The sequence below is a fragment of the Sorangium sp. So ce1014 genome (genome assembly GCF_051521505.1).
GTDB lineage: Bacteria > Myxococcota_A > Polyangia > Polyangiales > Polyangiaceae > Sorangium.
This window is the reverse complement of record NZ_CP150356.1, coordinates 57,672-115,342: the sequence shown is the minus strand read 5'-3', so window position 1 is coordinate 115,342 and position 57,671 is coordinate 57,672. Positions and strand designations below refer to the sequence as shown.

The following is a 57,671-nucleotide window of genomic DNA, read 5'->3' as shown; positions in this document are numbered from 1 at the left end:
AGGCGTTCGAGTGGGTGCTGGAGACCACCCCCGGGCTCGACGCCGCCGCCGAGGCGACGGGCCTGCGCGTCCGGCGCTGCCCGCTGCTCGTGCTCCGCGGCGAGCCCGTCCAGCCCGCCTTGCCAAAGGACATCTCGCTCTCGGTCATCACCGCGCACGACCCGGATCTCGCCGCCGTGCAGGCCGTCGCGCACGTCGCCTTCAGCGCGCTCAGCACCGCGGCGGGCCCCGCGGGGCCGGCCGAGCGGGACGCCGCCGCGGCGACGCTCCCGGCCGGCTATGTGGCCGTCTGGCACGCGTCGCTGGTCGAGGGGACGATGGTGCACGCGGCCGCCCGGGGTCGCGGTGGCGCGCTCGCCGGTCCGCTCTGCGCCGGCAGCTACCAGCACGCCCAGGACGTCGCCGAGATCGTCGGCGTCGGGACGCTGCCTGCGGCCCGGCGGCGGGGCCTCGCCGCCGCGGTCACGGCGGTCCTGGCCCGCCACGCCCTGGACGCCGGGATTCGCACGGTGTTCCTGTCCGCGCAGAACGACGACGTCGCGCGCGTCTACGAGCGGGTCGGATTCCGGCGCGTCGCCACCGCGTGCATCGCCGAGCCGCCCGAGCAAGAGGAGCGCGTCCCGGGCCTCGAACCGTGACCAGCGCGAGGCTGGCGAGATGGAGCCGCCGAGGCATGGAGAGCACAGAGAGGCAGAGCGCGAGCGATGCTCGGCCGCGTCTGGCCCGGTGCCCGGTTCAAGACACCTCGACGCGCCATCGGCTCAGCCGCAGGCAGCGTGGTAGTCCGGCCCCTCTTCCCCGCGCAGGATCTCGGTCTGCACGACCGACGCGTCCCGCAGGTGCGCCACCGCGCCGAGCTCGCCGTCGCGGCGGTACGCCGAGAAGGCTTGTTCGTCCGGAAAGGTGACGAGGTGAATCTCCTTCAGGCTGAGCCCAGCGCTGTCGGGCGCGGTCACCACGGTCCGCTCGATCGCGCCGCCATACCGGGCCATCACCGCCGCGGCCTTCCTCTCGTACGCGCGGAACGCGTCGAGCGCCTCGCACCGCACCGTGAGGATCACGACCAGTGTCACCGGAACCCCCGCGCGCTCACGACACGCCGCCGCAGGTGCACAAAAAAAGAGCGCCCATTCGACGGTGGGGGGGGGAAACCGTCACGGGCGCTCCGCCTTCACGTTTAGCAGGATGCGGACCAAGCGCTGTCTCCTGAATTTCCCGGCATTTTTCGTAGAGAACGTACGTGCTCCCTTTCGATCCTGAAATCAGCCCGTGCAATCCTGACAGGGCCTCTGTTTCTTCCCGACCGCGCAGGTGCACGGCGGGAGGACCCCTCCGGAGGCGGCCGCCTTCGATCGCGCCGTGGATGCGCGGGGCGCGCAGAGGACCGAGCGGCGTCGTACCGATGCACGAGAGGTGGTATCGCGAGCGGCCTCCGGGCGTGGCGCCGTACCTGCCGCCGAGGTCCGACGTCGTCGGCTGAGCCCAGCCGCTCGGCGGCGGCGTGCGTTGCTCCCGCCAGGGAGCGCGGCGGCCGCGCGGATCCGGCGCTCGACTCCATCGGACGGCGCGCGCCGCGCCGGCCTGCGTGCATCGTTGACATCGCCGCCAGGATTGCTCCAATGCGAGCGCCCGCTCCGCGCTGCTCAAACGAGGAGGCTTTCGATGCGGCACTTCCTGACCACGATGGACTACACACGCGCCGAGATCGAGGGCCTCCTCGAGCGCGCGCAGCGCTTCAAGCGGAGGCCGATCGGCTCGCGCCTCAAGGATCGCACCATCGCGCTCGTGTTCTTCAACCCCTCGCTGCGGACGCGCACCTCCTTCGACGTCGGCATCCGGCAGCTCGGCGGCCACGCTGTGATCCTCGAGCCTGGGCGGGGCGCGTGGCCCATCGAGTTCGAGGACGGCGCCGTGATGGACGGCGAGCCGGAGGAGCACGTCCAGGAGGTCGCGCGCGTGCTCTCGCGCTACGCCGACCTCATCGGCGTGCGCGCGTTCCCCAAGTTCCAGCGCTGGGAGGAGGATCGCCAGGACAAGGTGCTCCAGGGGTTCGCCCGCCACGCGACCGTGCCGGTCGTGAACCTCGAGACCATCACCCACCCGTGCCAGGAGCTCGCGCTCGCGCTCTCCATGAAGGAGCGCCTCGGCCGCCTCGACGGCAAGAAGTTCGTCCTCACCTGGACGTACCACCCGCGCCCGCTCAACACCGCGGTCGCCAACTCGGCCGTTCTCATCGCCTCCAAGCTCGGCATGGACGTCACCCTCCTCTGCCCCACCGAGGAGTACCACCTCGACGAGCGCTACCTCGACGCCGCCAGGAAGAGCGCCGCCGAGAGCGGGGGGAAGCTCTCGATCACCCACGATATCGAGTCCGCCTACCGGGGCGCCCACGTCGTGTACGCGAAGAGCTGGGGCGCGATTCCCTACTTCGGGCGCTGGGAGCAGGAGAAGCCCATCCGCGACAGGTACAAGCACTTCATCGTCGACGAGCAGAAGATGGCGCTCACCGCGGGGGGGCTCTTCTCCCACTGCCTGCCGGCCCGGCGCAACGTCAAGGTCACGGACGCGGTGATCGACTCGCCCGCATCCATGGTCATCGACGAGGCCGAGAATCGGCTGCATGTGCAAAAGGCCGTGATGGACGTGCTGGCCAACGGGTGGTGACCACGATGGGCTCGACACAAGACGTCATCGTCCGCCTCCTCAGGAACCTCGGCAGCCGCAAGGAGGTCGAGCAGTACCTGAAGCAGTACGCGGCCGTCGATCAGCAGAAGTTCGCCGTCATCAAGGTCGGCGGCGCCATCCTCGACGAGGACATCGAGGCGCTCGCGACCTCGCTCGTGTTCCTGAACCAGGTCGGGCTGTATCCGATCGTGATCCACGGCGCCGGGCCGCAGCTCGATCGGGCGCTCGCCGAGGCGGGCATCCCGACCGAGCGCGTCGACGGGCTGCGCGTCACGACGCCCCGCGTCCTGGAGATCGCTCGCCGCGTCTTCCTCCGCGAGAACCTGCGGCTCGTCGAGGCGCTCGAGGAGATGGGCACGCGCACGCGGCCGATCACCGCGGGCGTCTTCGAGGCGTCGCTGATGGACGAGGGGCGCCTCGGGCTGGTGGGCAGGGTGGAGCGCGTCCACGTCGACGCGGTGAGGTCCAGCCTCCGCGCGGGGCACCTGCCCATCCTCGCCTGCCTCGGCGAGACGTCGGGCGGGCAGATCGTCAACATCAACGCCGACGTGGCCGCGCGCGAGCTCGCGCTCGCGACGCAGCCGTTCAAGATGATCTTCCTCACGAGCACGGGCGGCCTCCTCGACGAGCATGGGCGCATCATCTCGGCCATCAACCTCGAGGAGGACTACGCGGGCCTCGTCACCCAGCCCTGGCTCACCGGGGGCATGCGGCTCAAGCTGCAGGAGATCAAGCTCCTGCTCGACGGGCTGCCGGCGACCTCCTCGGTGTCGATCACGTCGCCGGATCACCTGGCGAAGGAGCTCTTCACGCACACGGGGTCCGGCACGCTGGTCCGCCGCGGCGAGCGGATCTTGCGGCACGACACGCTGGACGGCATCGATCGCGCCCGGCTGCGTGATCTGCTCGAGGCGTGCTTCGAGCGGAAGCTCGACGAGCACTACTTCGACAAGAAGCCGTTCTACCGCATCTACCTGTCCGACTCGTACCGGGCGACGGCGATCCTCACACTCGACGCGGGCGAGCGGGCGCCCCTGACGCCGTACCTCGACAAGTTCGCGGTGACCACGGAGGCGCAGGGCGTGGGGATCGGCGGCTCGCTCTGGACGCGGATGAAGAACGAGAACCCGAAGCTGTTCTGGCGTGCCCGGAACGGCAACGAGATCAACCCCTGGTATTTTCAGCAGGCCGAGGGCAGCTACCGCAACGAGAGCTGGACGGTGTTCTGGTACGGCCTGACCAACTTCGACGACATCCGCGCCTGCATCGATCACGCCCTGTCGTTGCCGACGACCCTACGCCAGCACGGCACAGCCGAGCTCTGACCGCGAACGCCAGGCCCGACGCCCCATACATCACGCCCCAGCAGGCGCTCGCATCAAGCTGCGACGAACGTTAGGCCCGAAGTAGCATCACGCCTTGAGAGGCGCAGGTGGATCGCGGGGTGGTGGGGCGGCGGGGGCGCGTGCCCCCGCCGCCGTGGGACAAACGCAAACGCCCCCGCCGTGGGACGAACTACTGACCGACCTGCTGGAGGCGCGCGTTGATCACGTCCCAGTTCAGGCCCGAGAGCACGTTGGCCACGTAGTCCGCCTTCTTGGTCTGGTAGTCCGCGAAGTAGGCGTGCTCCCAGGCGTCGACGGCGACCATGACATGCGTGTTCGCGAACAGACCGACATCGTGCTCGGTCCGGATGAGGTTGTTGAAGAGCTTCTTCTCCTGGTAGTCGTACACGAGCACCGTCCAGCCGTGCGCGCTCAGGAGGGCCGCCTTCGCGTCGGCCAGCCAGTTGTCGAAGCTGCCGAACGAGGCCTCGATGAGCTGCTTCGTCCGGGCGCTCGGCTGCGTCGAGCCGTTGCCGATGTTCTCGAAATACAGCTCGTGCAGCACCGTGCCGTTGAACGCGACAGGCTCGCGGCGCTTGAGCTCGCTGTACGCGTTGTACGAGTAGTTCGGCGCGCTCCGATCCGCCTTGCCGAGCTGCTCCCAGATCTCGTTCAGCTTCTTCACGTAGCCCTGGTACAGCGTGAAATGCGCCTTGAGCTGCAGATCACTCAAGCCCTTGGCGTTGCCGCCGAGGAGATTGTCGAAGTTCTTGGGTTCGCGGGCCATGATGCCTCCTAAACGAGTGCCGCGAGCAACGCCAACGCGTGCCGCAGGGGTAGATGGCCGCTCTACCGCCGCTGCCCTCCGGTAGCAACCCTGCCGTACGCGGTGACACAGCGCGGCCGCACGACGTCAGCGGACCTGACCTCCATGCGGGAAACGCCGTACACCAGCTCAAGGCGCACGGTGAATGGGCGACGTGGCCGCCGCGACCAGGCCCGCGCCGCAACGCGCACAGCGCCTCCCTCGCGCCGGCTCGATCGCCCGCCGCGCGCGTGAAAACCTGGTGAAACGTTGAACGCCGCAGGCGTTTCGGTCGATACTCCTCGGGCTTGCTGTTCCTTCGCGCAGGGAGGCGACCTCGTTCATGCCGGCTCGTACACAGGGGACCCATCCGACGGCCGCGCTCGCGGCGGCGCTGTGCCTGCTCGGCGCAGCGGCTCAGGCCGAAGCGCAGGAACCCGCGAGACCCGAAGGGTTCGCGCTCGACAGGTTCCAGCCCGCGCCGGCCGGCGACAGGATGTTCGGTGTCCAGTCCGCCTACACAGCAGGAGACGCATCGCCCCACATCATGATCCTCGGCGATTACGCCCAGGATCCGCTCGTGTTGCGGCGGCTCGACGGGAACGAGGGGCCCGGCGACGGCAAGGTCGTCGGCAGCCAGCTCCTGCTCCACCTGAGCGCCTCGCTCTCCCTCTGGAAGCACCTCACGGTGAACGTCGATCTGCCGCTCGCGCTCCAGTCCGGCGACGGCGGGGCCGCCTCGGGGGCCGTGCTCCCGGCGCCGACCAGCAGCGCGCTCGGGGATCTCCGGCTCGGCGCGCGCGCGACCCTCTACGGCGACTACTTCGATCCGTTCCAGATCGCCCTCGCCGGCTACGTGTGGCTGCCGACCGGCGACCCCGAGGCGTACTCCGGCGACGGCAACGTGCGCGGCGGTCCGCAGCTCGTCCTCGGCGGCCACCTGGATCGCGCGGTGTGGTCGCTCGCCGCCGGGCCCGAGTTCCGGTCGAACCGGCAGTTCGCCAACGTCGAGCAGGGGACGACGGTGCACTGGGGCGCCGGCGTCGGGATGCTGCTCGACGACGAGCGGCGGCTGCAGATCGGGCCCGAGATCACCGGCGCGATCACCGTCTCCGATGTCCAGCAGCGCACGACCCACCTCGAAGCCCTGCTCGGCGGGCGCTACCGCTTCGCCAGCGACTTCGAGGCCGGGCTCGCCGTGGGCCCCGGCCTCACCGCCGGCGTCGGCACGCCCTCGTTCCGCGCGGTGGCCATGGTCGCCTACTCGCCCGAGGTGAAGCCGCCCGTGAAGGACCGGGACGGCGACGGCATCCTCGATGACGCCGACGCGTGCCCGGACGTCGCGGGCGTCGGCAGCGCGGATCGCGCGAAGAACGGCTGTCCGCCGCCCAAGGACGCGGACCGCGACGGCCTCCTCGACGCGGACGACGCCTGCCCCGCCGTGGCCGGCGTCGCCTCCCCCGACCCGAAGAAGAACGGCTGCCCGCCGCCCGGGGACCTCGACAGGGACGGCATCACCGACGACGTCGACGCGTGCCCGGAGCAGGCCGGCCCGACCAGCGACGACCCGAAGAAGCACGGCTGCCCGCCGCCGCCCGATCGCGACAGCGACACGATCCCCGATCCGTCGGACGCGTGCCCGGAGCTGCCCGGCATCGCCACGACCGACCCCGCCACGAACGGCTGCCCGGGCGACACCGACGGCGACGGCATCCGCGACGATCAGGACGGCTGCCCGAACGAGAAGGGCAAGCCGAACGAGGACCCGAAGCAGCACGGGTGCCCGACGGCGGTCCGGGTGACCGAGACCGAGATCGTCATCCTGCAGCAGGTGCAGTTCGACATCGGCAAGGCGACCATCCGGCCGGTCAGCAACGAGCTGCTCGAGGAGGTCGCCGGCGTGCTCAAGGACCACCCGGAGATCGTCAAGATCGAGGTCCAGGGGCACACGGACGACCGCGGAACGCGCCAGTTCAACACGAGGCTGAGCCAGGCCCGCGCGGAGTCGGTGCTGAAGGCGCTCGTCGCGCACGGCATCGCGGTCGAGCGCATGCAGGCGAAGGGCTACGGCCCCGACGTCCCGATCGCGGAGAACAAGACCGAGGCGGGGCGCCAGAAGAACCGGCGCGTCCAGTTCAACATCATCGAGAAGGCAAAGAAGCAGCCATAGGGCTGGAGGCGTCGATGGCAAAGCGATTGGCAATCACGGGGCTGACCGGCGCCGCGCTCCTCGGGGCGCTCTCGGGGACCTCACACGCGGCCCAGGTGAACCGGGTCCAGGTGGCGCAGCGGGGCGATTTCGTCCTCATCGGCAACACGCTCGCGCACGACTGCGCGCCTGCCACACCCGCGCCGCTGGTGGGCTCGGTCGGGGCGTGCGGCGACGCCGCGACGCTCGGGGACTCGGCGCCCGACATCTACTGGCGGTCCGACAGCCCGCTCGCGGGGCAGGCCGAGGCGAACAGCGCGATAGCGCCCTCGGCGGCCCGCAGCACCGCGGTCCTCAACCTCCCCGCGGGCTCGCGGGTGACCCACGCGTACCTCTACTGGGCGGCGAGCCGCGAGACGGGCACGGCCGATCTCAGCGTGATCCTGGATCGGCCTGGCACCACCTTCACCAGCAACGTGACCGGCGCGCTCTCGGGACAGGCGAGCTCGGATCTGACCCACGCCCAGGTGGTCGCCGACGTCACCGCCATCGTGCAGGCGCGCGGCGCCGGGGCCTATCGCCTGAGCGGCATCAGCAACGCGGCCCGCCTCGACGGTAACAACCAGAACCAGGCCTTCACGTTCGCCGGCTGGTGGATGGTCGTGCTCTACGAGCTGACGACCGCGCCCGCGCGCTACCTCGCCGTCTTCGACGGGCTGGACACGGTGACCAACGACGCGACGGCGCCCTGGCCGATCTCGGGGTTCGTCGTCCCCTCGGGCGCGGGCGAGGCGAAGCTCGGCGTCATCGGCTACGACGGCGACAGCTCGACCGGCGACGCGATCCAGTGGAACGGGACCGCGCTGTTCGACCAGCAGAACCCGGCGAGCAACTTCTTCAACAGCTCCCGCTCGTTCCTCGGCGCGCCGTCGTCGTCGGCGGGCGATCTGCCGCGGCTCACCGGCGCGCCGCTGAGCATGAGCAGCATCGACATCGACGTGGTCCGGGTCCCGTCCAACCTGCTCAGGACCGGCGACACGTCGGCGCAGATCAAGGCGATCGGCTCCACCTCCGACGGCTACCTGCTCGGCGGCTTCATCGCGTCGGTGCCGACCCGCCTGCCGGATCTCGCCACGTCGACAAAGCGGGTCCTGGACCTCAACGGCGGCGGCGTCACGCCGGGTGACACGCTCGAATACACGATCATCGTCGCCAACACCGGGGACGACGACGCCGCGGCGGTCGTGCTGAACGACGCGCTGCCCCCCGGGGTCACCTACGTCCCGGGCTCGCTCGAGATCACCGCGGGCCCGAACATGGGCGGCGTGACCGACGACGCCGGCGACGACGGGGGCGAGTACATCGACGGGACGAGGACGGTCCGCATCCGTCTCGGCGACGGCGCCGGCGCGGCTCAGGGCGGGTCGCTCGGCGTCGACGAGACCACGACGGTGCGGTTCCGCGTCACCATCGACCCGGGCACGGACGGCGAGATCGCGAACCAGGCGACCGTCGCCGCGCAGAGCCCGGAGGGAGGGGCCGCCCAGGAGTACCCCACGGACGGCAACGACGCGGAGCCGGGCGCGCCGCCCACGACGATCCTCGTCGACAGCGACGGCGACGGGCTGAGCGACGGCGAGGAGAACCGCGCCGGCACGGACCCGAACGACGCCGACTCCGACGACGACGGCATCGATGACCGCGCCGAGGAGCTCTGGGATCGCGACACCGACGGCGACGGGCTCATCAACGCGCGGGACGTCGACAGCGACAACGACGGCCTGTTCGACGCGACGGAGCGCGGGCTGACGGACTGCGACGGCCCGGGGACGGAGACGGACCCGCTGGCGGGGCACTGCGTGCCCGACGGCGACGCCGGGGCGACGACGACCGACCCGCTGGACGAGGACACCGACAACGGCGGCGAGCTCGACGGCTCGGAGGACGCGAACCTGGACGGCGTGCTCGACGAGGACGAGACGGATCCGACGGCCGGGCACGGCGCCGACGACAGCCAGATCGCCGACACGGACGGCGACGGGCTCGCCGACAATCTCGAGGGGTATCTCGGCACCGATCCGAACGACGCCGACTCCGACGACGACGGCGTGCCCGACGGGCTCGAGCCGAACCCGACCGACGATCACGACGGCGACGGGCTCATCAACGCGCTCGACGTCGACAGCGACAACGACGGCCTCTTCGACGGCACGGAGATGGGCCTCGGCTGCGACGGTCCGGGCACCGACGCGGCGGCGGGCGACTGCGTCCCCGACGGCGACGCCGGCGCCACAAGGACGTCGCCGCTCGAGGCCGACACAGATCACGGCGGCGTGACCGACGGCTCGGAGGACGCCAACCTGGACGGCGCGGTCGACGCGGGCGAGACCGCGCCCCGGGCCGGCCAGGGAGGCGACGATCAGCTGAGCACCGACAGCGACGAGGACGGGATGAGCGACGCCCTCGAGGTCGCGCTCGGCACGGACCCGAACGACGCCGACACCGACGACGACGGCGTGCCCGACGGGCGCGAGCCGAACCCGGCGGACGACACCGACGGCGACGGGCTCATCAACGCGCTCGACGTCGACAGCGACAACGACGGCCTCTTCGACGGGACCGAGCTCGGCCTCGGCTGCGACGGCCCCGGCACCGACGCGCGGTCGCGGCGCTGCACGCCGGACGCGGACGCCGGCGCCACGAAGACGTCGCCGCTCGACGCGGACACGGACAACGGCGGCGTGAGCGATGGCTCGGAGGACGCCAACCTGAACGGGCTGGTGGACAACGGCGAGAGCGACCCGACCCGCGGGCACGGCGACGACGACAGCAACAACGAGGACGGCGACGAAGACGGGCTGAGCGACGATCTCGAGGAGACGCTGGGCACGGATCCGAACGACGCCGACACCGACGACGACGGCGTGCCGGACGGGCAGGAGCCGAGCCCGTCGGACGACACGGACGGCGACGGGCTCATCAACGCGCGCGACGTGGACAGCGACGACGACGGCCTCTACGACGGCACGGAGATGGGCCTCGCCTGCGACGGCCCCGGCACCGACGCCGACGCTGGGCACTGCACGGAGGACGCCGACGGCGGGGCCACGACGACGTCGGCGGTGCGCCGTGACAGCGATCGGGGCGGCGCGACCGACGGCTCCGAGGACGCCAACCTGAACGGCGCGATCGAGGCCGACGAGACCGACCCGACGGCCGGCCACGGCGACGACGACGGCGAGAACGTCGACAGCGACGGCGATGGGGTGGGCGACGACCTCGAGGCGTTCCTCGGGTCGGATCCGGGAGATCGCGACACCGACGACGACGGCCTGCTCGACGGCGAGGAGCCGAACCCCAGCGACGACACGGACGGCGACGGGCAGCCGGACATCCTGGACGCGGACAGCGACGGCGATGGGCTCTTCGACGGCACCGAGGCGGGGAAGGGCTGCGAGGACGCGGACACCGCCGGCGACGCCGGGACCTGCACGCCGGACGCCGACGGCGGGGCCTCGACGACGAGCGTGGTGGACCCCGACACCGACCGCGGCGGCCAGAGCGACGGCGATGAGGACCTGAACCACAACGGCACGATCGACGAGGGCAGCAACGAGACCGACCCGAACAACCCCGGGGACGACCGCGGCGATCGCGACAACGACGGCCTCTCGAACAGCGAGGAGACGACGCTCGGCACCGATCCGGACGACGCCGACAGCGACGACGACGGGGTGATCGACGGCGAGGAGATCGAGCCCGGCGCTGACACGGACGAGGACGGGAAGATCAACGCGCTCGATCCCGACAGCGACGGGGACGGGCTCTTCGATGGGACCGAGCTGGGCAAGGACTGCTCGCACGAGGACACGGACGCCGACGCGGAGAGCTGCGTGCTTGACGGCGACAGCGGGGGCACGACGACGGATCCGACGAAGGCCGATACCGACGGCGGCGGCGCCGCCGACGGCGACGAGGACGAGGACCACGACGGCGCGATCGACGCGGGCGAGCGCGATCCGAACAACCCTGCGGACGACCTGCCCACGGCGTGCGAGCAGGACAGCGATTGCGGCGCCGGCATGGTGTGTGACGAGGCGACGACGAAGGAGTGCGTCCCGGGTTGCCGCAACCCGGACAACAGCATCGGTCCGTGCGGCACCACGGCGCCGCCCGGCGAGGGGGTCGTGGTGCAAGGCGGTGGCTGCGCCTGCACGGCAGGCGCGGACGGCCACGGCGGCCCCTCGGTGCCCTGGGCCCTGCTCGCGGCCGGCGCCTGCGCCGCCGCGCTGCACCGGCGCCGCCGGCGCGGCTGAGCCCCTCCCCGACGGCGCCCCCGCCCGGAGCAAACCGGGGGCGCCGGTTCAACAAACAATTGAAATGATTAAAGTTTCGTCTGTCAGGCGCCTCCGCCTGCGAGGCGAGGCGGACCCGACCCAGGTTGCGGCGGACCCGACCCAGGTTGCGGCCGGGGCCGACGGACCCGACCCAGGTTGCGGCCGGGGCCGGCGGACCCGACCCAGGTTGCGGCGGACCCGACCCAGGTTGCGGCCGGGGCCGACGGGTCCGAGGCGCAGCAACCGCCCGGGTCGGATGCGCCGCGGGTTGCCATCCGCCGTCCGTGGCCTAACGATATTTCCTCACGGGAGAGTGCATCTTGCTCCGACCTTCTGATTCCGTCGTCCGCGCCATCACGATGGATGGCGCCTTTCGCGTCATCACGGCGCTGACCACCGAGACCGTGCGAGGGGCCATCGCGGTGCAAACGGCCACCGGCGCGACCGCGCAGCGGCTGGGAGAGCTGATCACCGGCGCCATCCTCGTGCGCGAGGCGATGGCGCCGAACCTGCGCGTGCAGGCGATCGTCAAGGGCGCGGCCGGCCACGGATCCCTCGTCGCGGACTCGCACCCGGACGGCACGAGCCGCGGCCTCGTCAACCTGGGCAAGGGCGCCGCGAACGCGAAGAAGAGCGCGGTGGAGATCGGCGCGGGATCGCTGCTGCAGGTGATGCGCACGCTGCCGAACGGCATGCTCCACCAGGGGGTCGTCGAGGTCCCGGCCGAGGGCGGCATCTCCGGCGGCCTGATGGCGTACATGCAGGAGTCGGAGCAGGTCGTCTCGATGATCGCGGTGGCGACGCTGATCGGCGAGGACGGCGTCGGCACCTCGGGCGGGTACCTCGTGCAGCTGCTCCCCGAGGTCGAGCGCGGTCCGCTCATGGTGATGACCGAGCGGCTCAAGGACTTCGAGCGCCTCGACGACGTGCTCGCGCAGGAGGGCGCCTCGGCGGACGTGCTGCTCGAGGAGCTGCTCCATGGCATGCCGTTCTCGCGGCTCGACGACTCGCCGCTCAGCTTCAGCTGTCGCTGCAGCGAGCTCCGGGTCATGACCACGCTGGCGAGCCTGCCGCGGAGCGACATCGAGGAGATGGTCGAGGACGGGAAGGTCCTCGACATCCGCTGCGACTACTGCGGCAAGGACTACCAGGTGTCGCCGTCGCAGCTCCGCTCGCTGCTGATGACGAGCTGATCGCCGCGCCGCGCGGGGTCACGCCGGCTGGCCGGGCGAGAGGCCGCGGATCACGAAGGCGATGACCCGCTCGATCTCGGCCTCGTCGTCCCACGCCGCGTCGGGAGCGATGAACACGCGGTGGAGGATGTACCCCGCGAACGTCGAGGCGACGCAGCGGAGGACGAGGGCGGGCGGCCAGCCGACGACCTGCCCTTCGCGCTGGAAGCGCTCGATCAAGGCGATCCCCCTCGCGAGGAACGGCGCGAACACCCGGCCGGCGATGCCGATCCGCAGATCGGCGTCGAAGGGCAGCTCCTGCGCCAGGATGCGCACGAGCTGCGGGTGCGCGCGCACGAACGCGGCGCGCTCGGCGAGGAGCGCCCGCAGGAACGCCTCGAAGGTCGGGTACGTCGCGTTGAAGAGCGGGTCCATGGAGCGCGCCATCGCGGGCCCCACGAGCTGCTCGATGGCGGGCCCGAGCACCCCCAGGAGGAGATCCCTCTTGGTCGGGAAGTACTTGAAGATCGTCGCCTCCGCGACCCCTGCGCGCCGGGCGATGTCCCGGGTCGCGGTCCCGTGGAAGCCGTGCTCTGCGAAGGCGGTCACCGCGGCCTCGACGATCTTCTTCTGCGCCTCGGTCAACGTGTCGCTCGAGCGCGGTCGTCGGCTCATCGGCGTTCCTTCTGCTCATCTTCTGGTTCCGCGCGCCAGCGATCCCGACGGATTTCGGCCGCCGCCGCGCGGCGATCGGCAAGGGCGCTAGGCGGATCCGGCCCTGCGTGTGAAGAGCCGGTCGAGGGCCCGCCGGAGCTCGCCCTCGTCGAGCGGATCGCTGCGCACGCCGATATAGCCGTCCGGCCGGACGAGGACGGCGGCCGAGGACGCGACGCCGTACGCCGCGTGGGCGTGGCCGTCCGGATCGGCATGCCCTCCGGCCTCGGGCGCGCCGATGACCAGGACCTCGAGGTCGGGCCCGCCGAGCTGCGCGGCGAGCTTCCGGGCGGGCTCGCGGGCCCCGCCGTCCGCCTGCGGGCCGGTGAAGAGCAGCAGCGTGGATCCGGCGCCGCGCATCAGGTCGATGAGGTGGACCTGCTCGCCCGCCGCGCTGCGAACCACGGCGTCCGGCGCGCGATCCCCGGCGCGGGGCCCGTGCTCCGGTGGGCTTCCGATCTGCACCGACAGCGGGCTCTTCCGGTAGCGGATCTGGAGCTGCGAGAGGAATCCAAGGATCCTGCGCTGCACGACGGAGATGCCGAAAGCGCGGGCCATGAGGCGCGGCGCGACCGCGCGCAGCGTCCGGCCCACCGGACCGTGCCCGGCCATGAGGCCGAAGAGGCGGTCGGTGAAGCCGACAAGCCGGCGTGCCACGGGAAGCCGCTCCATCTCGTAGGTGTCCAGCAGCCACGCCGGCATCCCGCCCTGCTCGACGGCCGCGAGCTTCCACGCCAGGTTGTAGGCGTCCTGGATTCCTGTGTTCATGCCCTGCCCGCCGGCCGGGCTGTGGATATGCGCCGCGTCTCCGGCGAGGAACACCCGTCCTTTGCGCAGCCGCGTGGCCACGCGGTGGTGCAGCCGGTAGCGCGAGAGGACGATCGCTCTCTGGACCTCGAACGGGACCGGGATCATCTCGCGCATCGCGGCCTCGAACTCCTCGAGCGAGACCGGCGCGCCGTGCTCCGGCGGCGCTTCGGGCCGGATGAGGATGATCCGGAAGCGATGGCTGCCGGGCACTGGAAAGGCTGCGAGGACGCCCCGGCGCGAGGGGCTGAAATAGATGTCGCCGTCCGGCAGCGGCCAGTCGACGACGAGGTCGCCGAGCATGCAGTGATCGTCGTAGGTGTCCCCCTCGAACGCGATGTCGGCGCCCTTGCGGACAGCGCTGCGCGCGCCGTCGCAGCCGAGGAGCCACCCGGCGCGCACCTCCTCGAGGCTCCCGTCGGCCCGGCGGAGCGTGCACGAGACACCGTCGCTGTCCTGCGCGTAGGCGGCGAGCTCGACGCCGCGCTCGAGCGCCACGCCCAGCCCGGGGAGCCGGGAGGCCAGGACGCGCTCGGTGTCGAGCTGCTGGATGACGAAGATGCCCGGGATCGGCGTGGACAGCTCCGGGAAGTCGAAGATCGGCAGCCGGGCGCGCTGCCCGTTCGCGAGGAGGACGTTGAACCCTCCCACGCGCACGGCGCGCTCCAGGGCAGCATCGACGATCCCCATCCTGCGGAAGATCTCCAGCGTCCGCGCCTGCACGACGAGCGCCCGCGAGTGATCCGCGGGCGGCTCCAGCGCCCTGTCCACGATCCGCACCGTGAGCCCTCGCCGGGCGAGCTCCCCGGCCATCGTCAACCCGGTCGGCCCTCCCCCGACCACCAGCGCATCGAGTGCTCTCGCCATGACCCGCCTCCAGTTTGGTGAGTAAGTACTCACTCACCATAAATTGGAGCGACCGGGTTGGCAAGAGGGGGCGGGATCGCGGGCGCGCCGCAGGACGCGCCCGCGGCCTCTCCGGCCGGCAGGCCCTCAGGAGCGGCCCGCCGGCTGCCGGCCGGACCGCGCGAGCGCGTCGATCGTCACCGCGGCGAGCAGCGACAGCGCCGGGCTCACCTCGTGCTGCACGTTCAGGATGGCTCGAGGATCTGCTTCGTCTGGGCGACGCCGAGGGCGGCGGTGGGCTCGTCGAGCATGACGAGCTTCGCCTCCCCCATCACCGCGCGGGCCACGGCCACGGACTGCCGCTGTCCGCCCGAGAGCGCGGCGATCGGCGTGCGGACGGCGCGGAGGTTCACGTTGAGCGTCCTCAGCACCTCCAGGGCAGCATCGCGCTCATGGGCGTCGAGGGGAGCTCCGGACCTAGAGAATCCCCGCCGCCTTGCAGGCCTCGGCGTACTGGGCCGTGCAGATCTGCTCCGTGGTCCAGAAGGCGTCCGCGATGACGGTGTCCTTCAGGTTCTCCTTGGTGACCGCGAGGGGGACCAGGAGCACCGAGGGGACATCCTTCTTCCCGTTGTTGACCGTCGTGCCGCCGGTGATGTCGGTGGGCATGGGCTTGCCCGTGGCGAGGTGATACGCGATCACCGCCGCGGCCTCCGCCTGCGGCTTGATGGCCTTGTACACCGTCATGTACTGCTCGCCGAGGAGGATCCGCTGGACGGCGGCGAGCTCGGTGTCCTGGCCTGTCACGGGCGGAAGGGGCTTGATGCCGGCCGCCATCATCGCGGCGATCGCCCCGCCGGCGGTCCCGTCATTGGCCGCGTACACGCCGTCCACCTGGTTGTTGAGCGCGATGAGGGCCTGGGTCATCTCGTCCTGCGCCTTGTCGGGGCTCCAGTCCGGCGTGTCGTATTCCTTGACCACCTGGACGGCCGCGGAGGCGCTGTCGACGGCGTCGAGGACGAGCACGCTCGCGCCGTTGGTCAAGGCCGCTTCGGCCTGGGCCTGCTGCTGCGAGGCGTCCTGGTTCGCGTTGCTCGCGAGGATCTGGCAGTCCGGACAGAGCGCCTTCACCTTGGCCTCGAAGAAGGGGCGGTCCTTCGACTCGTAGCGCGCCGTCTTCGACTCCGGCAGGAGGAGCGCAATCTTGACCCCACCCGCCTTGGCGGGCATCTCGCCCGCCGCCGCGCCCTTGTCCCCCGCTACGCCCTTGTCCCCCTCGGCGGACCCCCTTGTTTCTGAGAGCACGCGCTCGCGACGAGCGCACTCAGGGCCCACGCTGCCAGTCGACCGATGATCGCCTTGGTCTTCATGAAATTTTCCCCTGAACGTGAACTGCCGGAGCGCGGACCTATACCGCTCGCTGGAGCGTGCCGTCCATAGCTGCCTGCCGCAGGGGGAGAGGCGCGCTCGGCCAGCAGATCCGGGTCACGGCGGCGCGCGCGACGAGGTCCCCTCCGCCTGTCGCCCGCTGAACCGGCTCCGCCTTCGGGTGGCGCGCTCGTCACCGGCGCCCCGGCACCGGCAAGAGCGTCGCGCTCAGGCTCGTGCGCAATCACCTCGGCACCTCCTGATGTGACGGTCGAAACCATCGAGCACCCGCAGAGCCGCATGCCCGACTTCTATCGTAAGCTCGGCGAGCTCTTCGGCGTGCCCCTGAGCACCCATAAAAAATCATCATTTTTACCCTACGCTGAGAGAGATAGAGAGAGCTTTCATGAAACGTGTTGAGCTGGATGTGGTTACAGAGATGACAAATGCCGCCATTATGCGGATGCATGGTCGAAAGTTCCCTGGAATCGTGTTACAGGGGGACTCCCTGAATTATCTACGTGTCCTCGCCGCGGACGTGAAGAAGAGGTTGGCGGGGATCAACGATGAGGAGCTCATCGATTCGGTGAGGGAACTGGAATCCTTGTTGCAAGGGTACACACGAGCCTATGAAACTGCCCTGGAGGGCGAAGGCATCGATCTCCCGTATCCGAAAGGCGCAACAGCCGACGGCGAATAGACTCGCCCGTTTGAACTTAAGCCCGAAGGACCGCCTGCTGCGGTGAGTACGCTCCGCGCGCCCAAGCCGCCAGTTCCAGCGCCGGGCGACAGGGGAGGCGAAACACCTCGAACCACCACCATTGGACTCGGACTCGATCAATATTTGCACAAGCCGAAGGGAAAGGGAATTGGAGCAATCACGTATGAGAACGGTGGCTCGCGGCGAGCAGGGCTAGTTAAGCCAGATTGGTCCCGAGCAATGCTCGACAACGTCTCATTTCAGCGCTCGTTTCTTCAGGCCGCCAGGAACACAGACAAGATTCGATTTGACGTAACAGTGCCCACGCTCCCAGTCGGCCGCTGCTCGCCCTGGTCTTCATGAATTTTTCCCCTGTACGTGAACTGCGGCAGAGCGGACCTCTCCCCTCGCTGGAGCGTGCCGTCCATAGCCGCCTGCCGCGGGGGGAGGGGCGCGTTCGGGGAGGCCGGTCCGGGTCCCGGCGGCGCGCCGAGCGGGAAATTTCCCAAGAGCTGCGCTACCGTGCGACGGACCGTCGGGCAGCAGACTCGTCGGTGCAAGAAGGAGTGGATGGCCTCGATGCGAGAACCGAACTATCACGCGCACCATCTCCGGACCGTATCGCGCCTCGTCGAGCGGCTGAGCGCGGACCCGTGCTCCGTGGCGATCATCATCGGAGGCTCCCAGGCGAAGGGGCTCGGGAAGGAGACGTCGGACGTCGACTTCTTCTGGGTGGTCACCGACGAGGAGCACAGGCGGCGGCACGCGGCCGGCGAGCTGGTCTACGTCGCCTGGGACCCGGGCCTCGTGGACTATCCAGGCGGGTACGTCGACGGCAAGATCATCAGCCAGGATCTCCTCGAGAAGACCCGCGAGCGCGGCAGTGAGCCGGCGCGCTCGGCGTTCCTGGGCGCGACGGTCGCCTGGTCGCGGCGCCCGGACATCGACGACCTGGTGCGCGCGATCTCGGCCTATCCCGAGCATGAGCGCGCGCACAAGATGCTGGGGTTCATCGCCCAGCTGGAGGCGATGCGCTACTATCTCGAGTCGGCGGAGCAGCACGACAACCGGTATCTCCTGAGCTGGGCTTCGGCGCGCGCGGTGCTCTTCGGCTACCGGCTGATCCTGGCGCACAACCGCATCCTGTATCCGTACCACAAGTGGGTGAGGGCCTTCGTGGCGGACGCGCCCGAGCAGCCGGCGGATCTCCTGCACCTCGCCGACGAGCTGATCCGTGCGCCGGGCAAGAAGACGGGCGAAGCGTTCTGCGGCGCGGTGCTCTCGTTTCGTGACTGGGAGAAGCCCGCACAGTGGCAGACACGGTTCATGGCGGACTCCGAGCTCAACTGGCTCCACGCGCCGCCTCCGCTCGAGGACGCCTGAGGCCGCCTGCCGAGCCGGGACACAGGAGGTGAGCGCGGCGAGAACGGCGAAAACGCCCGGCGTCGGCCAGTGTTCGTGCCCTACCTGTGCGCAGGAAAACTCCACACGAGACTACGACATCAGCAGAAAGTTACCACGGCAGACCTCTTGCTGGCGCCCAAACCCCTTGCTGGAGCCGAGGAGATCTGGTTAAGCTTCTGGTCTCAACTTCCTTCCGTTCGACCGTCGGACCTGGTCGGGCGCTCACAGGAGTCATCAAGATGCGACCGATGGCAAGGTGTGCGTCGCTGCTCGGCCCGAAGACGTCCGAAGCAGCGTGGTTCCGGGGTTCTCGGATGAAGATGTCGACGAGCTCAGGAGCGCAGCCCCTGCAGGGCAGTGGCTGCAATCGAGCTGGAGAATCGCGCTCCTGGCTGAAGGGAACGAGGGCTCTCTCTGCCGCCTCTCTCCTGATGCTCGTGGCGTGTGCCGAAGGCTCCAGCCTGGGCGGCGATGGCGGGGGAGGCGGGAGCAGCGCCACATCGAGCTCGAGCGCGGCGGCCTCGTCCAGCTCGACAAGCGTGGGGTCTGCGGGCTCGACCACGAGCATCGCCGCGACGGGCGGCACGACCAGCTCCACGACGGGCGTCGGTGGGGACGGCGGCGCTGGCGGTCTCGGCGGCGCCGGCGGGGATGGCGGAGCTGACGTGACGAGCTCCACGGCGAGCAGCTCGGCCAGCACCACAGCGAGCAGCTCGGCCAGCTCCACCGCGAGCAGCTCGGCCAGCACCACAGCGAGCAGCTCGGCCAGCACCACAGCGAGCAGCTCGGCCAGCACCACAGCGAGCAGCTCGGCCAGCACCACAGCGAGCAGCACGACGGGCGTCGGCGGCGGCAGCGCCACGAGCTCCACCACCGCGAGCTCCAGCACCGGCGGCGTCACCACGCCGGCGCTCGAGCTGCAGTACGCCGCCAGAGCGACGGCCGCCGAGTCCTCGGAGCTGTCGTTCCAGGTCCGGGTCAAGAACACCGGAGATGAGAGCATCGCGCTCAGCGATCTGACGATTCGCTACTGGTTCACGGCCGACGTCACGGTGGTGGATCTCAAGAGCGACTGCGACTTCGCGTTGACCACCAGCATATGCGCCAACGTCGTCACCTGGACGTTCGAGGAGGCGTCTGGCACGGACGCGGATCACTACTTGGAGCTCGGCTTCCTCGCCGCCGCAGGCAGCATCCCCCCGGGTGCCACGACCGGACCGGTACAGATCCGCATCCACAACCGCGACGTGTACGACCGTATGACGCAGACCGACGACTACTCGTTCGAAGCGACGACCGCTTGGATCCCGTCGACGCAGATCACCGTGTACCGCGACGGCGTGCTCGCCTGGGGCACAGAGCCCTAGCCCAGAGCACACCTCCCCGACGGCCGGCCCGGGCGAAACGCCTCGCGAGCGCCTTCCACGCTCGGAGCAGCGTGCGCTGCGGATACAGATCTCCTGGCAGACATCTCATCGACCAGACCAAGACGGCCGTATTTCCAGGCCATGTCCGCCTGCAGGACACCCCCGCACGCCCGTCGGCGCGCTGTGGCAGCCTGACACGCCGCGCGAGCACGCCACACCCACCAGCGCGTCCCCGCCCATCCGGCGTTGCCGCAATGTAACCAATTTTCCAGGGAAATACGTCCTGCCGCAGGGCCCGAGGGTTTCCGCTCCGTCTGGAGACGGACGGCGCAGGCGGCACCATCTTTGAATGGGACCCGTCCGGACCCTGAAATCTATGGACGTTCCCGCGCGCGCAACCCATCCGCCCCCGTCATCCCACACCCGGCCGTCGCAGGCCCCGATCTCGCGCGATCCGCCGCGGAGCGGGACGCGGCTCAGCCTCGGGCTCGGCCTCGGCCGGTTCGACGCCCTGACGCGGCGGGCCGCAGACACACCGGGCCTCATCAGCTTCGCGGGCGGGCTGCCGGCGCCGGGGGAGTTCCCGCGGTCCAAGCTCGCGGCGTCGTTCGTCCGCGCGCTCCAGATCCCCACCTGCCCGGCGCTCCAGTACGGCTGGCCCGAGGGCGACGGGGACCTCCGCTCCTGGATCGCCGGGCAGCTGCGACGGCGCGGCGCCAGCGTCGCCCGCGACGACGTCATCGTGACCAGCGGCGCGCAGCAGGCCGTGTCCCTCGCCGCGCAGATGATCCGCGGGCCGGGCGCCAGGATCGGCGTCGACCCCGAGAGCTACCCCGGCGCGCTCGATCTGTTCCAGGCGCGCCGCGCGACGCTCGTCGACGACGGGAGCCACGTCGATGCCTATTACCTCATGCCCGCTGTCTCCAGCCCGCGTGGACGCAGGCTGTCGCCGCGCGAGCGGGCAAAGGTCCTCTCGACCCTCCGGCCGATCATCGAGGACGACGCCTACGCGGATCTCTGCTTCGACGGCCCCGCCCCGCGGCCGCTCCTGGCCGAGGCGCCCGATCGCGTGTTCCACGTCGGGACGTTCTCGAAGACGCTGTGCCCCGGGCTCCGCGTCGGCTGGCTCGTGCCCCCCCGCGCGCTCCGGGCCGATGTCCTCCAGCTGAAGCAAGCCGACGACCCGCAGGCGGCCAGCCTGCCGCAGGCCATCCTGGAAGACTACCTCCGCAACGAGGACTTCGATCAGCGGCTCGTGCGCCTGCGCGAGTTCTACGCCCGCCGCGCCGCCCGCATGGAGCAAGCGCTCCGCCGGTACCTGCCCGGCTGGAGGTTCGAGTCGCCCGCCGGCGGCTTCGCTCTCTGGGTCGAGCCCGACGCCGAGCCGAACGAGGCGTTCTTCCTGGCCGCCGCCATCGAGCACGGCGTCGCCTTCGACCCAGGGTCGCTGTTCCGCGCGAACGGCGCCGTGACCCCGTTCGCCCTCCGACTGAGCTTCTCGTCGGTCGCGCGCGACGAGGACCTCGACGAGGGGGTCCGCCGCCTGGCGCGGTGCTGGACCGAGGTCGCCTAGCCCCCCGCCGGCTCCCGCGAGCGCCGCCGGCGTCGCGCATCGTGCTCGTCCTCTTCTGCTTCCCGGCGCCTTCCCCGCGATTGACGGTAACCACGGTAACTGGCGATAACTGATAATTTCCCCCTCACGGCGCGGCGCATTCGGCGTGGACAGATCGATCTTCGGCCCCAGGGATCCTGTCGAGAGACATGATCCCCCGGACCCGCCGCGCGACGCTCCGCGGGCGCCTCGAGCGCCTCGCCCTCGTGGCGATCACGCTGGCGGCCCTCCTCGCGTCCGCGTCCCCCGCGCGCGCACGCCAGATGTTCTTCGATTACGGAGACCACTCGAGCGCCGAGGAAGCCCTCGAGTTCTCCGAGCTCCACCTTTCTCGCGTCGTGTATTCCGAGCTCGGGTGTCCGAGCCGCCCGGTGTGGCTGAAGCTCGGCGCCGCGCAGGGAGAGATGCTCCGCGTGCAGCTCGGCATGCCGGAGATGGACGCGCTCCGCCGCGAGCGCCCCTCCCTCGCGCTGCTCGGCCCCGGCCTGCCGCGGCCCGCGGGGCTGCCCTTCGCGGCGCCCGCGGGGCTCGGCGCGCGGATCTTCGTGACCCGGAGCGTGCACGACGCGGAGGTGGTCCGCGAGCCCGTCACCGGCGCCCGCTCCTGGCTCCTGCTCGAGCAGCGGATCGAGGTGCCCGAGACCGGGAGCTATCACCTTGTCGCGTGGAGCCCGGAGGCGCGCCGCGTACGGCTCTGGATCGCGATCGGCGAGGAGCCGAGCGAGGAGCTCAGCAACGTGGACGACCCGGTGGAGCGCGCGATGGCGTTCCACCAGCCCTGGACGGCGCCCGACCTCAGCGCGCCCTGCACGCGCGCGCGCCGCCCGGCGCCCGCGGACGGCGCCCCGGCGGCGGCCTGCGCGCACGCCGCCGGCCCTGCGCACGGCGCGCTGCCTGGCCTCGCTGCGGCGGCGTTCGCCGCGGCCGCAGCGCGGCGCGCGCGGCGCCGCGGCGTGCCCGGGCGGTGACGGGGCGCCGTCCCCGGGCAGCGCGGGCCGCTCACTGCTTCAGCGCGCCGCCCGGCTTGTGCGGGACGGGCGGACGGCGCTCGAGCAGCTCCCGCGCCGCGGCGCGCACGACCGCGGGCACGTCCGCCGCCGCCGCGAGCTGCAGGAGCTCGGGCCGCAAAAGGAGGCGCACCATGGGCACGGCGAGCTCCGGCGGCGCGCCCGGGTTCTGCACGATGGCCATGCGCACCCGCGCGCGCTGGGGCCACTCGGGGTGCCGCGCGAGCTCCGTCATGACCTCCGGGCTCGCCGGGCGCCGCGCCGCGAGGCGGACGACGTCGTCCTCGGTCAGGCGCGGGTTCGCGAGCAGGTTGCGGATGACGAGCGGGTGCGGATCCCGCAGCAGGGCGTCGAAGGCGGCGCGCGTCGGCCGCCGCGCGAGCGCGCGCCGCTCGCCGAGCGAGAGCGCGCGGCCCGCGCTCGACGTGGCGAGGCGGCGCTCGTCGGTCGCCGGCGAGGCCGGCTGCGCCTCGTGTCGCCGCGCCTTGCGGCGCAGGAGCCGCGAGAGCGACAGGAGGGAGAGGGAGGGGGCGAGCTCCCGGAGCTGCTCGACGCGCTCGGAGAGCGCCGGATCCGCGAGGACCGGCACGACGGCGCCGAGCACGTCGCGCGCGCCGGGATCGGCCTGCTCGGCGTCGCTGCAGAGGTCGTCGAGCGCGCGGGCGACGGAGGCGGGCTCGGCGCGCAGCATCTCGCTCCGCACGAACGCGACCCGCAGCCGGAGCTCCTTCAAGGAAGAGACGGCTCGCCTCCATCGTCCCGCCAGCGGATCCACGCGGTCATTTTACCTCGTCGGCGCGCCGGCGTGGAGCGCGCGCCCGGTATCTTGCGATGCGCGATGCGCATCACGCGATGCGCGGTTATCCTGCGCCGCGGCAGAGGGGCCGGCGGATGCCGAGCCCCGTTCGTTCACTGGGGCCGGCGCAGCCGCCCCGCCTTGAAGGGAGGAGTCGCATGTCCGAGAAGGTTTCATTCCCCGTGAAGGATGGGTCCTCGGCGACCGGCGCGATCGTCTGGCCGAAGCAGGGCGGCAAGGCGCCTGCGGTCGTCCTGATCCAGGAGTGGTGGGGCCTGAACGACCACATCCGCTCGCTGCTCGACCGGCTCGCCGCCGCCGGGTTCATCGCCCTCGCCCCCGACCTCTACCACGGCAAGATCACCAAGGACGCGACCGAGGCCAACCGGCTCATGACCGAGCTCGACAAGCCGCGCGCCCTCGAGGAGATCGCCGGCGCCGTCCGCTTCCTGTCGGCGCACGAGCGCTCGAACGGCAAGGTCGGCGTCCTCGGGTTCTGCCTGGGCGGCGCGCTGAGCTTCGCCGCCGCGGCGACGGTCCCGGAGCTCGCGGCCGTCGTGCCCTTCTACGGCGTCCCGAGCCCCGCGCCCGACTATTCGCGCGTCAAGGCGCCGATCCTTGCCCACTTCGCCGCGCGCGATGAGTGGGCGACGCCGGCCGCCGCCGAGGCGATCCGGAAGGAGCTCGCCGCCCGCGGCCAGTCGATGGAGCTCCACATCTACGACGCCGACCACGCGTTCGCGAACGACACGCGCCCCGAGGTCTACAACCCCGATGCGGCCAAGCTCGCGTGGGAGCGGAGCATCGCGTTCCTGAAGCAGCACCTCGGCTGAGCGCAGCTGAGCGCAGCGCCCCGGCCCTCCCCCGCGAGGCGCAGCGCCGGCCGGGCGCCGCCGCTCGCGCCGCGCCCCCCGCCGCCCGGGGGGCCCCTCGCCGCGCTCGACGTGGGCGCGGCGCCGCGGCGGCCAGGCCGCCGCATTGCAACCGGATCGGCCTTCTTTGCCGTCGCTCAAGGAACCCTGATATACACGCTCACATGGCCCTCCCCCCGGTACTTCCGGGCTCGACCCACCAGGCGGAGTCGCCGATCGACCGAGCGCTCGCGCTCGCGCTCGCAGGAGAGCGCGACGCCGCGCTCCGTTGGGCCGCGGCGCTGGTCCGGCACGACCCGACCATGCCGTCCGCGCTCTGCCTCTGCGGCCGCCTCCTCGGCGAGCTGAACCGGCACGAGACCGCGCGCGAGGCGTGCTCCACCGCGGTCATCCGCGCGATCGACCTGGAGAACCTGCCGCTCGCCGTGGCGGCCGCGCGCGAGAGCGAGCGCTTCGGCGGCGATCCCGGCCCCGGGCTCGACCTGATCGCCGACTCGTTCTGCAGGGACTCGCCGCGGCTCGGCGAGGGCGCGCCCCCGCCGCCGCCCCTGCCGACCGCCGAGGCGTTCCAGCCGCTCGCCGCCGTGCTCCAGGGCGCGCTCCTGCTCAACAAGGCGACCGAGATCATCCACCACGCGACGCGCAGGCTGGTCGCCCTGGCCGACCACCCCGGGATCGCGCCCCGGCCGGTCTTCTCGTCCATCGGGCGCGACGCGCTCCGGGCCCTGTGCGCCGCGTTCACGCCCATCTGGGTCCCGGCGGGGACGACCGTGATCGAGCAGGGCGCGGCGCGCAGCGAGGCGTACTTCGTCGCGCGCGGCGAGCTCGAGGCCCGGCGCCGGCGCGGGGACGAGGAGACCCTCCTCGCGCGGCTCACGAACGGCGCCATGTTCGGCGAGATGGCGCTGCTCTCGCGGGCGCCGCGCACCGGGAGCGTCGTCGCCACGCGGCCGTCCATCATCCTCGAGGTGAAGCGCGACGCGATCGACGAGATCGCGCAGCGTGAGCCCGAGGTGGGCCTGGAGCTGGCCGCCTACTGCCGGGACCGCATGGTCGAGAACCTCGTCCGGATGAGCGACGTGCTCCGCGTCGTCCCCGAGGCCGACAGGCCCGTGCTCGTGAAGCGGTTCCGCACGCGCACGTTCGAGAAGAACGAGCGGCTGCTGGTCCAGGACGAGCGGCCCCCCGGCCTGTTCCTCATCGCCTCCGGCGAGGTCGCCGTGGTCCGGCGCGACGGCGCGGACGACGCCCGCGGCGAGCCGCTCGTGCTCTCGACGCTCGGCCCGGGCGACGTCGCCGGCGAGATCGCGATGGTCCTCCGCCGCGCGGCGAACGCCGACGTGATCGCCGTCCACCCCACCGTGACGCTGTACCTGCCGGCCACCGAGTTCATGGGGCTGTGCGAGGATCACCCGGCCGTGCTGGCACAACTCTACAAGCTCGCCGTCCAGCGCGACGACGAGACCACGAGCATCATGGCCGAGGAGGTCTCCGTGGCCGAGGACTTTGTGCTCATCTAGATCACCGGACCGCTCGAAAGACGGAGAAATGCGCCACGGTTGCGCAGAGTTTTTGTTGTTGTTCCCTCTCTGCCTCTGTGGTTCAAACTCTCTCTTGCAAGGGGTTTCAACCTGTTCGGTGCTCTAGCAGCGTCCTGCGAACGCGAGGCGCGTGCGCCGGTTGACGCATCGCGCCATACCCCGTAGACTTTCAGTCTATCCGTTGTTCTTGTTGACCAGCACTGAACAATTACCAGCGTAGGGTAGGCCACGCGCGCACGACAGGTCCTGCGACAATGACGACGAACGCGTTCGGGCTGGAGGGACAGGTGCTGGTCGGCCGGTATCGGCTGATCCGCCCGCTCAGCTCGGGCAGCATGGGCACCGTCTGGCGCGCGGCCGATCTCACGCTGGGCTCACCGGTCGCGATCAAGATGCTCGGCCCGCTGTACGCGAAGGACGAGACGGTCCGCGCGCGCTTCCACCAGGAGGCGCAGGCGGCCGCGACGCTCCGCAGCCCGAACGTCGTGCAGATCCTCGATCACGGCGTCGACAACGACGTCCCCTTCATCGCGATGGAGCTGCTCGAGGGCGAGGATCTCGCGCACCGGCTCGGGCGCGTCCGCACGCTCTCTCGGGCCGAGACGGCGCGCATCTTCGCCGACGTCGCGCGCGCTGTCCGCAAGGCCCACGACGCCGGCATCGTCCACCGCGACCTCAAGCCCGACAACATCTTCCTCGCCCGCGACGACGACCGCGAGGTGGCCAAGGTCCTCGACTTCGGCGTCGCGAAGACGCGCCTTTACGGCAGCGAGGGCATGGGGACGCAGGCCGGCGTGCTGATCGGGACGCTGCCGTACATGAGCCCTGAGCAGGCGCAGGGGGTGACCGTCGATTACCGGTCGGACCTGTGGGCCCTCGGGGTCATCGCCTTCGAGTGCGTGTGCGGCCGGGCGGCGATCAAGGCCGAGGCGCCCGGCGCGATGATCCTCGAGATATGCAGTGAGCCGCTGCCCGTCCCCTCGCGGGTGGCGTCCGTGCCCGTGCCGCCGGCGTTCGACGACTGGTTCCTCCAGGCGTGCAGCCGCGATCCGAGCGCGCGGTTCCCCTCGGCGACGGCGATGGTCGAGGCGCTGCGCGAGGCGCTCCTGCCGGAGGGCGAGGCGCCGGAGACCGAGAGGGCATCGCTGAGCTCCGCGGCCGCCGCGGCCGCCGCGCCGATCTCCATCCCGCCGGCGTCCGCCCCGCCGGCGTCCGCCCCGCCGGTCTCCGTCTCGCCCGGCGGGGGCGCGGCCTCGCCGCCGATCGTCGACGAGGGCGCGGAGGTCGAGGGGAAGCCTCGCCGCGCCGCGCCGGTCGCCGCCCTCGTGCTCGGCCTCGCGGCGTCGGCCGTCGGCGTGGTGCTCTTCGTGGGCTGGCGCGCGCTGGGGAGCGACCCGATCGCGCACGAGACGCCGTCCGGCGCGGCGTCGCCGCCGGCGGCGATCGAGGCGCCGCCGGCCGCTCCTCCGGCGAACGATCCGCCGGCGGAGACGGCTCCGGCCACGGGAGCGCCCGAGATCGCGCCTTCCCGGGACGCGGCCGCCGCGGCGACCCCGGCGCCTGCGGGCGACGCCGGCTCGGCGCGGGCCTCCAGGACGCCCGCCTCGACCGCCTCCTGGACCGCGGCGGCGCCCGCTCGACCGGCCAAGGCCGCCTCCTCCGCGCAGCGGACCAGGACCTCCTCGTCCGCGGCCGCGCCCTCGGCCTCCAGCGCCACGCGGCCCAAGGCCGACCGCCTCGGCTTCTGAGGAGACGAATGCACCCGCGATTGAGGGCCCTGGGCACCGCCACCGTCGCGCTCGCATTCGCATTCGCGCTCGCGACCCCCGCGCGGGCGGCCGACGTCGACCCCGCCACCGTGAACGCTGCCCGGGCGCTCGCGGAGGAGGGCCTCGATCTCTACGACAAGGGCGAGTATGCGGCGGCGCTCGAGAAGCTCTGGCGCGCGGAAGAGCTGATCCAGGCGCCCACGATCGGCCTGTACGCGGCGCGGTGCCTCGAGCGCCTCGGGCGCCTCATCGAGGCCTCCGAGCGCTACCTGCACGTGAGCCGCACGCCGCTCGACGCCTCGGCCAGCGACGTCTTCAGGACGGCGGTCGCCGACGCCGAGAAGGCGTATAACGATCTCAAACCACGGATCCCCAAGCTCGCGGTCGGGGTGCGCGGCGCCCCGGAGCGCGAGGTGCAGATCTCCATCGACGGCAAGCCCATGCCACCGGCGCTCGTGGGGGTCAGCCGGCCTGTCGATCCTGGCAAGCACCTTGTCGAGGGCGCGTGGGGGGGCCGTGTCGTCCGGCAGGAGATCACGCTGCAGGAGCGCCAGGAGACGGCGGTCGCGCTCGCGTTCCCCGACGTCCGCCGGCCCGTCGTCGTCCCCTCCCCGGCCGCCCCCGCGCAGCCGACCACGCAGCGCGTGCTCGGCTGGTCCGCGGTGGGCACGGGCGCGGCGGCGCTCGTCCTCGGCGGCATCACGTTCGGCGTCACGAGCGCGCTGCGCAGCGACCTGATCGATCTCGGGTGCACCGAGAAGGTCGTGTGCCCGGACACGCCGAAGACGCGCGACACGCTGAGCTCGTACAACAGCATGCGCCTCGTCCCTGCGCCGGCGTTCATCGTGGGCGGGGCGCTCGCCGCGGGCGGCGCCGCGCTGCTCCTCACCATGCCGTCCGCGTCGAGGCCCAGGGGCGCGACGGCGCGTCCGTGGGTATCGCCGTGGGGCGCGGGGATCGCGGGGGTGTTTTGATGAGACGCAGCGACTTCTTGGTCCTCTCCGGCGCGCTCGGCGTGGCCGGCGCGCTGGGCGGGTGCTTCGACAAGGGCGTGATCGCGGCGAACGTCGGCGGCGCCGGCCAAGGCGGGACGGGCAGCCAGGGCGGCGGCGGCGGCACCGGCGGCGGCACCGGCGCGGAGGGCGGCGGCGGCGGGACGACGTCGACCTCTTCCACCGGCATGGAGCCGTGTGAGCCTTGTTATCAAGGCCCCCCCATGACCGAGGGTGTCGGCGTGTGCAAGAGCGGTTGTCTGCGAGACGGCGCGTGCGTCGGTCAGGTGATCCCCACGGCCGAGGGCTGCACGGTGGACGCTGACGAGGTGGATGATGTCGACGAGAGCTGCGACGGTGAGCCCAGGTGCACCGGAACGCTCGAGTGGAGCATCAAGATCGGGAGAGACGGCGAGCAGCACGGTGAAGACATCGCCTTCGACAGGGCAGGGAACATCCTTGTCGCGGGGCGGTTCTCCGGGAGCGTGGATTTCGCCGCCAGCCAGGGCTCGACCGACGGCTTCGTCGTCAAGCTCGCCGCCGACGGGACCCCGATCTGGAACAAGGCGTTCGGCGGGTCGGGCACGGATGTTTGCACGCGCGTGGCGTACGCCAAGGACGACCTCGTGGTCCTGGCCGGGACCTACGGGAACACCCTCTATTTCGACGGGACGTCGCTGCCCAGCGCCGGCAGCACGGACGTGTTCGTGGCGAAGCTCGACGCGGCGGGCGATCTCGACTGGATCAAGCGCATCAGCGGTCCCGGGGCCGACACCGTCCGCGGGCTCTCGGTGGATGCGGACGACAACATCGTCGTCGCCGGCAGCTTCACCGACCGGGCCGACGTGCTGGGCGCGGCCAACCTCGTCAGCTTCGGCGGAGAGGACATCTTCGTCGTGAAGATGGACGCGCAGGGGGAGCACATCTGGAGCAAGAACTTCGGCAACTCGAGCCCTCAGGTCGCGCTAGACGCCGCCTTCACGCCCGATGGCAGCGTGGTCCTGGTCGGCAGCATCGTCGGCCCGATGCGCTTCGGGGAGACGGAGCTCATCCCCCGCGGCTATGACGCCTTCATGGGGAAGCTCGACAAGAACGGGGAGCCGCTCATGGCCAAGACCTTCGGCGACAACATGGACCAGGAGTTCGTGTCGGTCGCGGTGGACGCCCGGGGAAGCATCTTCGTTGCGGGGATGACCGAAGGACAGATGAGCTTCGACGGATCACCCCCGCCGCACGCCGGAGAGTCCGACGCGGTGGTCGCTGCCTTCGACTCCGAGGGCAAGCATATCTGGAGCCGTCAGCTCGGGGATGAGGCGAATCAGCGGGCGCTCGGGGTGACGGTCGACCCGGCAGGCAACGTCCTCGTGGCCGGAGAGTTCGAGAGATTCATCGATCTCAGGTCCCCGCGGCTCGAGTCCCGCGGCGGCTTCGATGCTTTTTTGGCGAAGCTCAAACCGGACGGCACGACGGCCTGGGCGGTGTCGTTCGGCGACGCAATGACGCAGGGCGCCGCGGCCGTCGACGTGGATGCGCTGGGGTTCATCGCGCTGACGGGCAATTTCAGCGGCAGCATCGATCTCGGCGGAGCCCCCCTGACGAGCGCCGGCGGCCGCGACGCGTTCGTCGCCAAGCTGCAGCCCTGACGTCCGCCCCACGTCGAGGCGCGCTCCGCCGCCACGCCGGCGCTCCCCGCGAAGGTGCCCGGTGCACGACGATCGACATGTTCTGGCAGACGGCAAACTCACGAAAGGTCTGCTCGTGCTGCATTGAGCAAGGGCGGATCTTTGTGCCTGCCAGCAGCACGGGAGATCCGCCGCGCTGGGCAGGACCTCCGGCGGACCAGGGGGACACGTGGTGGTCCGGTGAGAGCTCCATGCACCAGAACAACTGATCCACCGGATCGAGCGCGACCCGCCCCTGGAGCGCCTCGAGATCCCTCGTTTTGCCTTCCCTGCGCGCTCTTGAGCGGTGCGCGCGATGCCGTGGTGAGGTCTTCGTACCGGGCACCACATTTGCCTGCTGAGGAGCCGCTCACGGAGGAGGAGGTCTCGCGCGATGAACTACTCTCAAGAGAGGGCCGGGGTGCCCCCCCCCTATCCCGTCGACACGTACGTTCCGGGGACGAGGGCGGGCGCTCACGCGGCGCTCCAGGTGCCTCCCAGCATCGCGCCGGTGGCGGCCAGCGTGCCGCCCATGTCGACCACGGACGACCTGGACCGCGAGCTCGAAGCGCTCGCCCAGGGCGTGCGGCAGAAGCGGCGCAGTCGGTTCGCGTTCGTGATGGGCCTGCTCTTGGTGGCCGGGGCTGCGGCCGCGGTCACCACCTTCGCCGGCAAGGTGAAGGAGGCCGAGGCGGCCCAGGCCGAGGCGGTGGCCGCGCGCATCGTCGAGCAGGACAGGATCGCGCAGCTCAACCTCCAGATCGAGGAGCGCAACAAGAAGATCTCCGAGCTGACCCTCGCGCTCGACACCGCCAAGAGCGACGCCGAGAAGGCGCAGAAGGCGTTCACCGCCTACAAGGCCGAGGAGGAGGCGAAGGCCGCGGCAGAGGGCGAGGACGAAGCCGACGCTAAGACGTCGAAGACGTCGAAGCTCTCGCCCAAGTCGGCCGCGGTCCAGCGCGGCCGGGCGGCGCCGGCCAAGGCCGCGCGGGGCGCCCGTGCGGGGGTGTCGGCGAAGAAGGGCGGCAAGTGCGTGTGCAAGCAGGGCGACCCGCTCTGCGGCTGCCTGTGAGCGGCCGCTCACGGCCTCTCCCGTGAGCGGCAGCTCAGGGCCTCTCCCCTCCAGATCCAGCTGACAGCACCAGGACACCGGCAGAGGCCGCGCGGCGGAGCCGGACCCCTGAGGGCCGCCGGGACGCGCTGCGCAGGAGAGCGCAGCGCGCCTCGGCCGAGGCTCACGGCACGTTCGCCGCGCCAGGCGTGATCGTCGCGGAGAACGCCCAGTCGGCCGCGGCCTGGTTGGTGTCCGTCCCGTCCGGCAGGCGGCAGAGCGACCCGAGCATCGCGTTGTCCGCCACCGAGGCCGGCTCTTCTCCCTCGACGAGGCTCACGCTGGCGCCACCCATCGTGACAGCGGTGATGCTCCCCTCGTAGGAGAGCGCGTCGATCACGCTCCCCGTTGCGGAGTTCACCAGCGCAATCCCATCGGGCGCGCCGTTCTGAACCCGGTCAGTCTGCGCGCCCGTGAACGGGATCTTCAGCGCGCCTTCCGCCACGATGCTCGGTATCACGTCGGTGCCGATCACCGCCGTGCTGCCGACCACGAGGTACTGGCCCGCCGCGATCGTCCCGGCCGAGCTCAGATCGAGCGTACCGTAGACGGAGGGTGCGGCGCCGGATCCGTTGACCAGCACGAGCGCGTGACCCGCGAGATCGAGGGGCGCGCCGGTGCCGTTGTAGACCTCGATGAACTCGGTGCCATCCTCGCCCGGCTGATCGTAATCCACCTCGTTGATCACGAGCCCTCCCGTCACCGTCACCGTCTCGACGGTCGCAGAGAGCGAGATCTCCCCGAGCGTCGCCGTCACGGTGGCGCCGGCCACCGAGCCGCCGTCCACGTAGTCGAACGAGGCGCTCTGCTGCCCGCCCGGGATCGCGACCGACGCCGGGAGGGCGCCAGCGCCCGGCGGGTCGAGCGCGAGGGCCACGACGGCGCCCTCCGGCGGCGCCGGGATGTCGAGCGTCACGGTGAACGACACCGTGCCGCCCGGCGCCACCGTGGGCGACGGCGGCTCGAGCGCGGCCAGCGCCGGCGCCTCGACCGGGTCGAGGACGCGCACCGTCGCGGTCAGGCTCACGTCGCCGAGGGAGGCGGTGAGCTCCACCGCCGCCGCCGCGGCGAGGGCGTCGAGCAGCACGACCGCGCTCGTCGCGCCGGCGGGCACGGTCGCGCCGCCGCCCACCACCGCGATCGTCGCCGGATCTCCCGAGGTCACGGAGACGAACGTGTCGGCCGTCGCCGGCCCGGAGAGCGTCACCTCGAGCGGCGCCGGCAGGGTCGGCGCGGCGACCTGCCCCACGTAGGCGAACGACGCATCCGGCCCGAACGCGGCGAGCCGCGGAGCGCCCGCCACGAGGTCCTCCGCGCCGCGCGGCTCGACCTTCGAGTTGTCGTTCCGGTGGTTGAGGATGCCGCGGATCCTCGCAAAGCCGTCGCCCTCCGCGGGGAAGGGATCGGCCCGGTAGAGGAGATCGTCCACGCGCAGATCGCCCGTGACGATGAACTCGAAGTACATCGTCTCGAGCCCGATCACCTCGACGTCCTCCACCTCGACGAGGACGCCCTCGAGCTCGGCGGCGCGCGGCCCGCCGGTGACGATGTCGGCCGGCGCGACGGGCTCCGGCGCCGGCGCCGCCTCGCCGAGCGACGCGATCCCCTCGACGACGGCGGAGCCGAGCTGGATCTGCCCGTAGAAGCTCGTGACCACCGCGCTCGTGATCCGCACGCGATCGCCCGCGACCACGGTGTTCGACGGGCTGTAGACGTAGACGCCGGAGTGCGCCGGCCCCGCGTACCCCGCGTCCCCGGGCTTCGCCTGCACGAAGAACCCGCTCGCGTGCTTCCCCGTCACGAGCGCGTTCTCCAGGGCCACCGTCGCGCCCTCGGCGACGGTGCCGTCCTTGATGTCGTAGATCGACACGAGGCAGCCCTGCGCTCCGGGGTTCGCCGCCGCCGGGCAGAGGTCGCACGGGTCGCCCTTGCCGTCGCGGTCCATGTCGGCCTGGTCGGCGTTCTGGAGGCTCGGGCAGTTGTCCGCTCCGTTGAGCACGCCGTCGTTGTCGCCGTCGTTCGGGTTCGGCGCCGAGCAGAGGGTGCTCCCCGCGTCGAGCGGGCATGCGTCGCAGGCGTCGCCGTCGCCGTCGCCGTCGAAGTCGGCCTGAGCCCCGCTGTCGAGCGGCCGGATGGGGTTGAAGACGCTCGGGCAGTCGTCCGCGCCGTTGGCGATGCCGTCGCCGTCGAGGTCGTCGTCCGTGGGCTGCCCGGTGTAGACGGTCGAGCCGTTCACCGAGGCGTTCACGGGCGCGGTCGCCGCGCGCGACGGGGTGCAGAGCGGCTCGCGCTCGGGCTCGCCGCAGAAGAAGGCCGGGTAGATCTCGCCCGCTTCCCGCTCCAGCGCCTCCAGCGTCATCCCGATCTCGTCCTGCAGACAGACCTGCTTCGCGACGCCGCACACGTCGAGCTCGTCGCACGCCTCCGCGCCCCGGACCGCGGCCACCACGGCCGCGTCGCCGTAGAGGACCTTTCCGCCGCGCATCACGAGCATGACGTCCTCCGGCGCGGCGGCGACGATGGCGCGGTGGTCTTCGCGCTCCGCGCCGTCGAAGATCGCGATGTCGGCGACCTTCCCCGTCGACAGCGCGCCGATCACGTCGTCGGTGGCGGTGACCGCGGCGGCGCTTCCGGTCACCATCGTCCACAGCTCCTCGTCGGTGAAGAAGCCGTCGTAGTACGTCTCGTTGAGCGCCGCCGCGCACCGGAGCTCGCGCAGCAGGTTCATCGAGCCGGTCGCGATCCAGTCGGTGCCGAGCGCGATCTGCACCCCGAGGCGGGCCGCGGCGGTGACCACGGCCGTGTCGCCGTAGAGGGTGATGTTCGAGCGCGGAGACCAGATGAGCGCCGTCCCCTTCGCGGCCATGGCCGCGTAGTCGGGCGCCGTCAGGCCGATCCCGTGGATGTACGCGCTCTGCGGCAGCAGCACGTCGCTGGGATCTGCCTGCAAGCAGACGAACTCGTTGCGCGCCGACGCCTCGATCCCCTCGGCGATGTGCGGACAATAGGCGTCCTCGCCCTCGATGTCCTCGCCTTTCACCATGTCGCCCGAGTAGCCGCAGCCGCTCACGAGCTCGCGGCCGCTCGCGTCGTCGAGCGGGAAGGTGTCGAATTTGACCGGCTTCTTCCCCAGGCCTTCCTGGTCGGCCCGGTCCAGGTTCCGGAGGAGCCCTGTCGCGCTCCCCGCACCGACGATCGACGTCGCGCCGCCCATCAGGAAGCGGAGCTCGCCCCACCGGATCTGCGCCGCGGTGGCCGAGCCCTTCGTGTCGATCTCCGTGTGGTCGTTGTTCCCGGTGCGCCAGTCGTGCCGGTGCTCGTAGCGCTCGTCGGTCGGGGTATACGGGCTGTTCTGCGTGTACGTGATGTGGTCGTGCGTGTTGATCAGCGAGGGGGAGACGACGCCTGTCGGGCACGTGATCTCGGTCGCCCCCGCCGCCTCGCAGTCGCAGCCGACGCACGCGATCGTCCCGCGCTCGTCCACGAGCACCCGCCCGCCGCGGTACACCGCGCCCGGCGTGAGCACGGTGCCCCGGATCAGCGTGGCGCCCGCGCCGGCGACCACCGCGCACGTCCCCTGCGCGAGCGGCGCCAGCGCCTCGCACACGATCTCCTGGGCCGGCGTCTTCGTGCAGTCGACCTCGCAGCCGTCGCCGGCCGCGACGTTGCCGTCGTCGCACTGCTCGCCCGGATCCGCGGCGCCGTCGCCGCAGCGCGGGGGCACCTCGACCTCGCATTCCGCCGAGCAGCCGTCGCCGTCCGCCGTGTTGCTGTCGTCGCACGCCTCGCCGGGGTCGAGCGCGCCGTCGCCGCAGCGGGGCCGCACCTCCTCGTGCTGGCACGTCGGCGAACAGCCGTCGCCCTCCGCCGTGTTGCCGTCGTCGCACACCTCGCCCGCGTCGACCTCGCCGTCGCCGCACACCCCGGAGGGGTTGTCGCCACCGTCGTCCCCGCAGCCGTTCCAGAACAAGACACCCACGAGCACGGCCATCAGCCGCGTGAAGCGCATCGACCTGTGAGGCATGCCTCGAGTGTAGGCGATGCCCGCGCTCACCTGTGTTGCCTTCAGATGACGCGACGGGAGCGCGCGATCGCGATCGCGGATGCCGCGAGCAACGCGAGCCAGCCAACCTCCGGCAATGCGCCGCGGTCGCGGGGAACGCCCGCGACATAACTGCAGGCGCTCGCGCGCCGCGTTCCGTCGATCGGCCGCCCTCCCTTGTCGCTGCTGCCGGGCAGCGGTGCGCCGATCGTGCCGCCGCTGCTCGAGCCGTTCCCGCCGCCGCTGCCCCCGGTCCCGGTCCCCTCGTCTTGCTCGGGTTCGCAGCCCGCGGCCCCCTCGCGGAGCGCGGCGAGCGCGAGCTTGGCGACGCCGGACTCGTCGGTCAGGCCGTAGCGCCGGTCGTCGAGCGGCTCGTCCTGAAAGCTGGCCCAGACCGCGCCGGCGATATCGCGCCGCTTCGAGAGCAGATCGAGCGAGGTGGTCAGGTTCGCCGCCTGGAGCTCCTCACCGACGAGCGTCGTCGACCACGCCATCCCGGTCACGAAAAAGGGGCTCTCGTCCCCCTCCTGCTCGGCGATCGCGCGCACCTCGTCGAGATAGTCGCCGAGCACCACCGGATCGACCTCGCGGAACTGATCGACGAACAGCTGATGGCCGAGGTGCGACCACGGCGTCCGCTCGCCGTAGCGCAGCGCCAGCTCGTCCCACACGGGCTGATCGTAGAGCTCGCGCAGGTAATCGACCCCCGAGAACGGCACGGTGGCGTCGTCCGAGGCGAGCAGGCCGCCCGTGATCAGCGAGAGCTCGTCGACGTTGAAGAGCGCCTCGTTGCGGATGCGGATCTGGGCGAGGATCTGCGCGAGCACGCGCGGCAGGATGTAGGTGCAGCCGGCGTTCACGGGATCGAGCGCGTAATCTGGGTTCTCGAAGCAGTTCGGCTGACTCCAGATCTCCCAGCGCTCGACGCGCCCGGCGTACCTCGTCATGAACGCCTCTGCCCTGTCGGCGAACGCCTCCACATAGGCGTTGTTGCCGTCCCCGTCCCGATCGTCGTTCCAGTGCTCCTGTCCTCCCCCGATCGTGCGGTGGGAGAGCAGCCCGAGCGGCTCGAGGCCGGCGTCGATGACGGCGTCGATGACGGCGTCGACCTCGTCGAGCTTGTCCTGGTCCCACGCCTCGGCGTCGTCGAGCCGGAGCTCGACGCGCACGGCGCCGGCGCCCGCCCGCGCGAGCTGCTCCGCGAGCTCGTCGTCGAGGATCACCTCCCCTTCCTCGACGGGCGCCCCCGGATCGATTCCATAGAAACCGCACGGCACGCCCCGCGCGCCGAGCGCGGGCGCAGCGAGGAAAAGCGCGGAGGAGGCGACGAGAGCGACAATGGCTGCACGCATGACCCGAAGATACCGCCGGCGGGCCGCGTCGACCAGCAAGAGGGCCGAGCCTCGGCCATGCGCGCCAGAGGGCGCTGCGGCGGCACGCCGCGCGATCACGGGCGCCCTGGCCTCGCGTGGACGAGGCGGCGGCCCAGGCAGCCGCAGACGTCCACGGCGAGCACGATGAGGATCGAATCGTAGGGCACACGGAAACGCGTGTCGCCGAAGTAGAGCATCGCGACCACGAACAGGCTGACGATGAACATGACGAGCAGTCCATGACGGACGAAGCGGCGGCGGAAGCCGAGCGCCGCCGCTACGACGAGCGGCAGCGGCAGCGTCACCATGGTCACGCCGTTCCATGCCCGCATGATGGGGCGGAACGGGGGCTGCCCCATATCGGGCCACGTGACATTGTACCACCAGAGCATCAGGACGTGCGTGACCGCATACCTCGCCTGCTGGAGCCAGCCGGTCTTCTGGATGCAGCGCTCGGCGAGCTTGTGCAGCTTGTCCTCGTCCCACATCGTGCCCCGGATGGAGAGCTCCAGGCCCATCGCCGGATCCAGCTTGACGAGCGAGTCCGGGTGTCGCTGCTCGTGCCGTTGCAGATCGCCGATCGACGGCGGCCCGAACCAGTTGTGGTTCGCCTCGACCTTCACGTTGTGGCAGCGCCCGAACACGCGGTTCAAGGCGCCGTTCTGGGCGACCAGGCTGAAGCGCCCGGTGTGGTACCGGGCGCGCGCAGCCGAGAAAGCCAGGACGAGCGCGATCGGGATGGCCGCACGCGCGAGCAGGGGGAGGCGGATCCGGCGGAGCGAGCGGCGGCGGAGCAGCCAGAACGCCGCGAGGAACGGCACGGCCATCAAGATCTGCGGCCGGACCGCGGCGCCGAGGCCCATGCTCAGCCCGAGCAGCCAGGCATCACCCCGCCGGCCCTCGTCCGCGAGCCGGATCGTATAGAACGCCGAGGCGGCGACGAAGAAGGCGTACGGCGCCTCGCTGAGGTAATAGCCGCCCATGGAAATGAGCGGATAATAGAGCACGCCGATCAACCCCACGACGCGCGGCACCCAGCCGCGGCCGCTCAGCCGGCGCGAGGTCGCCGTCATGAAGCAGATCGTGAACGCCCCTGTCACCGCCTGGAACACGGCGGTCGCCGTCTCGTTGTCCTTGCCGAAGACCGCCTTGACGGCCGCGAGCAGGTAATGCGCGCCGTACGGGAAGAACGCCTCGTCCGCGTGCCGCGCGAGAGGATCCTCGACGAGGCGATTGGCGCGCGCGACGTAGCCTCCCATGTCGGAGAAGACGTACTCGCCCGGGGGGTGGATCCAGAGATTCCAGACGAGGCGCACCGCCAGTGCGAGCGCGGTCACCGCCAGCAGCAACGAGTGCCGCCCTGCCCAGCGGAGCACCCGGGCGCGGAGGGGAACCTCGGCGGGGCCCGGGAGGCTGGCCGGCGCCGATGGCTCCCCGGCAGGGTCTGCGCCGCCCTCGACTTCGCTTGGTTGCGTCATGGCGTCGCGCCTTACCACATCTGGCCGCGAGCGGCGGCAACAGCGCAGAGCGGGAGCAGGCGAGCCGCCCCGTCCACCTGCTCATGTGCATCGTCACGCTGCCGTGCGCTCCGCCGGCGCTCTCAGCGAGGTCGCTCGCGCATGCCGAGCCCACGGTGCGAGTTGAGCCGACCCTGATCTCGGTCTTGTACTGGGAGCGGCTGCTCGAAGGGGAGTTGTTCGCAACGTCGCGCTACGTCGAGTGGGCCGTGCGCATGAAGCGCTCGTTCGGCTTCGATGCGCTCCGCTGCCCGAGCTGCGAACGGAGGATGCGCGTGCTTTCCACGATCACCGACTCAGCCGTGGTGCGCCGCATCCCAACGTGGCAGCCGATGGCGTTCGGGTTCGACGCGGCGTAGGTGGGCCGCCGGCCCGAGCCCGTCGGGGCGAGCGCACGCCGCGGTCGTCGCGCCAGAGCCGCGCCCAGTGCACGGCGCGCGGGCCCTGCGACGGGGCGAACGGGCGTTTGATGCGCGATAGACGGCTCGCCCGGCGCGTCCCCGCGGGGCTTGACACGGGCGAGGGTTCTACGGTTTCCTGCCCGCGCTTTGAAGGACGCGCTCGCGCTTCGCTTCGTCGAGCGTCCGCGCGCGTGGGTCCGCCGCCTCGATGCGTGGGTGGGCCCCGCGAACGGACGGCGCGCGCGGGTGCTCCGCGCCGCTGCGATCGGCCTCGTCCCCGCGCTGCTCGCGCTGCTCGGCTTCCTCTTTCGCTGGGTGACCGAGGACGCGTTCATCGATTTTCGGATCGTTCAGCACGTCCTCGCCGGCCACGGCCCGGTCTTCAACCTCGGCGAGCGCGTCGAGGCCTATACGAACCCGCTCTGGGTCGCGCTCCTCGCGATCCTCGCCGCGCCGCTCCGCCCCTTCCTGGGCGAGGACGTCCCGCTCGCGTGGATGGCCGTGCTCCTCGGCCTCGCGAGCGCGGTGACGGGCGTCTTCCTCGCGCAGCGCGGCGCGCTCCGGCTCGCGCGCGCGCAGGGCCGCGTGGGCTCCCCACTGCCGCTCGGCGCGCTCGCGATCGTGGCGCTGCCTCCGGTCTGGAGCTTCGCGACCTCGGGCCTCGAGACCGGGCTCGGCATGGGCTGGCTCGGGCTCTGCTTCTGGGGCGCGACGCGCTTCCCCCGCGCGGGGCGGCGCTGGCTGCCGTTCGTGGTCGGCCTCGGGCCGCTCATCCGGCCGGATCTCGCGCTCCACAGCGCGGGCTTCCTCCTGATCCTGCTCGCCGCGCTCCGCCCGCGATCACGGAAGCTCCTCGCCTACGCGCGCGTCCTCGCCGCCGTGGCCGTGCTGCCGGTGGGATATCAAATCTTCCGAATGGGGTATTTCGCCGCGATCGTGCCGAATACGGCGATCGCCAAAGAGGCCTCGCTCTCGCGCTGGGATCAGGGCTTCCTCTATCTGAAGGATTTCGTTCGCCCCTATCACCTCTGGCTCCCCGTCCTCGCGGTGGTCCTGGCCGGCGTGATCACCGCGCTCGCGCCGCGCCTGCGCCGGAGGAGGCGGCTCCTCGCGCTCGCGCTCGTGCCCGTCGTCTGCGGGCTGATCCAGGCGGCCTACGTGACCCGCGTCGGCGGCGATTTCATGCACGGCCGGATGCTCCTGCCCGCGTGGTTCGCGATGCTGATGCCGAGCGCGATGGTCGCCGGGACGCGCGCGCGGCGGCCGATCCTGCGAGCGGTCGCCGTCGTGACCTGGGCGCTCCTCTGCACGATCGCGCTGCGCGTGCCTTACATCGGCGGGCCGAAGAAGGACGGTATCGGTCCGGACGGGATCGCCGACGAGCGATATTATTATACGACCCGAATCGGCCTCTCGAACCCCGTGACCGTCGACGATTACAAGCGGTATGGCTGGACGGCGGACGGGGCGGAGCTGCGCAGGCTCGCGGAGGAGAAGCGCGTCGTCGTCGTGCCCAAACCGGGCAAGGACAAGAACAAGACGATGGAGCTCGAGCTCGCGCCCGGCGTGGCGTCGGATCTCGTGACGGCGCGCGGGCACGTGGGGATCCTCGGGTACGCGGCGGGGCTGCGCGTGCACCTCGTGGATCGGCTGGGGCTCGGCGATCCGCTGGCCGCGCGCGTGGCGCTGCCGCAGCGCGGGCGGCCGGGGCACGAGAAGTGGTTGGACGACGCGTGGGTGATCGCGCGCTTCGCGAAGGAGGGCGAGCCCGGCGTGGTGCTGCGGAGGGCGCCCGCCGCGAAGGTCAAGGCGGCGCGGGCGGCGCTGCGGTGCGGGGAGCTCGGGGAGCTGGTCGAGGCGGTCACGGCGCCGCTCACGGCGGGGCGCTTCGTGAAGAACGTGAAGAGCGCGGTCCGGCTGACGAAGCTGCGGTTCCCGGGGGATCCGGCGGCGGCGAAGGCGCAGCTCTGCAAGTGAGCGGAGCGCATCAGGTCGCGACGGCGGTGGTCTTCAGGCCGGCGATTTCACCGCAGCTCGTCCGACCTACGATGTAGACCTGAATCTTTACAGGTCGGTTGGGCTGAAGATGGGTCCCCGCGAGCGTGGGGGGTCATCGACGTCGATTGCGTCGAAGGGACGGCCGAGTACGTCGCGCGAAGGGCAGCGCGGGAGCGGCGCTCAGGGGAAGCGCCGGGCCAGTCGCGGAGGGGATACAGCGACGCCGGAGCCATCGCCATGTCTTGCCCGGGATCCGTGACATGTCACGCCGGGATCCGTGATATGTCACGCAGGATCCGTGACATGTCACACCGAGATCCGTGACATGTCACGCCGGGCGATCACCGCCGCGACCGGCTTTGCGGCGTAAACGGACCTGAAGCGCCCTTGCAGGACCTGGCCCGCGGATTGCAATTGTTGCGCGCGCCCGGACGCCTCGCGGCGGGCCGAGGTCGGCGCGGCAGCCCTGTGCCGCATCGCTTTGCCGTATAATTGCAATCAGATTGCGTTAACTCGGTGTTCGCCCGCTGCGGGAGCGGGGGTCCGACGTCTGGGAATCCCCCGGTCCAAGCAGTCGGCGGTCGCTGCCCGCTGGTGGGTAAGGAAACGCTGATCCGAGAAATTCAGAACTTCGATAGAATGAAAGAGATATCCATGAAAAATCGTTATTCTTTGGGCCTCTGTAGCGTAGCGCTCGCGGTTCTGTTCGCCCCCCTGGGGTGCGCCGTCACCCCCGATGACGCCCTCGAGACGGAAGAGGAGCTCGTCGAGTCGACCTCACAAGCCATCACGGTTTCCGGGCTAGGTCACTACTGCAGCGGGACATGGCCCGGCCTCGGCGGCTGGGCGTTCACCTCGAACACGGCCGGAGGCGATCCCTGCGCCTCGATCATCAGCACAGGCGGCACCGTCCGGCGAAAAGGCCTCTACTCGGCCAGCGGCGTGAACCGCGTCGTTTACCGGTGCAACCCTCCCAGCTACAACTGGGTGGGCATGTACCAGGGCTCGGGCAACGGCCCCTTGACGGCAGCGTACGACGCCGCGGACGGCCAGTCGGAGTGCATCTTCAACGTGTCGCCGGTGTCGATACCGATCTTTGACGCGCCCTTCTCGCTCTCGGCGACCTACACCCACGCCACCGGCTTCGACTTCGCCAAGGCGCCGTACAACACGCTCAACGTCGCGGATTTCGGGCAGACGGGGTCGACCGCTGCCACGATCGTCGACTGGATGGGTCGGGACAAGAGCAGCGGCGGCTTCATCAACGGTCACGATGGCCACGACTGGGTGATGGCGAGAGGGATCGACATCAAGGCGGTCGCGGATGGCACCGTGGTCATGGCGCGTGATTGGAATTCAGGTTACGTGGGCAGCGACAGCGCCTTCCAGAAGGAGGTCGCCATCCTGCACACGGTCCGCGGCACCGCGGGCTCCAGCTACGTGGAGCAGTTCATCACGTACTACGCGCACCTTCAGTCCTACTCCGTGGTGGTCGGCGACATCGTGACAAAGGGGCAGCAGATCGGCGAGTCCGGCAACACGGGCTCCTCGACAACGCCACATCTGCACTTCAGCGTCATGCGGGTCACGAACACGGCGGACCAGCTCTCCGAGGCCGTCACCTGGTCCAGCCCGCCGGTCCACAGCAACGGCGCCGATCAGACCATCGAGCCCTACGGCTGGGGCGCGCCTTCGGGCTTCGATCCGTGGTCCTGGCGGGGCTACCCGGACGGTGCGCTGAGCGTCGCCCTCTGGAACAGCGGGCAGGCGCCCTCGACCGGCACCTGGTAGCGCGCCGGAGCGGCGTTCGACGCTCATCGCTGCTTGACGATCGCGCCGTCGCGCACAGCGCCGGCGGCGCGCTCATCTGAATACGACGCCCGCCGGCGACCGCTCCTGGCGCAGGACACCGATCTCCTCGAGCTCCTGGATCATCCTGTCGACGCGCGCTTCGGTCGGCCGGGGTCGCGTCGCCCTGGCGATCGGCGCCGAAGGTGAGCGAGAGGAGCGCCCACAGCTCGGCGGGCGCGCCGGGATCGAAGCGGACGCCGAAGAGCTCGGCGAGATCGCAGGCCATCCGGACATGCCTGCGCAGGCGGAGCACGGCCTCCGCCCCCATGGAGAGCGCGGCGGCAGGCAGGGCGACGATGGACGGACCGGGTACTGCTGGAGCGGGCCGTGGCGCTCGTCCGGTCCGGCGTCATGACGGACGGCGACAGGCGTGCGGTGTCCAAGGCGCGCCGCGTGGCCATCGACAGCCGCCCTTTAGCCGGGGCCGGGCGGGCTGAGGGCACGATCAACCTGCTCGGTCAGGAGCGGCCCGCATCGGCAGCGCGCTTCACCGCCGTGCGGCCCGCAGGCGCTGGGCCTGCGCGCTCGCCGCGCCCGCGCGCACGCGGCGCCCCACGGCCGCGGCGAGTTTTGCTAGCATCGCCGCCCCATGCCCTGGCTCTGGTACGTAGGTCCCCTCGCGTTGCTCGTCGTCTGGTACCTGACCGGCTTGCGCGGTCGGCACGAGGCGCGGCGCGACGGCGAGCTCGTGCGCTGGCGTGCGCTGATGACGCCGAAGGCGGCCGCTCGCCGCCGCGGGGCGTACCGCGACGCCCGGAAGACCGTCGCCGACATCGACGGCCCTCGCCCCGTGCGCTCGTCGCCGAGCAGCCTCGAGCGCATGCTGGAGGAGACGGGCGGCGGCGCGGTCGTCGCCCGCTACGAGCTCGTCCCGAAGCTCGCCTACGTCGTGGTCGCCGGGCCGGACGCGAAGAACGGCAGCGAGTACCAGGTGGTCCTCGCGAAGCTGGACAAGGCTGCGCCCCGGCTCACCGTGTCCCCGCTGCCCGTCATCGACGGCAACCGCGCCCCCAACACCGGCGTCCAGTTCAAGAAGGACCCGGACTTCATGGAGCAGTTCCTTGTCGAGGGGCCGGAAGCGAAGGCCATCGGCCGGTGGCTCTCGGCGCGCGTCCGCGATGCGCTGCGCGACTTCCCCGACGCGTGGCTGTTCGTGCAGGACCGCGCCATGGCGCTCGCTGTGTACGGCCCCGTCGACGCGGAGCGCCTCCAGGAGCTCGTGATCGCCGCCGACGCGGTCTTCGCGGAGCACGGCGCCGGCGGCGCCCCCTCCCTGCTCTTCGAGGACGACAGCGCGGCTGACGAGGACGAGGACGACGAGGACGAGGACGAGGACGACAGCGACGACGAGGACGAGGACGAGGAGACGACGGGCGCCGAGCGCGCCGTTCGGTAAACACGGGCGAGCCGGACCATGTTAGTCATCGCAGCTGGGACCGCTTGAACGCGAAACCGCTGCTCTCCTCCGCCGTCCTGCTCTCGCTCTGGCTGGCGGCCCCGGCTGCTGCGCCGGCGGAAAAGAACAGCTGGGTCGAGAGCCAGGGCTCCCGCGTGGCGCTCGAGCTCGACGTCCTGAGCAAGTCGGCCGGATGGTCGATGGGTGACGTCGAGTCCGAGGTGAGCACGTTCGGCCTGAGCTTCGCTCTCGTCGGTCAGCTCCAGTGGCGCAAGCGGCTCCACCTCGATGCGGAGATCCCGCTCGCCTACGGCAACGTCTCTGCCACGTTCCGGTCGTCCCGGCTCGGCGTCGACGAGAGCAGCAGCGCCGGCAGCCTCCTCTTCGGCAACCCCACGATCGGCGCCCACTACGCGCGCGCGATGTCGCGCAAGCTCGCCGTCTTCGGCGGCGGCACGCTCTCGATCCCCGTCCTCACCGACCCCAACGCCGACGCGCGCGCCACGCTGCAGGCGACCGTCCCGGCGCGCGCCTACGTCGATCTGCACCGGCTCATCCCCGAGCACTTTCCCCTGAGGGCCCGCGGCGGCGTCGAGGCGGAGCTCGCCACGCGGCTCGTCTACCGCGCGGACACCGCGGTGATGCTCGCCCTCCCGACCAGCGGGAGCGACGTCGACCTCGTGCTCGAGCAGGGCAACGAGCTCGAGATGCGCGGCAAGGGCGCCCTGGGCGGCGGGCTCCGGCTCCAGGCCGCGCTGACGCTCACGCGCGAGGACATGGCGCAGCTCGCGCTGGAGCCGTTCGTCAGCTACACGCCGGAGAAGCCCGGCTACTATGGCCGCGCGGGGCTGCTCGTGGCGCTCGACGCGCCGCTCGGGTTCGGCCTCGCCGAGGACAAGGTCGCCACGCTGCGGCTCGCGGTCGGCCACAGGTTCTGAGCGCGCGCCGCGCCGCCGCTCGTCGTAGGCTTCGGCGGAGCGGGGGGCGGGCGAAAGGGGGGCGGATCACCATGGGCGAGCACCACGTCTCCGAGCAGGCGAGCGAGGAGCAGCTTCAGTCCTTCATGCGGGCGCTGCTCGACGACGTGGAGGCGCTCGAGCGCCTGCTCCAGGAAGATCGCATCGAGTCGGGCGTGCGCCGGATCGGCGCCGAGCAGGAGATGTTCCTTGTCGACCGCGCGCTCCGCCCCGCGCCGCTCGCGCTGGAGGTGCTCGCGCGGGCCGCCGACGACCGGCTCACGACCGAGCTCGCCCGCTTCAACCTCGAGGCGAACCTGACCCCGCTCCCGTTCGGCGGCGCCTGCCTGCGGCGGCTCGAGGCCGAGCTCTCCGACGTCGTCGGCCGGGCCGCCGGGGCCGCGCGCGCCCTCGGCGCCGACGTGCTGCTCGCGGGCATCCTCCCCACGCTGCGCGCCGGCGATCTCCGCCTGGAGAGCCTCACGCCGGCGCCGCGCTACCACGAGCTCAACCGCGCGCTCCTGGAGCTGCGCCAGGGCCACTTCCGCGTGTCGATCCACGGGCTCGACGAGCTCGAGATGACCCACGACAACATCCTGCTCGAGTCGTGCAACACGAGCTTCCAGATCCACCTCCAGGTCGGGGCGCTGGAGTTCGCGCCGCTCTACAACCTGGCCCAGGCGGTGACCGCGCCCGTCCTCGCCGCCGCGGTCAACTCGCCGCTGCTCCTCGGGCAGCGGCTCTGGCACGAGACGCGGATCGCCCTCTTCGAGAGCTCGGTCGACACCCGCCCGAGCGCGCGCGAGGTCCGGCAGCACAAGCCCCGCGTCCACTTCGGCGACGGCTGGGTGCAGGGCGGCGCGCTCGAGCTCTTCCGCGAGGACATCGCGCGGTTCCGCGTGATCATGACCGCCGAGACCGGCGAGCCGCCGCTCTCGGTGCTCGCGCGCGGCGAGGTGCCGGAGCTCAAGGCCCTGCGCCTCCACAACGGCACCGTCTACCGCTGGAACCGCCCCTGCTACGGCGTCTCGGGCGGGGTCGCGCACCTGCGCATCGAGAGCCGCGCGCTGCCCGCGGGGCCCACGATCCTCGACGAGGTCGCGAACGCTGCCTTCTTCTTCGGCCTGATGTCCGGCCTCGCCGCCGAGCACCCGCGCATCGACCTCGAGATGCCGTTCGAGGACGCCAAGGCGAACTTCTTCGCGGCGGCGCGCCACGGCCTCAAGGCGCAGCTCACGTGGACCTGTGGGCGGAGCTTCCCTGCCCCGGAGCTCCTCCTGTCGCACCTCCTCCCCGCCGCCCGCGGGGGCCTCGCGGCCGCGGGCATCGACGCCGCCGACATCGACCGCTATCTCGGCGTCATCGAGGAGCGCGTGCGCCGCGGCCAGACCGGCGCCCAGTGGGCGCTCGGCTCGCTCGCCTCGATGGCCGGGCAGGGCACCTCGGAGCTGCAGTGCCGCGCGCTCTGCGCCGCGATGCTCGCCCGCCAGCAGGAGGAGGCCCGGAGCGGCGGGGCCGATCGCCCGGTGCACACCTGGGAGCCTGCCGCGCTCGAGGCGGACCGGGACCTCCTGCGCGACAGCTACCGGACCGTGGGCCAGTTCATGTCGACCGATCTCTTCACGGTGCGGCCCACCGACATCGTCGACTTCGCCGCGAGCGTGATGGACTGGCGGCACGTGCGCCACGTGCCTGTCGAGGACGACCAGGGCCGGCTGGTCGGCGTCGTCTCGCACCGCGCGCTGCTCCGGCTGGTCGCCCGCGGCGTCGCGACGGCGCCGAACGGTTCCGGCCCGCCCACGGTCGCGTCCATCATGCGGACCGATCCCGTGACGATCGCCCCGGAGACGCCGACGCTGGAGGCGATGCGGATCATGCGCGAGCAGCGCGTCGGTTGCCTGCCCGTGGTCGCGGGCGAGCGGCTCGTGGGCATCGTGACGGAGCGCGATCTCCTCGACGTCTCCGCGACGCTCCTCGAGGCCTTCCTGCGCGAGGCGTGAGCGGTCGCTGCTCCCGGCGAGGCGCGCGCCGGAGCCGTAGAGAGAGAATTCAACGCAAAGGCGCAAAGGCGCAAAGGCGCAAGAAGAGTTCAGGAAAGAATCTTCCCGACGTCCCTTTGCGCCTTCCCGTTCTTCACTTCCTCAACCGTCGATCCAGCCAGAGCGGCGGTCACCCGCACAGGAGACGGGCCCAGATCGGCGTTTTCGGCGCGGAAGCGCACTCCTGTGCGCTGAGCACCGAAAACGTCGAGGTGGGCCCGTATCCGAAGCGGGTGCCCGCCGCGCGCTAAAGGTCGCTGATCTCGGTGCAGGTCATCGCGTCGCCGTTCGCCTGGCAGTCGAGGACCGTGCCGTGAGCCTTCGTGAAGGGGCCCGACTTGTTGCGGGTGATGATGTACCGGTTCCCGTCCACGTGCCGGATGTCCGTGTAAACAGCCTGGCAGCCCGTGGAGCCGATCGCCGCGAGCAGCAGGCACCATTTCAAAGAACGCTTCATTCGCCCTCCTCCGTTACCTCGACCCGCGTACACTCGCCCTTCCCGGCCTGCTCAGGGCACCTCCACACCTCGGGCGTGGTGAACCCGAACGTGGTCTGGTGCCCGGTGACATACACATAGCCCGGCGTCGCCGGCGCCGTGGAGCTGGCGCCCGTCGTCGCACACCCCGCGATCGCCGCAGCGACGCAGAGCAGCGCACTGAACTGAAGTCGTTTCCCCATGGCCCGTAACGCTATCGGGAAGATCCTGTGTGGGCCAAATTAGACAAAGCGACGACTCGACCGATCTTCCATTCTCACTTCACTCCTGGAGCGCGCTGTCCCTCTCTCCGACCCCGAGCGACCGAGCGAGGTTGACACGTCGCGTCAGCGCACCTAAGGGACTCCACCCGACCGGCGAGCCGGGATCCGGGGGGGCTGCGCGGGGGCGCGCGGGGCGGGCCCGCGGTGGGCTCTCCGGCGGCAGAGGAGTCGACATGGCTTCAGGCAAGAATGGGAAGAGCGGCAAGGACCGGGTGGCGGTCGTCGCTGGGCTGCGCACGCCGTTCACCAAGGCGGGGACGGCGCTCAAGGCGCTGCGCACCGTCGATCTCGCGACCACGGTCGTCAAGGAGCTCCTCCAGAGGAGCGAGGTGAGCCCGCGCGACGTCACGCTGGTCGTCTACGGCCAGGTCGTGCCGACGCTCGACTGGCTCAACATCGCGCGCGAGGTCGTGCTGCGCGCCGGCCTGCCCAAGGACATCGACGCCTACAGCGTCTCGCGCGCGTGCGCGACGTCGCTCCAGGCCATGACGAGCGCCGCCGAGGCGATGCTCGCCGGCCAGCACGACGTCGCCCTCGTCGGCGGCGCCGACAGCATGAGCGACGTGCCCCTCGGCGTCTCCCGGAAGCTCGCCTCCGCGCTGACCGACCTCCAGAAGGCCAGGACGCTCGGCGCCCGGCTCGAGATCCTCTCCCGCCTCTCGCTCAAGGACATCGTGCCGCCGGTCCCGGGCTTCTCGCGCGAGCCGACCACCGGCGAGCAGATGGGCGAGGCCGCCGAGAAGATGGCGAAGCAGAACGGCATCACCCGCGCCGAGCAGGACGCCATCGCCCACCGCTCGCACACGAACGCCGCGCGCGCCTGGCGCGACGGCACCTACGCGGCCGAGGTCATGCACGTGATCCCCCCGCCCTACGACAAGCCGGTCGAGCGCGACAACGTGGTCCGGGACGACTCGACCCTCGACGCCTACGCCAAGCTGTCGCCGGCGTTCGATCGCCGCCACGGCACCATCACCGCGGGCAACGCGTCGCCGCTCACCGACGGGGCGAGCGCCCTGCTCCTCATGCGCGAGGGCAAGGCCAGGGCGCTCGGCTACCAGCCGCTCGGGTACGTGAAGTCGTGGGCCTACGCGGCGGTCGACCCGGGCTGGCAGCTCCTCATGGCCCCGGTGCTCGCCGTGCCGCGGGCGCTCGATCGCGCCGGCCTCTCGCTCGACCGCATGGACCTCGTCGACATGCACGAGGCCTTCGCCGCGCAGGTCGCGTCCAACCTGAAGGCGCTCGCGTCGGCGTCGTTCGCCGCGGACAAGCTCGGCCGGTCCGCCGCCGTCGGCGAGATCGACCCGGAGAAGCTCAACGTGAACGGCGGCTCGATCGCGCTCGGCCACCCGTTCGCGGCCACGGGGGGGCGCATGGTGCTCTCCACGCTCCGCGAGCTCAAGAAGCGCGGCGGCCAGCACGCGCTCCTCACCGTCTGCGCGGCGGGCGGCCTCGGCGCCGCCGTGGTCCTGGAGGCAGCATGACGACGACGATCGACCCCGTGACGCCGGCCCCCGCGGCCGAGAGCCCCATCTCCCTGGAGGTGCGCCCCGACGGCGTGGGCGTCGTCACGTACGATGTCCCGGGCGAGGCGGTCAACACGCTGAAGCCCACGTTCGCCGGCGATCTCGAGCGGATCATGGGCCAGATCGCCAGCAACCCGCTCATCAAGGCCGCCATCCTCGTGTCCGGCAAGGCCGACACCTGGATCGCGGGCGCCGACATCGACATGCTGAAGAGCGTCACCACGGCGGCCCAGGCCGAGGCGATGTGCCGGGCCGGCCACGAGGCGATCCTGCGGATCGTGCGCTCGCCCAAGCCGATCGTGGCCGCGATCCACGGCGCCGCGCTCGGCGGCGGCTTCGAGGTGGCGCTCGCCTGCCATGCCCGGGTGCTGAGCGACGACAGGAAGACGGTGCTCGGCCTGCCCGAGGTGCAGCTCGGCCTGCTCCCCGGGATCAACGGGCTGCAGCGGCTCGCGGAGCGCGCCGGGCTGCAGGCGGCGCTCGACCACGGCCTCACCGGCAAGAACATGCGCCCCTCGAAGGCGCGGCAGCTCGGCGTCGCCGACGACGTGGTCCCCGCGCCCATCCTGAAGGAGACGGCCGCGGCGCTCGCCCTGAAGCTCGCGCGTGTCGAAGGCGGCCCGCCCTTCCGCCCTGCCGGCGCCGCGAAGAAGGGGCCGAAGCTCGACGCCGCCACCCTCCTCACCCGGGCGGCCCTCGAGCAAAACCCGCTCGGCAGGACTGTACTTTTCCAGCAAGCACAGAAGAAGACGCGTGAGAAAACCGGCGGGCACTATCCGGCGCCCGAGCGGATCATCGAGGTGCTGAAGACCTATGCGGACCGGGGCTTCGACGCGTCGAGGGAGGTCGAGGCGCGGGCGTTCGGCGAGCTCGTCGTGTCGAGCACGGCGCACCGGCTGATGGAGCTCTTCTTCGCGACCAACGCGATGAAGAAGGACACCGGCGTGGACGATGCGTCCGTGCAGCCGAGGAAGGTCGAGAAGATCGCGATGATCGGCGCCGGCCTGATGGGCGCCGGCATCGCCTATGTCAGCCTGAACGCCGGCATCGCGGTGCGCCTCCGGGATCGCGACGACGCGTCGCTCGGCCGCGGGCTCAAGGTCGTGACCGACATCCTCGGCGACCGGGTGAAGAAGAGGCAGCTCACGCCGATCGAGCGGGACCAGAAGCTCGCGCTGCTCACGACGACGACGGACAGCTCGGGCCTGAGGAGCGCCGATCTCGTGATCGAGGCGGTGTTCGAGGATCTCGCGGTGAAGCACGCGGTCGTGCGGGACATCGAGGCGAACGGCAAGGACGGCGTGATCGTCGCGTCGAACACGTCCTCGATCCCGATCTCCCGGATCGCGGCCGCGTCGAGGCGGCCGGAGAACGTGGTGGGGATGCACTACTTCAGCCCGGTCCACAAGATGCCGTTGCTGGAGGTCATCCGGACGGAGGCGACGTCCCCCGAGGTGGTCGCGACGGCGGTGGCGGTCGGCAAGCGGCAGGGCAAGACGGTCATCGTCGTGAACGACGGGGTGGGCTTCTACACGAGCCGGATCCTCGGGCCGTACATGAACGAGGCGAGCTGGCTCCTGGCCGAGGGGGTGGCGATCGAGCAGGTCGACCGGGCGCTCGTCGCGTGGGGCTGGCCGGTCGGCCCGCTGGCATTGCTCGACGAGGTGGGCATCGACGTGGCGGCGCACATCGGCCCGATCATGATCGAGGCGTTCGGCGATCGCATGTCCCCGCCGCCCACGATGGCCAAGCTTGTCTCCGACGACCGCCGGGGCCGCAAGAACGAGCGCGGGATGTACCTGTACGGGGCGGCGGCGAAGAAGAAGGGCAAGGGGAAGCACCCTGACGAGAGCGTCTATGCCGTGCTCGGGCTGCCGCTGCCGAAGGCGAAGGACAAGCCGCCGGTGGCCGTCGAGGAGATCCAGATGCGCTGCTCGCTCCAGCTCGTGAACGAGGCGCTGTACTGCCTCGGCGAGGGCATCCTCCGGAGCCCGCGCGACGGCGACATCGGCGCGATCTTCGGCCTCGGTTTCCCGCCCTTCCGCGGCGGCCCGTTCCGCTACGTCGACGCCCTCGGCGCCGCGGAGGTGCTCCGCCGCATCGAGGTGTACGAGCGCCGCTTCGGCAAGCGCTGGACGCCCGCCCCGGCCCTCGTCGAGGCGGCGAGGACGGGCAAGTCGTTCCACGACTGACTCCTGGAAAGAGCGGCGCGGCGTCGACGACATGCCCTCTGTCGGCGCATGGCGTGATGGGCGCAAACGTCCCTCCGCGGCATGCGAGGAACCGCGCGCTACCTCGGATTCCCTGTACACGATCCGAGCCAGCGTGGCCTGCGCGTTGCTTTCCTCTCGGCGAGGAGCAGACCGCGCGGGAGGTTGTCAGTCATGCGGAAGTGCGTTCGCGATTCGGTAGTCGTTATCACCGGGGCGTCCTCGGGGATTGGCAGGGCGGCGGCGATCGCGTTCGCGCGGCGCGGCGCGAGGGTGGTCATCGCCGCGCGGAACGCGTCGGCCCTGGAGGAGGTCGCCGCCGAGTGCGCCAGCGTCGGCGCGCGCGCGCTCGCCGTCCCGACGGACGTGCGGGACGAGTGCAGCGTCAGGGCCCTCGCCCGCGCCGCGATCGACGTGTTCGGCAGGATCGACGTCTGGGTGAACAACGCCGCGGTGTTCCTCTATGCGCGCGCGGACGAGGCGCCCTACGAGACCTACCGCCAGGTCATCGAGACGAACCTGCTCGGCTACGTGCATGGGGTGCGGGCCGTGCTGCCCTGTTTCCGCGCGCAGGGCGCCGGTGTGCTCATCAACAACGTCTCCGTCCTCGGCAAGTTCGGCGCGCCGACGATGAGCGCCTACGTGATCTCCAAGTTCGGGATCCTCGGCCTCGCGTCCTGTCTGAGACAGGAGCTCGCCGGCACCCCGGACATTCACGTCTGCACGCTCCTTCCCGCGTCGGTCGACACCCCGATCTACCAGCACGCCGGCAATTACACGGGCCGCGCCGTCCAGCCGATCCGGCCGACCGTCGACCCCGAGCGGGTCGCGGCCGCGATGGTCTCCCTCGCCGAGCGGCCGCGGCGCGACACGTACGTCGGCGCCGCCGGCCGCATCACCGCCGCGGTGTTCGTCGCCTTCCCGGCCCTCACGGAGCGGCTGCTCGCCGCGTACACGACCCGCGCGACCTTCCTGGATCGCGCGGCGACGCACACCGACGGCAACATCTTCTTTCCGATGAAGCACTGGACCGGCGTGACCGGCGGGTGGCGCGCGTCCTCGGGCGTCGCCGCGCTCCTCGACACCGTCCGGGCCTTCGCCGGCCTCGCGCTCGAGGTCCCGGCCGCCGTGGCAGAGCGCCTCAAGCCACGATGACATGGCCGATCGGGCACCTTCCGTACGCGGTCTCCCACCCGTCCTGGTGGTTGAACCCGCGCGAGGCCGACGCGGCGATCGACAGCGTCGTCCCCGGCGTGGGCGCGCTCCTCTGCGATGCGCTCGATCGCGGCGTGGGCCGGGCGGCCCCGCAGGCGCCGCCGCACCTCGAGGAGCCGCCGGCGGATCTGTTCGCCGACGCCGCCGAGTGACACGGCCGCGCTCGCCGCCGACACGCGGCTGACCGCGGCCGCCGTCCCGCGCTCGCCGGATGCGCGGACACGCGGACACGCGGAGGCGGACCGACAGCGGCCCCTGTGAAAAAGTGCCAGTCCCGCACGCTGCATCCACTATCCTTCGCGTGTGGACGCTGACTCACCCCGCATGCCGACGACCGTCAGGGTCAGCCCCGGCGCGGCGGAGCGCCCTGCGGGCGCCGACGAGTCGGACCACTGGCAGCACGAGGCCGACGAGGTCGTCGACGGCAAGTACCGTCTGGTCCGGCCGCTCGGGCGCGGGGGCATGGCGGAGGTGTGGCTCGCCGTCCACGTCACGCTCAAGACCGAGCTCGCCATCAAGTTCCTCAGCGTCTCGCTGACCGGCGACCCCGCGCGGAGCCGTACCGTCCTGGAGAGGTTCCGGTTCGAGGCCCAGATCTCGGCCCGCCTGGGCGCGCGCACGCGGCACATCGTCGCCGTTCACGACGCGGGCGTTCACGACGACATCCCCTATCTCGTGATGGAGTACATCCGGGGTCGAACGCTGTTCGCGGAGGTGCGCGAGCGGGGGCCGATCGATCCGATGCGCTTCGCGGACATGCTCGATCAGATCGCCGACGCGCTCACCGTCGCGCACGACATGGGTATCGTGCACCGCGACCTGAAGCCCTCGAACGTGATGCTCCTCGACGATCCCGGCGTGGAGCTGACGGTGAAGGTCGCAGATTTCGGCATCGCCAAGGCGCTGCACGGCGATCTCGGCCTCGATCGGCCGCGGGAAACGGAGGCCGACGTCATGCTGGGCTCGCCGAACTACATGAGCCCGGAGCAGCTCTCCACGCCGCTCTCGGTCGACGCGCGGGCCGACGTCTGGGCGCTCGGCGTGCTGGCCTACGAGGTGCTGACCGACTGGCCGCCGTTTCAGGGCAACACCATCGCCGAGCTCATCGTGGCGGTCAGCACCCGCGATTTCGAGCCTGCCACGGCGGTCCGGCGGTCGCTTCCCCGGGGGCTCGACGGCTGGTTCGCGCGCACCCTCGCGAAGGAGCAGGCGAAGCGGTTCGCCTCGATCCGCGAGATGGTGCGGGCCTACCGCGCCGCGCTCACGGCGCCGCCGCCCGAGCCCGCGGAGGCACCGCCGAGGCGGCGGCCGGCGGCGCTCGCCGCCGTGGTCGTCGCCTGCCTGGGCACGCTCGTGGGCACCGCCGCGCTCGCGTTTAGCCTGGTCGATCGGCCGCGCCCGGATCAGGCGGCGCGGCACCTGTCCCCCGGCGTGCGCGGCGCGCTCCAGGAGGCGCCGCGCTCGCCGCCCGCGCCGCCGCCACCGCCGTCCGACGCGGCGGCGCCAGCTGCCGGCGTCGCGCCGGCGGAGCCGACCGCCGGCGTCGCGCCGGCGGAGGGGTCCGCTCCCCGCGCCACGGCGACCGCGTCCTCGCGGCCGCGCTCGACCCAGCCCCGTCCTGGGGGGGACGGGGCCGCTCCCCGCGCCACGGCGCCCGCCAAGTCCGCGCCGCCGCCCACCGTGCCCCGGCGCCGCAAGGAGATCGACAAGAGTGAGATCCTTTGAGCGACAGCTCATCACGCTGTGCAGCGCCGCCCTGCTCGCGGCGGCGCCGGCCCCGGCGCTCGCCATCGGGGCCGAGGAGGACGCGAAGACGCTGTTTGCCCGCGGCCGCGAGCTGCGGAGCGCCGGCCAGTGCGAGCAGGCGGTCATCGCCTTCCGGAGCGCGCTGGAGATCTACCCCGAGGGGCTCGGCGCGCTGCGGAACATCGCCGAGTGCGAGGAGGAGATGGGCCGCTACGCCTCGGCGAGGCGGGACTGGTGGGATCTCCGGCGCGCCGCGCTCCAGTCCAATGAAGCGAAGTATGCCGGGTGGAGCGAGGACGCCGAGCTCCGCTACCGGACGCTCGGCAACAAGGTCGGGACGCTGACCGTCCGCCTGCAGGGCGCCGAGGGGAGGTCGCCGGTGCGGGTGGTGCTGGACGGCAAGCCGCTCGATCCGAGGCTCCTCGGCGTCGCGCTCGAGCGCGATCTGGGCGCGCACACGGTCGAGCTCTTTTACGGCGGCGCCGCGCCGATCACGGAGCGCATCGAGCTCACCCCGGGCGCCCATCGGGACGTGTCGCTCACCGTGCCCGCGCCGCTCTCTGCGCGCGACGCGGACGCCGCCCCGGGCCCCGCCGCGCCGCCCGCTTCCAGCGGGATTCGCACGGGCGGCTACATCGCGCTCGGGGTCGGCGGCGCGGGCGCGATCGCGACCGTGGTGGCGCTCGTCGTGCGCGCCGGCGCGCTGTCCGCGGTCGAGGACGGGTGCTCCCCTGCCGCCGGCGGGGGCTACACGTGCCCGCGGTCGCTGCAGGGGGACTACGAGACGGGGATGACCGCCACGACGCTCGCGGGCGTCTTCGCCGGGGTCGGCCTGGTCGGCATCGGCGCCGGCGTCACGCTGCTCCTGCTGAGCCCCTCCGAGGCCGCCTCGTCGGCGCCTGGCAAGCCGCCCGTGGCGGAGCTCTCGCTCATGCCGTCGCCGGGCGGCCTCGGCTCGCGCCTCCTCGTGAGGTTCTGAGGTCCGGCGCGCGGCGCGGCGGCGCGGCGGGCCGGGCGCTCGCGACACGACCGGAGCACCCCGGCGGTTGGATCGGAGCAGGCGCGGGCCTTGCCTCACCTCGCCGCGAACACGAGCTGACGTCTGCGCGTGCACAGGGCGCCTTGCCCTCATCGAGCCGCGCTCCGGACGAGGTCGCGCCCCCGCGCGGGGGCGTGGGGCGGCGCGCTCGGCTAGCGGAGGCTCTCATCGGCGCGCGCAGGCGAGCTGACCGAGGTTGCGGAGGAGTTGTGTCATGTCGATGCTCGAACCGATCTCCAAGGTGCCGCCGCTGGCCGAGCGAGACAAGGCGGGGGCGCACAGAGCCGCTGGAAGGGCGGAGCGCTTGCTCTCCACGATCGGCGGCAGCGCCCTCGTGGCGTACGGGTTCGCGCGCCGCAGCGTGCCCGGCTTGGTCCTCGCGCTCGCGGGCGGAGCGCTGATCCAGCACGGCGTCTCGGGCCGCCGCGGTGCCGCTCGATCGCCCGGCGATCGCGCCGCCCCGCGCGCGCCGCTGCTCCGCGCCGGCGAGCGCGCCGGCCGCCTGTTCGGCGCGCTCGCCCCCGCGGCGACGCGCGTCGCGCGCACCGTGACCGTCGCCAGGCCCGCGGACGAGCTCTACAGATTCTGGCGTAATTTCGAGAACTTACCACGTTTCATGGAGCACCTCACCGAGGTCGAGGTCATCGACGGCAATCGCTCGCGGTGGAAGGCGAGGGCGCCCGGCGGCGGCTCGGTGTCGTGGCGGGCCGAGATCATCGAGGATCGGGAGAACGAGCTCATCGCGTGGCGCTCCCGCGAGCCGGCCGACATCGAGAACGCGGGCTCGGTCCGGTTCGTCCCCGCGCCCGGCGGCCGCGGCACCGAGGTCCATGTGACGATCGACTACAGGGCGCCTGCCGGCGCGCTCGGCCGGGCGATCGCGAAGGTCTTCGGCGAGGCGCCGGATCAGCAGCTCAGGGACGATCTCCGCCACTTCAAGCAGCTGATGGAGGCCGGCGAGATACCGACGATCGAAGGACAGCCCAGCGGCCGGAGATCGGCCGCGCTGGGGGGGTGAGGCTCCATGCGCGCGCTCTGCTGGAATGGGGTGAACGATCTCCGCGTCGAGACGGTGCCGGATCCGCGGATCCTCGCCCCGCACGACGCCGTCGTCCGCGTCCGGATGTCGTCCGTATGCGGCTCGGATCTGCACCTGATCGACGGGTTTGTGCCCACGATGAAGAAGGGGGACATCCTGGGGCACGAGTTCGTCGGCGAGGTCGTCGACGTCGGCCCTGACGTGAGCAAGCTGAAGAAGGGCGACCGCGTCGTCGTCTGCTCGATCGTCGGCTGCGGGCATTGCTTCTATTGCGAGCACGAGCTCTGGTCGCTCTGCGACAACTCGAACCCGAGCCACGCCGTGCTCGACAAGGCATTTGGCGACACGACCGCCGCCATCTTCGGTTGCAGCCATGCCTTTGGCGGTATTGCCGGCAGCCACGCCGAGTATGTCCGCGTCCCGTTCGCCGATCAGGGCGCCTTCAAGGTCCCGGAGGCGGTCCCCGACGACCGCGCGGTGTTCGCGGCCGACGCCTTGCCGACGGGCTACATGGCCGCGGACATGTGCGGGATCCGCCCCGGCGACGTGATCGCGATCTGGGGGGCCGGCGGCGTGGGACAGATGGCGATCCTCAGCGCCTACCTGCTCGGAGCGGAGCGGGTCATCGCGATCGACCGGCTCCCCGACCGCCTCCGGCTGGCCAGCGAGCGCGGCCGCGCCGAGGTGCTCAATTGCGATGAGGTGGACGTCCGCGAGGCGCTCCGCGACATGACGGGCGGCCGCGGCCCCGACGCGTGCATCGACGCGGTCGGCATGGAGGCGCACGGGCGCGGCCTCGAGTACGCCTACGACCGCGTCAAGCAGGCGATGCGGCTCGAGACCGATCGCCCGTTCGTGCTGCGCGAGGCGATCATGGCGTGCCGCAAGGGAGGCACGGTATCGATCGTCGGCGTCTATGGCGGGCTCATCGACAAGTTCCCGATCGGCGCGGCCATGAACAAGGGCCTGGTCTTCCGGATGGGGCAGCAGCACGGCCAGCGCTACATCCCGCGCCTGCTCGAGCACCTCGAGCGCGGCGAGATCGATCCGTCGTTCCTCGTGACGCACCCGATGAGCCTCGAGGAGGGTCCGCGCGGATACAAGCTCTTCAAGAAGAAGCAGGATGGCTGTATGCGCGTCGTCTTCACGCCGGCGGCGAGCGCCTGAGCCAGCGCTGCGAGCCACGACGAGCGCACGACCGGGGCCGCGCAGCTCGATCTGCGCGCCGGCGACCACGACCTCTGCTCGCCGTCGGTCGAGCGCTTCGTCGCATCGTCGCAGGCGCGCGCTGGGACGGATCTCGCAGCGCCGCGATGTGAGAGCGCGCGGCGCTGAGCTTGTCTTTCCGCCCCGGGGCGCTACCCCTTGACGAGGCACGGGCGCGCGCAGGCAGACGGCGAGGTCGAGATGAGCTCACGGCGAAACAAGATCCTTGGTTCGGTGGCAGGGAGCGGCGCGGTCGCCGTCCGCGGGGCGGCAGAGGCGCTGTTCTCGGCGGCGGGCAAGGGGCTGCTCGACGAGGGC

Annotated in this window: 44 protein-coding genes and 1 pseudogene (2 of these 45 cut by a window edge); 32 read left to right on the top strand and 13 right to left on the bottom strand. The window is 71.5% G+C overall.

Translation table 11 applies throughout. The features are described 5' to 3' along the window. Positions 1-638, top strand: the 3' portion of a protein-coding gene (locus WME75_RS00425) for a GNAT family N-acetyltransferase (protein WP_437485267.1). 211 nt of this gene lie to the left of the window's left edge; only the last 638 of its 849 coding nucleotides appear in the window; the start codon falls outside the window, past its left edge; the stop codon is at positions 636-638. A gap of 123 nt (positions 639-761) precedes the next feature. Here WME75_RS00425 and WME75_RS00420 read toward each other — a convergent pair whose 3' ends face one another. Further along, entirely contained in the window at positions 762-1,073 is a 312-nt protein-coding gene (locus WME75_RS00420) for a hypothetical protein (protein ID WP_437485265.1), read from the bottom strand. A 589-nt stretch (positions 1,074-1,662) separates the two neighbouring features. On the opposite strand from WME75_RS00420, the gene WME75_RS00415 reads away from it, so the two are divergent. Beyond that, the gene (locus WME75_RS00415; protein ID WP_437485263.1) at positions 1,663-2,664 is read left to right on the top strand and encodes an N-acetylornithine carbamoyltransferase; all 1,002 of its coding nucleotides are present in this window, start codon (positions 1,663-1,665) and stop codon (positions 2,662-2,664) included. A 5-nt stretch (positions 2,665-2,669) separates the two neighbouring features. Continuing rightward, positions 2,670-4,010 carry an acetylglutamate kinase gene (locus WME75_RS00410; RefSeq protein WP_437485261.1) on the top strand — a complete coding sequence of 447 codons (1,341 nt, stop codon included), beginning with the start codon at positions 2,670-2,672 and terminating at the stop codon, positions 4,008-4,010. A gap of 190 nt (positions 4,011-4,200) precedes the next feature. Here the strand turns inward: WME75_RS00410 and WME75_RS00405 are convergent, their stop codons facing one another. Further along, a complete protein-coding gene (locus tag WME75_RS00405; protein WP_437485259.1) occupies positions 4,201-4,797 on the bottom strand; it encodes a superoxide dismutase in 597 nt (198 codons plus the stop codon). A gap of 361 nt (positions 4,798-5,158) precedes the next feature. On the opposite strand from WME75_RS00405, the gene WME75_RS00400 reads away from it, so the two are divergent. The 3 genes from WME75_RS00400 (at position 5,159) to WME75_RS00390 (ending at position 12,494) form a co-directional block, all read left to right on the top strand. Continuing rightward, positions 5,159-6,985, top strand: a complete 1,827-nt coding sequence (locus WME75_RS00400) for an OmpA family protein (protein WP_437485257.1) — start codon at positions 5,159-5,161, stop codon at positions 6,983-6,985. Positions 6,986-6,999: 14 nt separating this feature from the next. Further along, on the top strand, positions 7,000-11,280 hold the full coding sequence (locus WME75_RS00395) for a hypothetical protein (RefSeq protein ID WP_437485255.1): 4,281 nt from the start codon (positions 7,000-7,002) through the stop codon (positions 11,278-11,280). Between the two features lie 341 nt (positions 11,281-11,621). After that, positions 11,622-12,494, top strand: coding sequence for an Hsp33 family molecular chaperone HslO (locus WME75_RS00390; RefSeq protein ID WP_437485253.1), 873 nt, complete (start codon positions 11,622-11,624; stop codon positions 12,492-12,494). Between the two features lie 18 nt (positions 12,495-12,512). Here WME75_RS00390 and WME75_RS00385 read toward each other — a convergent pair whose 3' ends face one another. The 4 genes and pseudogenes from WME75_RS00385 to WME75_RS00370 form a co-directional block, all read right to left on the bottom strand. Continuing rightward, on the bottom strand, positions 12,513-13,148 hold the full coding sequence (locus WME75_RS00385; RefSeq protein WP_437485251.1) for a TetR/AcrR family transcriptional regulator: 636 nt from the start codon (positions 13,146-13,148) through the stop codon (positions 12,513-12,515). 87 nt (positions 13,149-13,235) lie between these two features. After that, positions 13,236-14,861, bottom strand: coding sequence for an FAD-dependent monooxygenase (locus WME75_RS00380; protein WP_437485249.1), 1,626 nt, complete (start codon positions 14,859-14,861; stop codon positions 13,236-13,238). A gap of 224 nt (positions 14,862-15,085) precedes the next feature. After that, positions 15,086-15,280, bottom strand: a pseudogene (locus WME75_RS00375) (ATP-binding cassette domain-containing protein); the annotation flags it as partial. Positions 15,281-15,317: 37 nt separating this feature from the next. Beyond that, positions 15,318-16,145: a substrate-binding domain-containing protein gene (locus WME75_RS00370; protein ID WP_437485247.1), complete on the bottom strand. Its 828-nt coding sequence runs from the start codon at positions 16,143-16,145 to the stop codon at positions 15,318-15,320. Positions 16,146-16,614: 469 nt separating this feature from the next. On the opposite strand from WME75_RS00370, the gene WME75_RS00365 reads away from it, so the two are divergent. The 5 genes from WME75_RS00365 (at position 16,615) to WME75_RS00345 (ending at position 22,259) form a co-directional block, all read left to right on the top strand. Then, the gene (locus WME75_RS00365; RefSeq protein ID WP_437485245.1) at positions 16,615-16,908 is read left to right on the top strand and encodes a DUF6959 family protein; all 294 of its coding nucleotides are present in this window, start codon (positions 16,615-16,617) and stop codon (positions 16,906-16,908) included. A gap of 579 nt (positions 16,909-17,487) precedes the next feature. After that, positions 17,488-18,291: a nucleotidyltransferase domain-containing protein gene (locus WME75_RS00360; RefSeq protein ID WP_437485244.1), complete on the top strand. Its 804-nt coding sequence runs from the start codon at positions 17,488-17,490 to the stop codon at positions 18,289-18,291. A 458-nt stretch (positions 18,292-18,749) separates the two neighbouring features. Continuing rightward, positions 18,750-19,679, top strand: coding sequence for a cellulose binding domain-containing protein (locus WME75_RS00355; protein ID WP_437485242.1), 930 nt, complete (start codon positions 18,750-18,752; stop codon positions 19,677-19,679). Positions 19,680-20,055: 376 nt separating this feature from the next. Then, the gene (locus tag WME75_RS00350) at positions 20,056-21,252 is read left to right on the top strand and encodes a PLP-dependent aminotransferase family protein (RefSeq protein ID WP_437485240.1); all 1,197 of its coding nucleotides are present in this window, start codon (positions 20,056-20,058) and stop codon (positions 21,250-21,252) included. A 188-nt stretch (positions 21,253-21,440) separates the two neighbouring features. Beyond that, the gene (locus tag WME75_RS00345) at positions 21,441-22,259 is read left to right on the top strand and encodes a hypothetical protein (RefSeq protein ID WP_437485238.1); all 819 of its coding nucleotides are present in this window, start codon (positions 21,441-21,443) and stop codon (positions 22,257-22,259) included. 31 nt (positions 22,260-22,290) lie between these two features. Here WME75_RS00345 and WME75_RS00340 read toward each other — a convergent pair whose 3' ends face one another. Further along, a complete protein-coding gene (locus tag WME75_RS00340) occupies positions 22,291-23,031 on the bottom strand; it encodes a hypothetical protein (protein ID WP_437485236.1) in 741 nt (246 codons plus the stop codon). 221 nt (positions 23,032-23,252) lie between these two features. On the opposite strand from WME75_RS00340, the gene WME75_RS00335 reads away from it, so the two are divergent. From WME75_RS00335 to WME75_RS00310, 6 genes are all read left to right on the top strand, one after another. Further along, a complete protein-coding gene (locus WME75_RS00335; RefSeq protein WP_437485234.1) occupies positions 23,253-23,927 on the top strand; it encodes a dienelactone hydrolase family protein in 675 nt (224 codons plus the stop codon). Positions 23,928-24,130: 203 nt separating this feature from the next. Further along, positions 24,131-25,486, top strand: coding sequence for a cyclic nucleotide-binding domain-containing protein (locus WME75_RS00330; RefSeq protein WP_437485232.1), 1,356 nt, complete (start codon positions 24,131-24,133; stop codon positions 25,484-25,486). Between the two features lie 275 nt (positions 25,487-25,761). Next, complete coding sequence (locus tag WME75_RS00325; protein WP_437485231.1) at positions 25,762-27,255, top strand: serine/threonine-protein kinase; 1,494 nt, start codon at positions 25,762-25,764, stop codon at positions 27,253-27,255. Positions 27,256-27,263: 8 nt separating this feature from the next. Continuing rightward, complete coding sequence (locus WME75_RS00320) at positions 27,264-28,250, top strand: tetratricopeptide repeat protein (protein ID WP_437485229.1); 987 nt, start codon at positions 27,264-27,266, stop codon at positions 28,248-28,250. Continuing rightward, positions 28,250-29,911, top strand: a complete 1,662-nt coding sequence (locus WME75_RS00315) for an SBBP repeat-containing protein (protein ID WP_437485227.1) — start codon at positions 28,250-28,252, stop codon at positions 29,909-29,911. Before WME75_RS00320 ends, WME75_RS00315 begins: the two co-directional genes overlap by 1 nt. A 412-nt stretch (positions 29,912-30,323) precedes the next feature. Continuing rightward, complete coding sequence (locus tag WME75_RS00310; protein WP_437485225.1) at positions 30,324-31,001, top strand: hypothetical protein; 678 nt, start codon at positions 30,324-30,326, stop codon at positions 30,999-31,001. Positions 31,002-31,164: 163 nt separating this feature from the next. Here the strand turns inward: WME75_RS00310 and WME75_RS00305 are convergent, their stop codons facing one another. The 3 genes from WME75_RS00305 to WME75_RS00295 form a co-directional block, all read right to left on the bottom strand. Continuing rightward, the gene (locus WME75_RS00305; protein WP_437485223.1) at positions 31,165-35,064 is read right to left on the bottom strand and encodes a lamin tail domain-containing protein; all 3,900 of its coding nucleotides are present in this window, start codon (positions 35,062-35,064) and stop codon (positions 31,165-31,167) included. A 41-nt stretch (positions 35,065-35,105) separates the two neighbouring features. After that, positions 35,106-36,434, bottom strand: a complete 1,329-nt coding sequence (locus WME75_RS00300; RefSeq protein ID WP_437485221.1) for a hypothetical protein — start codon at positions 36,432-36,434, stop codon at positions 35,106-35,108. Positions 36,435-36,529: 95 nt separating this feature from the next. After that, positions 36,530-37,933 (bottom strand): ArnT family glycosyltransferase, encoded by a 1,404-nt coding sequence (locus WME75_RS00295; protein WP_437485220.1) that lies wholly within the window; start codon positions 37,931-37,933, stop codon positions 36,530-36,532. Between the two features lie 155 nt (positions 37,934-38,088). Between WME75_RS00295 and WME75_RS00290 the strand changes: the two genes are divergently transcribed. Next, positions 38,089-38,331 carry a hypothetical protein gene (locus WME75_RS00290; RefSeq protein WP_437485218.1) on the top strand — a complete coding sequence of 81 codons (243 nt, stop codon included), beginning with the start codon at positions 38,089-38,091 and terminating at the stop codon, positions 38,329-38,331. Positions 38,332-38,520: 189 nt separating this feature from the next. Further along, positions 38,521-40,350: a hypothetical protein gene (locus tag WME75_RS00285; RefSeq protein WP_437485216.1), complete on the top strand. Its 1,830-nt coding sequence runs from the start codon at positions 38,521-38,523 to the stop codon at positions 40,348-40,350. Between the two features lie 10 nt (positions 40,351-40,360). Here WME75_RS00285 and WME75_RS00280 read toward each other — a convergent pair whose 3' ends face one another. Continuing rightward, positions 40,361-40,435: a nuclease A inhibitor family protein gene (locus WME75_RS00280; protein ID WP_437495079.1), complete on the bottom strand. Its 75-nt coding sequence runs from the start codon at positions 40,433-40,435 to the stop codon at positions 40,361-40,363. A gap of 590 nt (positions 40,436-41,025) precedes the next feature. On the opposite strand from WME75_RS00280, the gene WME75_RS00275 reads away from it, so the two are divergent. The 4 genes from WME75_RS00275 to WME75_RS00260 all read left to right on the top strand — a co-directional run bounded on the left by WME75_RS00275 (position 41,026) and on the right by WME75_RS00260 (position 46,574). Beyond that, positions 41,026-42,162, top strand: coding sequence for a M23 family metallopeptidase (locus tag WME75_RS00275; RefSeq protein WP_437485214.1), 1,137 nt, complete (start codon positions 41,026-41,028; stop codon positions 42,160-42,162). Between the two features lie 649 nt (positions 42,163-42,811). Continuing rightward, positions 42,812-43,618 carry a hypothetical protein gene (locus WME75_RS00270; protein ID WP_437485212.1) on the top strand — a complete coding sequence of 269 codons (807 nt, stop codon included), beginning with the start codon at positions 42,812-42,814 and terminating at the stop codon, positions 43,616-43,618. A 44-nt stretch (positions 43,619-43,662) separates the two neighbouring features. Beyond that, positions 43,663-44,556 carry a hypothetical protein gene (locus WME75_RS00265; RefSeq protein WP_437485210.1) on the top strand — a complete coding sequence of 298 codons (894 nt, stop codon included), beginning with the start codon at positions 43,663-43,665 and terminating at the stop codon, positions 44,554-44,556. A 71-nt stretch (positions 44,557-44,627) separates the two neighbouring features. Next, positions 44,628-46,574 (top strand): CBS domain-containing protein, encoded by a 1,947-nt coding sequence (locus WME75_RS00260; protein ID WP_437485208.1) that lies wholly within the window; start codon positions 44,628-44,630, stop codon positions 46,572-46,574. 286 nt (positions 46,575-46,860) lie between these two features. Here the strand turns inward: WME75_RS00260 and WME75_RS00255 are convergent, their stop codons facing one another. Then, a complete protein-coding gene (locus tag WME75_RS00255) occupies positions 46,861-47,070 on the bottom strand; it encodes a hypothetical protein (RefSeq protein ID WP_437485206.1) in 210 nt (69 codons plus the stop codon). Next, a complete protein-coding gene (locus tag WME75_RS00250) occupies positions 47,067-47,291 on the bottom strand; it encodes a hypothetical protein (RefSeq protein WP_437485204.1) in 225 nt (74 codons plus the stop codon). The genes WME75_RS00255 and WME75_RS00250 overlap by 4 nt, the downstream gene beginning before the upstream one ends. 254 nt (positions 47,292-47,545) lie before the next feature. Between WME75_RS00250 and fadI the strand changes: the two genes are divergently transcribed. The 9 genes from fadI to WME75_RS00205 all read left to right on the top strand — a co-directional run. Continuing rightward, a complete protein-coding gene (gene fadI, locus WME75_RS00245; protein ID WP_437485202.1) occupies positions 47,546-48,856 on the top strand; it encodes an acetyl-CoA C-acyltransferase FadI in 1,311 nt (436 codons plus the stop codon). Next, positions 48,853-51,090, top strand: a complete 2,238-nt coding sequence (fadJ, locus tag WME75_RS00240) for a fatty acid oxidation complex subunit alpha FadJ (protein WP_437485200.1) — start codon at positions 48,853-48,855, stop codon at positions 51,088-51,090. The genes fadI and fadJ overlap by 4 nt, the downstream gene beginning before the upstream one ends. 192 nt (positions 51,091-51,282) lie before the next feature. Then, positions 51,283-52,263: an SDR family oxidoreductase gene (locus WME75_RS00235; RefSeq protein WP_437485198.1), complete on the top strand. Its 981-nt coding sequence runs from the start codon at positions 51,283-51,285 to the stop codon at positions 52,261-52,263. Further along, positions 52,260-52,475: a hypothetical protein gene (locus WME75_RS00230; RefSeq protein WP_437485197.1), complete on the top strand. Its 216-nt coding sequence runs from the start codon at positions 52,260-52,262 to the stop codon at positions 52,473-52,475. The genes WME75_RS00235 and WME75_RS00230 overlap by 4 nt, the downstream gene beginning before the upstream one ends. Before the next feature lie 172 nt (positions 52,476-52,647). Further along, positions 52,648-54,048 (top strand): protein kinase domain-containing protein, encoded by a 1,401-nt coding sequence (locus tag WME75_RS00225; RefSeq protein ID WP_437485195.1) that lies wholly within the window; start codon positions 52,648-52,650, stop codon positions 54,046-54,048. Further along, complete coding sequence (locus WME75_RS00220; RefSeq protein WP_437485193.1) at positions 54,035-55,048, top strand: tetratricopeptide repeat protein; 1,014 nt, start codon at positions 54,035-54,037, stop codon at positions 55,046-55,048. The genes WME75_RS00225 and WME75_RS00220 overlap by 14 nt, the downstream gene beginning before the upstream one ends. A gap of 274 nt (positions 55,049-55,322) precedes the next feature. Next, a complete protein-coding gene (locus tag WME75_RS00215; RefSeq protein ID WP_437485191.1) occupies positions 55,323-56,126 on the top strand; it encodes an SRPBCC family protein in 804 nt (267 codons plus the stop codon). Positions 56,127-56,132: 6 nt separating this feature from the next. Next, on the top strand, positions 56,133-57,314 hold the full coding sequence (locus WME75_RS00210) for a zinc-dependent alcohol dehydrogenase (RefSeq protein ID WP_437485189.1): 1,182 nt from the start codon (positions 56,133-56,135) through the stop codon (positions 57,312-57,314). A 240-nt stretch (positions 57,315-57,554) separates the two neighbouring features. Then, a protein-coding gene (locus WME75_RS00205; RefSeq protein WP_437485187.1) for a hypothetical protein crosses the window boundary here: on the top strand, positions 57,555-57,671 show its beginning. 591 nt of this gene lie beyond the right edge of the window; the window shows 117 of its 708 coding nt (coding positions 1-117); its start codon is at positions 57,555-57,557; its stop codon lies beyond the right edge, outside the window.

What these genes read in the sequence shown, in the direction of transcription:
- WME75_RS00415 (WP_437485263.1), top strand. Translation starts at nt 1,663, where the DNA reads ATGCGGCACTTCCTGACCACGATGGACTACACACGCGCCGAGATCGAG.
- WME75_RS00410 (WP_437485261.1), top strand. Translation starts at nt 2,670, where the DNA reads ATGGGCTCGACACAAGACGTCATCGTCCGCCTCCTCAGGAACCTCGGC.
- WME75_RS00405 (WP_437485259.1), bottom strand. Translation starts at nt 4,797, where the DNA reads ATGGCCCGCGAACCCAAGAACTTCGACAATCTCCTCGGCGGCAACGCC.
- WME75_RS00400 (WP_437485257.1), top strand. Translation starts at nt 5,159, where the DNA reads ATGCCGGCTCGTACACAGGGGACCCATCCGACGGCCGCGCTCGCGGCG.
- WME75_RS00395 (WP_437485255.1), top strand. Translation starts at nt 7,000, where the DNA reads ATGGCAAAGCGATTGGCAATCACGGGGCTGACCGGCGCCGCGCTCCTC.
- WME75_RS00385 (WP_437485251.1), bottom strand. Translation starts at nt 13,148, where the DNA reads ATGAGCCGACGACCGCGCTCGAGCGACACGTTGACCGAGGCGCAGAAG.
- WME75_RS00380 (WP_437485249.1), bottom strand. Translation starts at nt 14,861, where the DNA reads ATGGCGAGAGCACTCGATGCGCTGGTGGTCGGGGGAGGGCCGACCGGG.
- WME75_RS00365 (WP_437485245.1), top strand. Translation starts at nt 16,615, where the DNA reads ATGAAACGTGTTGAGCTGGATGTGGTTACAGAGATGACAAATGCCGCC.
- WME75_RS00360 (WP_437485244.1), top strand. Translation starts at nt 17,488, where the DNA reads ATGCGAGAACCGAACTATCACGCGCACCATCTCCGGACCGTATCGCGC.
- WME75_RS00350 (WP_437485240.1), top strand. Translation starts at nt 20,056, where the DNA reads ATGGACGTTCCCGCGCGCGCAACCCATCCGCCCCCGTCATCCCACACC.
- WME75_RS00345 (WP_437485238.1), top strand. Translation starts at nt 21,441, where the DNA reads ATGATCCCCCGGACCCGCCGCGCGACGCTCCGCGGGCGCCTCGAGCGC.
- WME75_RS00335 (WP_437485234.1), top strand. Translation starts at nt 23,253, where the DNA reads ATGTCCGAGAAGGTTTCATTCCCCGTGAAGGATGGGTCCTCGGCGACC.
- WME75_RS00330 (WP_437485232.1), top strand. Translation starts at nt 24,131, where the DNA reads ATGGCCCTCCCCCCGGTACTTCCGGGCTCGACCCACCAGGCGGAGTCG.
- WME75_RS00325 (WP_437485231.1), top strand. Translation starts at nt 25,762, where the DNA reads ATGACGACGAACGCGTTCGGGCTGGAGGGACAGGTGCTGGTCGGCCGG.
- WME75_RS00320 (WP_437485229.1), top strand. Translation starts at nt 27,264, where the DNA reads ATGCACCCGCGATTGAGGGCCCTGGGCACCGCCACCGTCGCGCTCGCA.
- WME75_RS00315 (WP_437485227.1), top strand. Translation starts at nt 28,250, where the DNA reads ATGAGACGCAGCGACTTCTTGGTCCTCTCCGGCGCGCTCGGCGTGGCC.
- WME75_RS00310 (WP_437485225.1), top strand. Translation starts at nt 30,324, where the DNA reads ATGAACTACTCTCAAGAGAGGGCCGGGGTGCCCCCCCCCTATCCCGTC.
- WME75_RS00305 (WP_437485223.1), bottom strand. Translation starts at nt 35,064, where the DNA reads ATGCCTCACAGGTCGATGCGCTTCACGCGGCTGATGGCCGTGCTCGTG.
- WME75_RS00300 (WP_437485221.1), bottom strand. Translation starts at nt 36,434, where the DNA reads ATGCGTGCAGCCATTGTCGCTCTCGTCGCCTCCTCCGCGCTTTTCCTC.
- WME75_RS00295 (WP_437485220.1), bottom strand. Translation starts at nt 37,933, where the DNA reads ATGACGCAACCAAGCGAAGTCGAGGGCGGCGCAGACCCTGCCGGGGAG.
- WME75_RS00275 (WP_437485214.1), top strand. Translation starts at nt 41,026, where the DNA reads ATGAAAAATCGTTATTCTTTGGGCCTCTGTAGCGTAGCGCTCGCGGTT.
- WME75_RS00270 (WP_437485212.1), top strand. Translation starts at nt 42,812, where the DNA reads ATGCCCTGGCTCTGGTACGTAGGTCCCCTCGCGTTGCTCGTCGTCTGG.
- WME75_RS00260 (WP_437485208.1), top strand. Translation starts at nt 44,628, where the DNA reads ATGGGCGAGCACCACGTCTCCGAGCAGGCGAGCGAGGAGCAGCTTCAG.
- WME75_RS00255 (WP_437485206.1), bottom strand. Translation starts at nt 47,070, where the DNA reads ATGAAGCGTTCTTTGAAATGGTGCCTGCTGCTCGCGGCGATCGGCTCC.
- WME75_RS00250 (WP_437485204.1), bottom strand. Translation starts at nt 47,291, where the DNA reads ATGGGGAAACGACTTCAGTTCAGTGCGCTGCTCTGCGTCGCTGCGGCG.
- fadI (WP_437485202.1), top strand. Translation starts at nt 47,546, where the DNA reads ATGGCTTCAGGCAAGAATGGGAAGAGCGGCAAGGACCGGGTGGCGGTC.
- fadJ (WP_437485200.1), top strand. Translation starts at nt 48,853, where the DNA reads ATGACGACGACGATCGACCCCGTGACGCCGGCCCCCGCGGCCGAGAGC.
- WME75_RS00235 (WP_437485198.1), top strand. Translation starts at nt 51,283, where the DNA reads ATGCGGAAGTGCGTTCGCGATTCGGTAGTCGTTATCACCGGGGCGTCC.
- WME75_RS00230 (WP_437485197.1), top strand. Translation starts at nt 52,260, where the DNA reads ATGACATGGCCGATCGGGCACCTTCCGTACGCGGTCTCCCACCCGTCC.
- WME75_RS00225 (WP_437485195.1), top strand. Translation starts at nt 52,648, where the DNA reads ATGCCGACGACCGTCAGGGTCAGCCCCGGCGCGGCGGAGCGCCCTGCG.
- WME75_RS00215 (WP_437485191.1), top strand. Translation starts at nt 55,323, where the DNA reads ATGTCGATGCTCGAACCGATCTCCAAGGTGCCGCCGCTGGCCGAGCGA.
- WME75_RS00210 (WP_437485189.1), top strand. Translation starts at nt 56,133, where the DNA reads ATGCGCGCGCTCTGCTGGAATGGGGTGAACGATCTCCGCGTCGAGACG.